General features: G+C 68.9%; 32 protein-coding genes and 5 pseudogenes (1 of these 37 running past the window's edge). 23 read left to right on the forward strand and 14 right to left on the reverse strand.

Annotated elements, in window-relative coordinates; genetic code table 11:
• Nucleotides 1-425 carry the 5' end (the start) of a hypothetical protein gene (locus IPG50_29665; GenBank protein ID MBK6696330.1) on the reverse strand. It extends 1462 nt beyond the left edge of the window, so the window shows 425 of its 1887 coding nt (coding positions 1-425); it begins with the start codon at nt 423-425; its stop codon lies off the left edge, out of view.
• A 43-nt stretch (nt 426-468) separates the two neighbouring features.
• On the opposite strand from IPG50_29665, the gene IPG50_29670 reads away from it, so the two are divergent.
• The 5 genes from IPG50_29670 to IPG50_29690 all read left to right on the forward strand — a co-directional run bounded on the left by IPG50_29670 (nt 469) and on the right by IPG50_29690 (nt 3723).
• Nucleotides 469-1293 (forward strand): hypothetical protein, encoded by an 825-nt coding sequence (locus IPG50_29670; protein ID MBK6696331.1) that lies wholly within the window; start codon nt 469-471, stop codon nt 1291-1293.
• Nucleotides 1290-1568 carry a hypothetical protein gene (locus tag IPG50_29675; protein MBK6696332.1) on the forward strand — a complete coding sequence of 93 codons (279 nt, stop codon included), beginning with the start codon at nt 1290-1292 and terminating at the stop codon, nt 1566-1568. The genes IPG50_29670 and IPG50_29675 overlap by 4 nt, the downstream gene beginning before the upstream one ends.
• Nucleotides 1565-2749 (forward strand): radical SAM protein, encoded by a 1185-nt coding sequence (locus IPG50_29680; GenBank protein MBK6696333.1) that lies wholly within the window; start codon nt 1565-1567, stop codon nt 2747-2749. The genes IPG50_29675 and IPG50_29680 overlap by 4 nt, the downstream gene beginning before the upstream one ends.
• Nucleotides 2746-3102: a hypothetical protein gene (locus tag IPG50_29685; protein MBK6696334.1), complete on the forward strand. Its 357-nt coding sequence runs from the start codon at nt 2746-2748 to the stop codon at nt 3100-3102. Before IPG50_29680 ends, IPG50_29685 begins: the two co-directional genes overlap by 4 nt.
• A 66-nt stretch (nt 3103-3168) precedes the next feature.
• A complete protein-coding gene (locus IPG50_29690; protein MBK6696335.1) occupies nt 3169-3723 on the forward strand; it encodes a Uma2 family endonuclease in 555 nt (184 codons plus the stop codon).
• Nucleotides 3724-3771: 48 nt separating this feature from the next.
• On the opposite strand, the gene IPG50_29695 is transcribed toward IPG50_29690, so the two are convergent.
• Complete coding sequence (locus tag IPG50_29695; protein MBK6696336.1) at nt 3772-4818, reverse strand: UDP-N-acetylmuramate dehydrogenase; 1047 nt, start codon at nt 4816-4818, stop codon at nt 3772-3774.
• Between the two features lie 58 nt (nt 4819-4876).
• Between IPG50_29695 and IPG50_29700 the strand changes: the two are divergent.
• Both IPG50_29700 and IPG50_29705 read left to right on the forward strand, forming a co-directional pair.
• A pseudogene (locus IPG50_29700) lies at nt 4877-7517 on the forward strand (DEAD/DEAH box helicase).
• Nucleotides 7518-7703: 186 nt separating this feature from the next.
• Nucleotides 7704-9995: a serine/threonine protein kinase gene (locus tag IPG50_29705; protein ID MBK6696337.1), complete on the forward strand. Its 2292-nt coding sequence runs from the start codon at nt 7704-7706 to the stop codon at nt 9993-9995.
• 48 nt (nt 9996-10043) lie between these two features.
• Here the strand turns inward: IPG50_29705 and IPG50_29710 are convergent, their stop codons facing one another.
• Both IPG50_29710 and IPG50_29715 read right to left on the reverse strand, forming a co-directional pair.
• Entirely contained in the window at nt 10044-11648 is a 1605-nt protein-coding gene (locus tag IPG50_29710) for a hypothetical protein (protein MBK6696338.1), read from the reverse strand.
• Between the two features lie 118 nt (nt 11649-11766).
• Nucleotides 11767-13452, reverse strand: coding sequence for a hypothetical protein (locus IPG50_29715; protein ID MBK6696339.1), 1686 nt, complete (start codon nt 13450-13452; stop codon nt 11767-11769).
• Between the two features lie 421 nt (nt 13453-13873).
• On the opposite strand from IPG50_29715, the gene IPG50_29720 reads away from it, so the two are divergent.
• Complete coding sequence (locus tag IPG50_29720; protein ID MBK6696340.1) at nt 13874-14479, forward strand: hypothetical protein; 606 nt, start codon at nt 13874-13876, stop codon at nt 14477-14479.
• 117 nt (nt 14480-14596) lie between these two features.
• On the opposite strand, the gene IPG50_29725 is transcribed toward IPG50_29720, so the two are convergent.
• From IPG50_29725 to IPG50_29745, 5 genes are all read right to left on the reverse strand, one after another.
• Complete coding sequence (locus IPG50_29725) at nt 14597-15262, reverse strand: hypothetical protein (GenBank protein ID MBK6696341.1); 666 nt, start codon at nt 15260-15262, stop codon at nt 14597-14599.
• A 1321-nt stretch (nt 15263-16583) separates the two neighbouring features.
• A complete protein-coding gene (locus tag IPG50_29730; protein ID MBK6696342.1) occupies nt 16584-17570 on the reverse strand; it encodes a hypothetical protein in 987 nt (328 codons plus the stop codon).
• A 54-nt stretch (nt 17571-17624) separates the two neighbouring features.
• Nucleotides 17625-18731, reverse strand: a complete 1107-nt coding sequence (locus tag IPG50_29735) for a hypothetical protein (GenBank protein ID MBK6696343.1) — start codon at nt 18729-18731, stop codon at nt 17625-17627.
• A gap of 39 nt (nt 18732-18770) precedes the next feature.
• A complete protein-coding gene (locus IPG50_29740) occupies nt 18771-19889 on the reverse strand; it encodes a hypothetical protein (protein MBK6696344.1) in 1119 nt (372 codons plus the stop codon).
• Between the two features lie 161 nt (nt 19890-20050).
• Nucleotides 20051-21325: a serine/threonine protein kinase gene (locus IPG50_29745; protein MBK6696345.1), complete on the reverse strand. Its 1275-nt coding sequence runs from the start codon at nt 21323-21325 to the stop codon at nt 20051-20053.
• A 2927-nt stretch (nt 21326-24252) separates the two neighbouring features.
• Here IPG50_29745 and IPG50_29750 point away from each other — a divergent pair.
• The gene (locus IPG50_29750; GenBank protein ID MBK6696346.1) at nt 24253-25572 is read left to right on the forward strand and encodes a DEAD/DEAH box helicase; all 1320 of its coding nucleotides are present in this window, start codon (nt 24253-24255) and stop codon (nt 25570-25572) included.
• On the opposite strand, the gene IPG50_29755 is transcribed toward IPG50_29750, so the two are convergent.
• Nucleotides 25479-25826 (reverse strand): Uma2 family endonuclease, encoded by a 348-nt coding sequence (locus IPG50_29755; protein ID MBK6696347.1) that lies wholly within the window; start codon nt 25824-25826, stop codon nt 25479-25481. The two genes, IPG50_29750 and IPG50_29755, sit on opposite strands and share 94 nt — an antisense overlap.
• A 110-nt stretch (nt 25827-25936) precedes the next feature.
• On the opposite strand from IPG50_29755, the gene wecB reads away from it, so the two are divergent.
• From wecB to IPG50_29770, 3 genes are all read left to right on the forward strand, one after another.
• On the forward strand, nt 25937-27055 hold the full coding sequence (gene wecB / locus IPG50_29760; GenBank protein ID MBK6696348.1) for a UDP-N-acetylglucosamine 2-epimerase (non-hydrolyzing): 1119 nt from the start codon (nt 25937-25939) through the stop codon (nt 27053-27055).
• Between the two features lie 83 nt (nt 27056-27138).
• On the forward strand, nt 27139-28410 hold the full coding sequence (locus IPG50_29765) for a glycosyltransferase family 4 protein (protein MBK6696349.1): 1272 nt from the start codon (nt 27139-27141) through the stop codon (nt 28408-28410).
• Nucleotides 28407-30038: an alginate lyase family protein gene (locus tag IPG50_29770; GenBank protein MBK6696350.1), complete on the forward strand. Its 1632-nt coding sequence runs from the start codon at nt 28407-28409 to the stop codon at nt 30036-30038. The genes IPG50_29765 and IPG50_29770 overlap by 4 nt, the downstream gene beginning before the upstream one ends.
• Before the next feature lie 103 nt (nt 30039-30141).
• On the opposite strand, the gene IPG50_29775 is transcribed toward IPG50_29770, so the two are convergent.
• Entirely contained in the window at nt 30142-30324 is a 183-nt protein-coding gene (locus tag IPG50_29775) for a hypothetical protein (GenBank protein MBK6696351.1), read from the reverse strand.
• 349 nt (nt 30325-30673) lie between these two features.
• Between IPG50_29775 and IPG50_29780 the strand changes: the two are divergent.
• From IPG50_29780 to IPG50_29830, 11 genes and pseudogenes are all read left to right on the forward strand, one after another.
• Nucleotides 30674-31003, forward strand: a pseudogene (locus IPG50_29780) (zinc-binding dehydrogenase).
• Between the two features lie 64 nt (nt 31004-31067).
• Nucleotides 31068-32270 (forward strand): Gfo/Idh/MocA family oxidoreductase, encoded by a 1203-nt coding sequence (locus tag IPG50_29785; protein ID MBK6696352.1) that lies wholly within the window; start codon nt 31068-31070, stop codon nt 32268-32270.
• A gap of 459 nt (nt 32271-32729) precedes the next feature.
• The gene (locus IPG50_29790) at nt 32730-34544 is read left to right on the forward strand and encodes a hypothetical protein (GenBank protein ID MBK6696353.1); all 1815 of its coding nucleotides are present in this window, start codon (nt 32730-32732) and stop codon (nt 34542-34544) included.
• An 882-nt stretch (nt 34545-35426) separates the two neighbouring features.
• A complete protein-coding gene (locus IPG50_29795) occupies nt 35427-35750 on the forward strand; it encodes a hypothetical protein (protein MBK6696354.1) in 324 nt (107 codons plus the stop codon).
• Nucleotides 35751-36044: 294 nt separating this feature from the next.
• The gene (locus IPG50_29800; GenBank protein MBK6696355.1) at nt 36045-36620 is read left to right on the forward strand and encodes a GDP-mannose 4,6-dehydratase; all 576 of its coding nucleotides are present in this window, start codon (nt 36045-36047) and stop codon (nt 36618-36620) included.
• A 178-nt stretch (nt 36621-36798) separates the two neighbouring features.
• Nucleotides 36799-37776 carry a GDP-mannose 4,6-dehydratase gene (gene gmd / locus IPG50_29805; protein MBK6696356.1) on the forward strand — a complete coding sequence of 326 codons (978 nt, stop codon included), beginning with the start codon at nt 36799-36801 and terminating at the stop codon, nt 37774-37776.
• Nucleotides 37773-38875: pseudogene (locus IPG50_29810) on the forward strand (glycosyltransferase family 4 protein). Before gmd ends, IPG50_29810 begins: the two are co-directional and overlap by 4 nt.
• A gap of 105 nt (nt 38876-38980) precedes the next feature.
• Nucleotides 38981-39805, forward strand: a complete 825-nt coding sequence (locus IPG50_29815; GenBank protein ID MBK6696357.1) for a class I SAM-dependent methyltransferase — start codon at nt 38981-38983, stop codon at nt 39803-39805.
• Nucleotides 39802-40661: pseudogene (locus IPG50_29820) on the forward strand (glycosyltransferase family 2 protein). Before IPG50_29815 ends, IPG50_29820 begins: the two are co-directional and overlap by 4 nt.
• Entirely contained in the window at nt 40658-41800 is a 1143-nt protein-coding gene (locus IPG50_29825) for a glycosyltransferase (protein MBK6696358.1), read from the forward strand. Before IPG50_29820 ends, IPG50_29825 begins: the two are co-directional and overlap by 4 nt.
• An 89-nt stretch (nt 41801-41889) precedes the next feature.
• Nucleotides 41890-43080: a hypothetical protein gene (locus IPG50_29830; protein ID MBK6696359.1), complete on the forward strand. Its 1191-nt coding sequence runs from the start codon at nt 41890-41892 to the stop codon at nt 43078-43080.
• Between the two features lie 3 nt (nt 43081-43083).
• Here the strand turns inward: IPG50_29830 and IPG50_29835 are convergent, their stop codons facing one another.
• From IPG50_29835 to IPG50_29845, 3 genes and pseudogenes are all read right to left on the reverse strand, one after another.
• Nucleotides 43084-43569 (reverse strand): hypothetical protein, encoded by a 486-nt coding sequence (locus IPG50_29835; protein ID MBK6696360.1) that lies wholly within the window; start codon nt 43567-43569, stop codon nt 43084-43086.
• Nucleotides 43512-43946: pseudogene (locus tag IPG50_29840) on the reverse strand (hypothetical protein). Before IPG50_29840 ends, IPG50_29835 begins: the two are co-directional and overlap by 58 nt.
• Nucleotides 43873-44217 carry a hypothetical protein gene (locus IPG50_29845; protein MBK6696361.1) on the reverse strand — a complete coding sequence of 115 codons (345 nt, stop codon included), beginning with the start codon at nt 44215-44217 and terminating at the stop codon, nt 43873-43875. The pseudogene IPG50_29840 and the gene IPG50_29845 overlap by 74 nt, the downstream one beginning before the upstream one ends.
• Between the last annotated feature and the right edge of the window lie 339 nt (nt 44218-44556).

Raw genomic sequence — 44556 nt, forward strand, 5'->3', positions numbered from 1 at the left:
GCGCCAGCGTTTGGGCTCGCGCGAAAGAGCGCCACGGCAAAGATGGGCCCTTGCGACGCGCCGTCGGAGCGCAAGACGGCGGCCGCATCCTTTGCGCCGTCACCGTCGAAGTCGAAGAGCGCGGCGCCGACGAAGGTCTGGCCCACGGGCGCGTCGAGCGTCACGCCGTCGACGACGAAGCTTCGTGCCGAAGGCGGCGCCGCGACGAACGAGAGCGCAACACCGCCGTCGGCCCCGGGCCCGGAAGCGGTCTCGGGCGCCAGAGGCGCGGCGTCGGCCCACGCGGTGGCGGCGTCGCGACCGTCGATCGAATAGGGCACGTACGGCTTGTCACGCTCGCACTTGCACGAAGGAACGCTGCCGAGGAGCGCCACGAGGCCGGCAGCCACGATCCTCGACTTCCAGGCCTCCACGACGAGCTCCACGAAAGAACACTTACCACGGGGACTGGGCGATATGCTCGCGGCCGTGCGGGCGGTTATCGGCTTCCTCTTCGCGTGCGTGAGCGCCCTCACGCTGCTCGCAGCAGCCGCTCATGCCGACGAGCCGCACGACCGCATCAAGAGCGTGCTCAATGATCCTCGCCTGGCGCGCGACCGCGCGACGCTCGACGCGCTTGCACGAGACAGCGACGCGATGCCCGCCGGCGCGGACCGCGACACACTCGACATGTTCCTGAGCGCGGCGTTCCGCGAACGCGTCGCCGACACGGGACGCGTCGTTCATCACGCGGCACGACTCGAGACGAGCACAACGGCGTCGCCGCTCCTCAAGCGCGTCGCCCAGGGCACGCAGGTCGACGCGCTGCTCGCCGCCGGTGACGTTTCGGCGGGCCTCGCAGTGGCGAAGCGCAGCGGCGACGCCGATCTCCTCGGTCGCGCGCACAAGCACCAGCGCCGGGCGCGACTGCACGTGGCGAGCGTCGCGCTCATCGGGCTCTTTGGCGCCGGCGTAGCTCTCGCGCTCGCGCGCGCCGAGAGCGCGCGCCGTCGGGCGGCCTTGGTCGTTGCGCGGGCGTTCCTTCCGCGCGCTCTCTTCTTCGCCGCGTGGCTCGGCGGCGCCGGCGCGGTGCTCGCCGCAAGTTACGACAACGCGAGTCCCCTGCCCTTCTTGCTGCTCGCGGCCGCGGTGGTTCCCTTTGCGCTCGGCGCACGCGCGTGGAGCGCCGTTGGCCGGGAATCGCCCTCGGCTCGGCTCGGTCGCGCCTTTGTCGCGGCGCCGGCGCTCGTCGCCGTGGCCTACCTCACGCTCGAGCGCACGGACACGTCGTTGCTCGCCGGCTTTGGCCTATGAGTCGCGACGCCAGCACCGACGATGCGCGCGCGCGCGAGAACCGCGAGACGAGCTTCAAGCCCGAACACATCCACGTTGTGCGTCTTGGTCACGGAGCCAATTGCTCGAGCATTGGCAGCGTCCTCGACGTGCTCTTCGCGACAGCGGCCGTCGGCTCGGCTCTGTTCGTGGCGGCCGCCGCGGCCCTCGGTCCCGTTGCGGCCGCGAAGGAGAGCGACGCGGCGCCCACCACTGGCGGCGACGCGCCCACCCAAGACGAGGAGCCAGAGCCTTGAAGGCGCGCGTCGAGAGCTGGGGCGCGTGGGTCCGCTTCGGCGACGACGCGCCGCAAGCGCCCGTCGACCTCCGCGGCGCGCTCGTCGCCATCGATCGCGAAGGTGCTCGCACGCTGGGCCTCGATGGCGGGCCCGGTTGGATGATCAGCGACACGGCGAACGGCGGCGCACGTCGACCGCTCGAGGCTCATGTGGCTGTCACGAGTCGATGCGCCGCCGGCTGCACCGGTTGCTACCAAGACGCGACGCCTCACGGCACTGACGTCGCGCGCACGTCCATTGAGCAGACGCTCGATACGCTCGCACACGAAGGCGTCTTCACCGTCGCGTTCGGTGGCGGCGAGCCCCTCGTTCGCGACGATCTCGGCGAGCTCGCCGACGAAGTGCGCGCCCGCAAGATGACCCCCGTCGTCACCACCAGCGGTCTCGGCATGACGGAGGCGCGAGCCCGGTCGTTGCGATCGTTCGCACAAGTCAACGTGAGCTACGACGGCGCGGGGGCCGACTACGCCTCCGTGCGAGGCTTCGACGGTGCGTCGCACGCGGAGCGCGCCATCGAGATGCTCATCGCGGCGGGCGTGCGCGTCGGCGTCAACGTCGTCTTGACGCGAGACACGTTCCCGCGACTCGCAGAAACACTGGAGCGCGCACGCCTGTTGGGCGCCGTCGAGGCGCAACTGCTTCGCTACAAGCCCGCTGGCCGTGCAGCGTCGCTCGATTACCTCGTGCGGCGCCTCTCGCGGGAGCAAGCGCTCGGTTTCGGAGCGACGCTTCGCCGACTCGTCACGAGCCTCCGCGAAGCCACGCCGCCGCTCTCGCTCCGCATCGACTGCGCGCTCGTGTGTTTTCTGTCGACGGACGAGTCGCTGATGAGCAACGCCGCGCACCTCGAGCGCTCCGGCATCTTCGGGTGCGAAGCGGGCGGCTACCTCGAAGCGGTCCGCGCCGACGGCCAGCGAACGCCGTGCAGCTTCGCGCCGACCGTCGACCAAGCCGCGCTCCGAGCGTTCGTCGCCGCGCCACCCGAGCCGTGCGCATCCTGCCCATTGCGAAAGGTCTGCCGGTGCGGCTGCCGTATCGTCGCGGGCTTCGCCGAAGGACGCGGCGCTGACGCTCGCCCCTTCGCGCTCGCACCGGATCCCGAGTGCCCGCGCGTCGCCCTGCACCGAGGCGCGTCATGACGTCTGAGGACGATACGAGCCACGGCGACGCCACCACCGAGGTCTCACGAGCAAGGCGCGTGCGCTTCGTCACGGCGGCGTGCCTATCGATCGCGCTCGCCATCGTGCTCTACGCGGCACTCCGCGTCGGCCAAGTGCTCGTCGTCCGCGAGCCGGACCCTGCAACGGCGCTCTACGACGCGCACGTCGGTTACTTCTGGCGCATCCTGACGGCCGGCTACGGCGCCGGTCTCCTCGCACCGATTTGCTTCTTCGTGGTCGAGGCCGCGCCGCTGCGAGCTGCGCGCGCGGTGGCTCCCGCGGTGGCGCTGTCAGCGAGCGTCTTGCTGCTCCAGTCGATCTTCGCGCCGTAGCGCAGAGCACGGGGGCCGCGCGAGTGGTAGGCTCTCGTAGTGACTCGCCCGGCCCTGATCGCGACCATGACCTACGCGGAGTACCTCGCGCTCGAGGAGTCCTCCGGAGAGAAACACGAGTACCTCCGAGGGGAGATCTACGCGATGAGCGGCGGGACTCCCGAGCACGCAACGCTCGAGGCCGCCATCGCGGGCGAGCTTCGAAGCGCGCTCGAAGCCGCGGGCAAGCCGTGTCGCGTGTATTCCGCAAACCTCCGCGTGCGGGTCGAGTCGACCGACTTTGCGTGCTACCCCGACGCGAGCGTCGTCTGTGGCAAGCTCGAGACGAGCCCCGTCGATCGGCACGCGGCAACGAGCCCGACCCTCGTCGTCGAGGTGCTCAACGACTCGACCGAGTCCTACGACCGTGGCATCAAGGCGGGCCACTACCGGCATATCCCGTCGATCCGCGAATACGTCCTCGTCTCGCAGCGTTCCCCGCTGGTGGAGGTGTGGCGCAAGAACGAGCAGGAGCGGTGGGAGATCGCAGCGGTCGCGGGCCGAGGCGAGAAGGCCGACCTCGAGTCGCTCGGCATCGCGATCGACGTCGACGCGGTGTACCGCGAACCCGCGACGGCCTGAGTCCTGCGGCGACGACACGAAGCCGTGTCGTGATTCACGCCCGGCGATTCAGAGCGAACACCCCAAGAAGATCGGCTCCGGCTCGAGCGTGACAGCGAAGCGCTCGCGAACGCCCCTTTGGATCGAGCGCGCGGCGTCGAGGAGCTCTCGCGTGGTGGCGCCGTCTTCGGTAACGAGGGCGAGGGCGTGTTTGGACGAGATGTGCACGCGGCCAAAGCGCTGCCCCTTCTGGAAGCCGGCGCGCTCGATGAGCCAGCCGGCCGCGAGCTTCACGCGGCCCTCGGAAGCGGGAAACCGAGGGGTCTTGGCGCCCGCCGCGCCATCGACGGCATCGGCCACCTCGGCGCGCACGATGGGGTTCGTGAAGAACGAGCCCGCGCTGCGCGACTCTGGATCGCCGTCGTCGAGCACCATTCCCTTGCCGCGCCTTAGCGTGAGAATCGTCTCGCGAACGAGCGCGAGCGGTGCGCGGCCGCCCTCGTTGCCCTCGCCTTCGGCGACCGAGAGAGCTCGTGCAAGCTCGGCGTAGCGTACGGGCGCACCAAGCGGCGAGCGCCGTAGTCTCATCTCGACCTCGACGATGATGCGATCCGTCTTGCCGCGAAAGTCGCTGCTGCGGTAGCCGAAGCCACACGCGCTAGCCGGCAGCCACGCGAGCGCGCGCGCCGCGCGGTCGTAGACGCGAACGCGCGTGATGACGTCTGACACCTCTTGGCCGTAGGCACCGACGTTCTGCATCGGCGTCGCCCCTACCGAGCCCGGGATGCCAGAGAGCGCCTCGATGCCGGAGAGCCCCTCGCTCACGCAGCGCGCGACGAGCTCGTCCCACGACGCCCCGGCCTCGGCGCGCACCAGCACGTCGTCGCCATCTCGCTCGAACGCGACGCGATCCATGGCCAGCTTGACGACGACGCGGCCGCCGCTGCCTTCGTCGGCCACGACGAGGTTGCTCCCGCCGCCGAGGACGAACAGTTCGGCGCCCTCGCGCTCGATCTCTTCGATGCGCTCCACCAGCGCGTCGACCGACGGCGCCGTTTCGAAGCGCGGGCACGGGCCCCCGAGGCGCAGCGTCGTGTGGCGACAAAGGTGCTCCATGAGTGCTTCAGATTCCCATTGTCGAGCCGTTCGTGGCAAAGGTTGTGGTGATCCGCCCATGGCCGCGCCGCTCACGCCCCTGCCCATCGATGGCCTTCTGCCCGACGTCGTTCGGGCGCTGGCAAGCGGCGGAGCGCTGGTCCTCGAGGCCCCGCCGGGCGCCGGCAAGACAACGCGCGTGCCGCGGGCTCTCTTGGACGCGGGCTTGGCGAAGGGTGGCGAGATCGTGATCCTCGAGCCGCGGCGGCTCGCGGCGAGGCTCGCCGCGAAACGCGTGGCCGAAGAGCTCGGCGAAGAGGTGGGCCGCACCGTGGGCTACCAGGTGCGCTTCGAGGACGTCTCGAGCGCCGCCACGCGCATTCGATTCGTGACCGAGGCCGTGCTCACCCGGCGCCTTGTACGCGACCCCGAACTCCGCGGCGTGAGCGCGGTCTTGCTCGACGAGTTTCACGAACGCAACTTGCACGGCGACGTCGCGCTCGCGTGGCTACGGCGCCTCCGCGAGACGACGCGTCCCGATCTTCTGGTGGTCGTCATGTCGGCCACGCTCGACGCAGCGCCGGCCGCTGCCTTTCTCGGGTGCCCGTCCTTGCGCTCCGAAGGTCGAAGCTTCCCCGTCGAGATCGAGCACGAGCCCAAGGACGACGACCGACCGCTCGCCTCGAAGGTAGCGTCTGCCGTACGAACACTCCTCGGGCGCGGCCTCGATGCGTCGAAGGGCGGTCACGTGCTCGTCTTCTTGCCCGGCGCCGGCGAGATCCGGCGCGCCGCCGAGTCGCTCGAGAAGCTCGCCGCGGAGAACGACCTCTCGGTCGTCCCCCTCCATGGCGAGCTGCCGCCACAGGAGCAAGATCGCGCCATCGGGCCGTCGACGCGCCGCAAGATCATTCTGTCGACCAACGTCGCCGAGTCGTCGGTCACCATCGAAGGCGTCGTCGCCGTCATCGATGGCGGCGTGGCGCGCGTCGCGAGTCACGATCCGTGGTCGGGCATGCCCAAGCTCGCGCTCGCGAAGATCAGCCAAGCGTCGAGCATTCAGCGCGGGACGTGCCGGCCGCACGCAACCGGGCGTGGCGCTTCGCCTCTTCACGAAGCCCGACTTCGATCGGCGCCCCGCGCACGACGTCCCCGAGATCGGACGAGCCGATCTCACGCAGCTCGCGCTCGAGCTGTTCGCCGCCAAGAAGACCGACCTCACGTGGCTCGACGCGCCGCCGCCGCGCGCATGGCAAAGCGCCATCACGCTGCTCCGTCGCCTCGGCGCGCTCACGACCGACGACGCCGCCGCGATCACGCCGCTCGGTGAGCGCCTCCTTCGCTTTCCCATTCATCCGCGCGCGGCGCGAATCCTCGTGGAAGGCGAGCGGCGCGACGTCGTCGATGACGCGGCCATCGTGGCGGCGCTCCTCACGGAGCGCGACATTCGTTCCGCCACCAAGGCGAGCTTCGGCGCGGCGAGGCCGGGCCGTGGCGACGCTCACGCGACGGAGCCAAGCGATCTCTTGGCGATGCGCGACCGCTTCTTGGAGGCCGAGGCTTCGCGCTTCTCCGCGGGCCCGATGCGCGCCTCGGGCCTCGACGCGGGCGCCACGCTGGCCGTTGATCGAGCGCGAAAGCAGCTCACGCGGGCCACGCGCGGAGGCGAGCGCGAGCCCCGCGAGGCGAGGCCCGCAAGCCCCGCACGTGTCGCCGTCGCCACCGATCCCGACGCGGAGCTTCTCGTTTGCATCTTGGCGGGCTTCCCCGATCGCGTCGCCAAGCGCATTCGCCCGGGCGGCTCGGCGCTCGCGCTCGCCGGCGGCGGCTCGGCGGAGCTCTCCGGCGACAGCGTCGTGCGGCACGCCGAGTGGATGGTGGCGGCTCTCGCGGAGGAGCGGCAAGGCGGCGCGCCCGCCAACGTACACGGAGCCGCACGCGGCATCGTCGTGAGCGCGGCGAGCGCCATCGAGCCGGAGACGCTCATCGATCTCTACCCGGAGCGCATCAAAGAGACGCGCGAGATCGTGGTGCAGAAGTCGAACGGCCGCGTCTTGGGCATGAGTCGCTTGGTCTACGACGGCCTCGTGCTCTCCGAGTCGCCGGCGGCCAACGTCACCGACGAAGAGCTTGGCGCGGCGTTGGCGAAGGCAGCGCTTGCGAAGGGCGCGCACGCGTTTGCCCCGGAGGGTGCGCTCGAGCGGTTCTTGGCGCGGGCGCGGTTCGCGCGAGAGGTCGACGACACGATCCCAGCCATCGACGACGCGCGCGTCGAGGCGGCGCTTCGGTCCATGTGCTCTGGGCAAACGACCCTCGAAGCGGTGGCGGGCATGAGCCTCGTCGATGTCCTTGAGGCGGAGCTTGGCGACACGACCACGCGCGCCATTCGAACGCTCGCGCCCGATCGCCTGACGCTCGCGCGAGGCCGCGGCGTCAGGGTCGAATACGAGCCGGGCAAGCCGCCGCATGTCGCGTCGCGGCTCCAGGACTTCTTCGACATGGCGGAGACGCCGCGCGTCGGCGGCGGCCGCGTCCCGGTGGTGGTGCACTTGCTCGCGCCGAACCAGCGCGCCGTGCAGGTGACGCAAGACCTGGCGGGCTTTTGGGAGCGCCACTACCCGGCGATTCGGAAGGAGCTGGCGCGAAAGTACCCGCGCCACTTGTGGCCCGACGACCCGACGCGCGCGCCGCCCGAACCGCCGCCGCGGGGGCGCAGGAGCTAGAGCCGCGGGCGCGAGGTCCGCAGGGCCGTAGTTGAGGCGACGCGCCGCGATTCAGGCACACCTGCTCGTCCGCGCACCCCCGCCCGCGCACCATCGCCCTCTGCCCCCTGACCCGTGGCGCCCGCGCTGCCGAATGCTTCGGCCTCCGGACGCGCCCTGGTAGGCTGGTCGATCGCGGAGAGCCCTTTGGCGGAGAAGTTTCAATACCCGGCTGGCTTGCTCGTGCCGGGCACCAAGTACCGAGTCATCCAGCTCCTTGGCGCCGGGGGCATGGGGACGGTCTACGAGGTCGAGGACACGACCATCGAGAAGCGGTACGTGCTGAAGACGCTCCACGCGACGCTCTCTTCGCGGACCGATCTCGTCGAGCGCATGCAGCGCGAAGCCAAGGCGCTCGCGCGCCTCGAGCATCGAAACATCGTTCAGGTCATCACCGCGGATGTGACCGGCGACTCGCTGCGGCTCCCGTATTTCGTCATGCAGAAGCTGAACGGTCGCACGCTCCGCGAGGTCATCGCGCACAAGAAGCGGATTGAGGTCGAGTCCACGGTGCGCCTCTCGATCGATCTGCTCAACGCGCTCTACCACGCGCACGAGAACGGGATCATTCACCGCGACGTGAAGCCCGAGAACATCTTCCTGCACCGCGATCCCGACGGGCTCACGGTGCCGAAGCTCCTCGACTTCGGCGTCATGGCCACGACGCAGGCGGTGACCGTGACGGGGCAGCGCTTCATCGGCACGCTCCGCTACGCGGCGCCAGAGCAACTCTTGGGCGAGAAGGTCTCGCCGCGCACCGATCTGTATTCGGCGGCGCTCGTGCTCTACGAGTGCCTCGCCGGGCGCGGTCCGTTTGACGACGCCGGCGACGCGGTGAACATCGCGCGTGGGCACGTCGATCGACCGGCGCCGTCGGTGGCGGAGTTCGCGGCGGTGCCAGCCGCGCTCGAGAAGATCGTGATGCGCTCCTTGGCGAAGAAGGCCGAGGAGCGTCACGAGGACGCGTTCACGTTCGCCGCCGAGCTGCACCGCTTCTTGCGCCAACTGCGGGGCTCGCTGCCGCCCGACGCGATGGCCGCATCGACGGTGACGGACATGTTGCACTTGGCACCCAAGGTGGCCTCCGAGGGAATGCGCGCCGCGGCCGCGCAGTCAGCGGCCGACGCGACGCCCGTCGCGGAGCCGAACGCGCAGCGCGCCAGCCGCACGGCGCCCACGCGCGTCGACGCGCCCATCGCGGGGGCGACGCTGCCCGCATCGGCGGTCGTGACGCCGCGGCTCCGGCCGCTCGACGCGGAAGCAACGCCAACGCCAGAAGACAGCGGCGGAAGCGAGGACGGCCGCGAGTTTCACCGTGGCGACACGCTCGCGAAGGAGCCAGCGCCGATGACGCTTGGCGAAGAGCGCGAGCCCTACCGCGCGAGGAAGGACGCCGATGCGCGCGCGCGCGCGGAGGAAGCGCGACGTCGTCCGGCACGAGTCGGCGGGGCCGGCATCCTGGCGGGTGCCGTGGGTGTGGATCGAGAAGCCGAGACGGGCACGCTCGCGAGGCCGATCGCGGCGCGCGATGGCGAGACCGAGATGATCGACTCGATGGTGGGCGAGGGCTTGTCGCAAGCGGGCACGCCGCCGTCGCGCATCGCAAAGCGAGCGGAGTCGCGCGCGGCGAAGGGCGCGGCGGCGCGCGGCGACGGCACCGGCGAGGCGCGCGGCGCGGCCGCGAGCGAGGACGAGTCGGCGGCGACGCGCGACGGAAGCGTGCGCTCTACAGGCAACTTGGCGCGCGGCTCCGGTGCGGAGAGCTCGGAGGATGGCTCGAAGGAGACGTCGCTGCCGGGAACGGCGAGCCGAACGGTGCCGGAGACCACGACGCCGCCGGCGGCGTCGCGCGCGAAGACCTGGGCGGTCTTCGGAGCGGTCGCTGCGGCGATGGCGGTGGCGGCGGGGGTTGTGGTGTCGAGGAGGGGGGAGGTTCCGAAGGCGAGCGCGACGGTGGCGGTGGTGACGCCCACCGCGCCGGCGTCGACCTCGACCTCGACCTCGACCTCGAACATGACTGGACAGAGTCCCGAAGGGACGGAGTCCAGTTACGTCGACGGGTCCGCTAGGACCCTAGTCACCCCGACGCCGACGCCGACGCCGACCTCGACCCCGACCTCGACCTCGACCTCGACCTCGACCTCGACCGCGACCGCGACCGCGACCCCGACCTCGACCTCGACCCCGACCTCGACCCCCGCGACCCCGACCTCGACCGCGACCCCGACCCCGACCTCACCGAGCACGACGCCGACGGATGCCGCGTCGGCCGCGACGCCGCCGAAGCGGCCGGGGCGGCGGGTTGTGCCTCGCGAGGAAGCGCCGAAGGTCGGCGAGAGAAAAGCAGCGGAGCAGGCGGCGCCGCCCGCTGCTCCGGCGCCCGCTCCCGCGACTCCGCCTTCCGCGCCGAAGCGTGCGCTGCCGGGTTCAGGACTCTAGGCCGGTCCTGGGTTCGTTCGCCGGCGGAGGCGGCACTGACGCGCGACGTCAGGGGATCGCGTAGAGCGCCTGCGCGATGCCGGCGCCGCTCGCGGGGATGACTTTGCTGCCGCTCGTCTGAATGGGCTGCGCCAGTTGGGCCGTGGCGACCGTGGTCTTGGTCGCGGCGTCGATCTGCGGCGCGGTGCCCTTGAAGGCGACCCCGATCGACGGGCCGGGCGCACCATGGCCACTGACGCCCGATTCGCCGCCCTTCCCGCCTTTGCCAGCAGGGCATTCGAAGCACACGACGACGACAGGTCCAAAGTTGCCACCGAGCGTTGGCGCCGAGCCAAACGTGCCCGCACCAACAGCTCCGCCGACGCCGGCGACAACCGTCGTCTTCGTCAGTGCCAACGTGGAGAGCCACGAGACGACCGCCACGCTGGCCCCGCCCCCCGTGCCAGCCGTGCCCGCCAATCCAGGGCACCCGCCTGCGCCGCCCCCGGTGCCCGAGGCGCCGAACCAGACGCCGTCGGTGTTCGTCTCCGCGAGCGTGACGGCGCGGCCCGAGCCGCCGGCGCCACCGAACCCCGGCGCTCCATTGGCGCCCGCACCTCCGTTGCCGGGGGTGAAGCCGTTCGAATCAAACGTGCCCGCCTGTGAGGAGGCACCGTTGCCGCCCGCGGCGCCGGGCGGGCCGTCCCCGCCAGCAACTCCGAGAGTACCGCCCTCGCCTGCCTCGCGAGCCTCTACTTGGCTGATGACAGAGCCTGAGCGGGTGTACTTGCCGCCGTAGCCGCCGTGGCCACCGGGAAGGCCGGCGAAGCCCGACGCGCCAACGCACGTGTTGGTACCACCGGAGCCTCCGAACGCGAGCACGCGACACACGTTCTGATTCGCGGCCGGACTGCAGAACGAGGCACCCTGGTGTGAGTCTCCGTTCAAGCTTGCGCCATTGGACAACTGCACCCCCGGCGTCCCGTTGGCGCCGTTCGCCGCCGCACCGGCCTTGAGCGAACTGTCGACGATGTCGAGCGTGGCGCTCGAGGCCAAGAGGGCGATGCTGTTCTTCGCGGCGGCGCTGCCCGCGGGTGCGACGACGTCGAAGCCTTCGATGCGAACCTTCGAAGCGATGGAGGCGGCCTTGATCACGGGCGCGCCCACGGTCTTTCCGTCCACGTGCGCGCGCTTCGCGGGGACGACGGTCCACGCGTTTTTGCAGTCGAAGTACCCGAAGAGCGAGACGCCGTCGGCGAGGACCAGGTTCTCGGTGAAGGTCTCGGCGCAAACGTAGACGCGCTTCTTGTTGGGCTTCGCGAGGTCGATGCCTTTTTGGATCGTGTTCACGGGGCGCGCCTTCGTGCCGTCACCGGCGGGCGGTCCCAGCGCAATCGACACGAAGACGCCGAGCCCGTCGTCGACGACGCATGGGTCTTGCGTCGGCAGCTTCGTTCCGTCGCAACCGGGCGGGGCGCTGTTGATGACTTCGGCGTCCGGTCGCGCTGTTGCGGCGTCGCTCTCGGCGACGGGAGCAGCGGCCCCCGCGTCTTCCGTGGCGGCGGAAGGGACTTCGCTGTCGGTGAACTTGCTATCGCCGCAAGCGGCCGAGGCGAGCACCAGTGGAAGCGTGCAGGTTGCAACGAAAGACAGCGAAGCGGGGTGTCGTTTCATGATGGGCTCTTGCGGGACGTTCGAAGGCTCGCGGCGCCAGGCATTCGGGCGAGGCCGCCTGGGATAGCGCACCGCCGTGAGGTATGCCAGCACGTCGGAGGGCAGGTCCGAGGGCACCTCAGAACGCGTGCGTTTGCTTCGTGGCGCCAGCGGGCGAGGCGGTCAGGGAGCGCCCCGGTGCGGAGGCGGCCAGGCGGCCCGAACCGCCCGGACCGGCGATGAGCGTGGTGCCCACAACCGTTGGGGCAGCGCCGTGATGCGCGAGCGCCACGGAGGGACCACCGGCGCCGTGTCCGCTTACGCCGGCGCGCCCTCCGGCGCCGCCCGCACCGCCATGCGCGAGCGCGTCCATACGAACCGCTGAGCCGGCCGCGCCGCCGGGCAAGGCTTCGCTGCCGAGCGTCCCGGCGCCGCCGTCGCCGCCGCGGCTTGAACGAAGCTCGCTCCGCTCAATGCGCAGCGGCGAGTCGACCGCGAAGAGGGCGATGCTCGCGCCGCCGCCTTGCCCGGGGGTTCCGGCGAGGCCGGGGCATCCACCGGCGCCGCCACCGGAGCCGCTCTCGCCGTAGACCTTCGACGTCACCACGTTCGCGTTCACCGTGAGAGCGCGGCCGCCGCCGCCGCCTTGGCCTGGCGCGCCATGCGTGCCGGCGGAGCCGCTCGCGGGCACGAAGCCGTTCGCGGAGAACGTGCCGACGGCGCTGGTCGCACTGACGCCATCGACACCGGTGGCGCCGGGCGCGCCGTGGTGGGCGAGATCGAGGCTGCCAGCGCCTTGCGCGGTCTGCGCCGTTCCGTAGCTCGGCAGGCCCAACTCCGGTTGCCGCACCAACGTGTAGATGGGAGTGCCAGAAGGCTCGTAAATGCCCGAGCGACCGCCAACGCCGCCGGGACCACCGTCGAAGCCGGAGGCGCCGACGCACTGGCTCGTGCCGCCGGCGCGGGCCGCGTCGTAGACGAGGCGGCAGCCGGTGGCGCCGTACGTGGCGGTGCAGACGCCCGCCTCCATTCGGCTGAGGGCGCCGGCGCCGTTGGGGCGGCCGCCTTCGACGAGCTGCACCGGTGCGACGCCGTTGGCGCCAGCGGCGCCTTTGCCTGCGATGAGCTTCACGTCGACGAGCGTCAGCGCCGGCGAGCCGACGGCGCGGAGCGCGATGGAGCTCGAACCAGGTGCGGTTGCGTCGGGGGCGACGAGCTCGAGTCCTTCGACGCGCGTCGGCGCGGTGATCGACGCAGCCGTGGCGACGGGGGATTGCGCAGCGCTCACGCGCGCCGCGTGCGCGGCGTTCACGGTCCAGCTCGGGCAATCGAAGTAGCCGAAGATCGAGACGCCGGAGGCGAGCTCGAGGTTCTCGCGGTAGTTTTCGGCGCAAGCGTAGACGCGGCGGTTCGTGGCCTTCGCGAGGGTGATGGCGGCGTCGAGGTTGTCGAGCGGCGCCGACCGCGTGCCGTCGCCATCGGGCGAACCCTTGCTGACGGAGACGAAGACGCCGAAGGCTTCGTGCACTGTGCACACGTCTTCCGAGGGCAAGGCGGCGGGCTCGCACGCGAAGGGAGCCGGCGGCACCACGACGCCTGCGTCGGGACCGTGCGCGTTGATCACCTGCGGCGCCGGCGCGGTCGCGACGCCGTCGGCGCCAACTGGGTCGGGCATCGCAGGGGCCGGTGCGGCCTCATCGGCCGGCGAGCCTGCCGGTGCGCTGCACCCGAAGAGGCCGCCGACGAGGCCGTGGCCCGCGAGAAGGCCAACGGCGGTGACGATGCGAAGTGAAAGGCCCGTGGAGAGGAAGGTCGATGCGCTCATGCCTTCCTTGTCGGCGACGGCGCGAGGGATGTTGCTTAGCGGGCGCACTTTTTCTTCGGCGCCATGGACGGAGCATCGGGCGACGTCGTGGATTTGGGCGAGCCAGGGCGCGCTGCGGACGCCGGGCGCGGCGAGGGGACCGGGAGCGCGGGGTCGGGGTCGGGGTCGGGGTCGGGGTCGGGAGCACGGTTCGCGGCAACCGGCGGGGATCGCTCGCGAATTCCACACCAATTAGCATGCTAATTGGCGACCTCCCGGGCCCCGCCCCCCGGCCCCCCCGCGCCCGGGGCGGCCCCCGGTCGCGGCGCCGGTCGCCGTGGCGCTGCCGGCCCACCGCGCCTCGTTGGCGGGCCGATTTTCTTCCCCGGATCGCGGGCCGATTTCGCAAGAACGAGCGCGAGGCGCGCGCTAGACGAACGCGATGCAACGTCCACACACCGCGTGCTCGTCGTTTTGGATGGCGGTCGCTCTGGGAGCCACGCTGGGCGCCTCCGTCGCGGCGTGCGGCGCCGTCGCCGGCGAGTCGTCGGGCGGACCCGATTCAGGCAGCGAGGCAGGCGCCGGCGTGATCCCTCCCGGAAAGGTCATGGTGCCCGAGGCGGTGTGCCCCGCGCGGCCCGGTTGTGATTCACGGACGAGCTGCGCAGAGGTCTGCGACGGCACCCGCGCCTCCGCGATGCACTGCCAGTGCAACGACGGCCGATGGGTCTGCACGGCGCCGTCGTGCCCGCCAATCAAGTGCCCCAACAAACCGCCCGTTGGGGCCGGCTCGACCCCCTGCAACGTCGGTCTCCATTGCGCCTATGGCGACTGCCAGGCGGACTGCCGTTGTGTGGCGCCGGGCAAGTGGGAGTGCACCCAAGACGACTGCGTCGCCCCGCCAACCTGTGGGCCGACCTTGGAGGGCTGCGGCGCCATTGGCCAAGAGTGCACGTCGGCTTCAGGCGCGAGCTGCGAGTGCGTCGGCCCAACGCCTGCGATCTGGAAATGTTCGGGCGGCATTGAGGATGCGGGCTCGTCGGGCTGACGACCAACGACGCTGTGCCAGGTGGCTCAGATGCGCCAGATGGCCTACCGCGATGGGCGGCGCGGCGAACGCGGCTGCCGTCCGCTCCCCAGCCCCGCTCGGCCGCGCCCGCGCTCGCTACTTCGTGACCTCGAGCGTCACTTGTTTCACGCCCGCCAAGCCGCCGTCGCCGGGAGTGCCTCCGTCGAACGTCGTGGCCGGATCGAGCGTCGGTGCGGTGCCCTTGTAGAGTACACCCACTGAAACGCCGCCGGCTCCGGCTCCACCGGGGCCGCCAGCACCGCCGTTGCCGCCCTTGCCGCCCGCGCAGCCATTGGCCAAAGGGTCCTGCCCCGGGTTGCCCCCTGGCTGCCCCGGTTGCCCGGTGCCGCCCTTGCCTGCGAGCCCTGCCGCCGCGGTGACAAGCTCTGCGCCGGCGCACGTCACCTTCGCGTTGAGCGCTGCGATCGCGATGCTGGCGCCGCCACCGCTTCCGCCTTGCCCGGGTGCGCCGCCGCAGCCGCCGCAGCCGCCTCCGCCCCCTCCGCCACCGCTTAGGGACGCGCCTCCGCCGCCGCCTTGCGCAAGGCGACCTGGTTGGCCTGCACTGCCCGAGAATGGACTCCATCCGGCTCCGTTGAGAACGCCGTAGTCCGCCGCCACAGGGCCGGCGCTGCCCGGAACGCCACCGGCGCCAATCGAACCGGAGCTGCCGGCACCGCAATTCGCGCTTGCCGCTAGCCCGCCCGCACCGTTCAGCGGAGGGCCCGCATCGGTCGGCGGCGAGCCAGTCGAGCCGTTCATTGCAGCCCGCTGATGCGCTCCCGCCCGGTCCGCCCGCCGTCGTTGTGGCACCACAGCTACAGAGCTGAATCCCGCCCCCGCTACCAGCATCATCCGCATTCTTCCCCTGCGTCGCCCTTGCCCCTGCATCCGCCGACGCGCTCGCGCCCGCGGCGCCATCTTTCCCCTGCCCCGCTTGCACGACGCTCCCCACCACCGTCAGCTCGCCGCCGTTTGCGAACACGCACACGCTCGACCCGCCGGCCTGCGTTGCGTCTTTCGCTCGGAGCACCATCCCCTCCACTCGAACCTTCGCCCCATCCACCTTCAAGACCGGCGCGTCCGCTGCCCCTTCAAGCACGGCGCGGGGGCCGCCGATGAGCCACTCGCTTGGCGAGTCGCCGCACTCAAGGCTTCCAAACATCCGCGCGTCGGAGCTGGCGACCAGCGGCTTCTCTAGCGTGTACGAACCGCTGCACACGTAGACCCACGGTTTGCCTGTGCTCTTCGCGAGGTCGAGACCGCGCTGCAGCGTCGCAACTGGCGCCGTCCGGCTGCCCGCGTTTGCGTCGCTGCCGGTTAGCCGGACGAAGACTCCGCACTTTTCGATCAGGGTCGTCGGCGCCTCGGCCGGGCTTCGCTCGCAGCCCGCGAGGCCCGCTTCCGTTGTTCCGCCGTCGTCGTCGGTGGTCGCTACCGAGCCATCAGCAACGGAGACTTGCTCCGCGTCCTCGCTCCCCGACGGGCACGCCGTCAGCGCCGCCGGCGTCATCAGCAGCGCAAGACACATCCACCGCTTCATCGTCCGCTCCCCCCATCGTGCAGCCCCACCGCGCCCCCGCGCTCGCTACTTCGTCACCTCGAGCGTCACTTGTTTCACGCCCGCCAAGCCGCCGTCGCCGGGAGTGCCTCCGTCGAACGTCGTGGCCGGATCGAGCGTCGGTGCGGTGCCCTTGTAGAGTACACCCACTGAAACGCCGCCGGCTCCGGCTCCACCGGGGCCGCCAGCACCGCCGTTGCCACCCTTGCCGCCCGCGCAGCCCGGCCAGGGTCCTGCCCGGGATGCCCCCTGGCTGCCCAGGTTGCCCTGTACCGCCTTTGCCTCCGAGCCCTGCCGCCGCGGTCACCAGCTCCGCGCCGGTGCACGTCACCTTTGCGTTGAGCGCTGCGATCGCGATGCTCCCACCGCCCCCGCTTCCGCCTTGCCCGGGCGCGCCGCCGCAGCCGCCGCAGCCGCCTCCGCCCCCTCCGCCACCGCTGCGCGATGCGCCACCGCCTCCACCTTGCGCCAACTGCCCTGGTTGACCTGCGCCGCCTGAAGTTGGTGACCACCCGGTCGCATTCAAGACGCCGTGCTCGCCTGACCAGATCCAGGTGGACCGAGCCTTGCCCCCGTACCGTCCGCTCCGCCACCACCGGCCAAACAACTGACCGCGAGCCCGCTCCCGCCTGCGCCATTGTTGGCGCCTCCTCCGTCGTACGCCGGTGTGCCGGCACCGCCGTCCAAGAGGGCTGGTGCGGCAAAGCCACCGGCGCCGCCCGTCGTCGGGTCGCTGCCACACTGGCAAAGCTGGGTCGCGCCACCGGTCGCGCCACTCGCCGCATTCCCCTGCGTCGCCCTTGCCCCTGCATCCGCCGACGCGCTCGCGCCCGCGTCGCCGTCTTTCCCCTGCCCCGCTTGCACGACGCTCCCGACCACCGTCAGCTCGCCGCCGTTTGCGAACACGCACACGCTCGACCCGCCGGCCTGCGTCGCGTCTTTCGCCCGAAGCACCATCCCCTCCACTCGAACCTTCGCCCCATCCACCTTCAAGACCGGCGCGTCCGCTGCCCCTTCAAGCACGGCGCGCTTCGTGCCCACTTTCCAATCGGCCGCTGCCGCGCCGCAGTCGAGCTTCCCGAACAGCGACACCGCGCTGTCGGCCACCACCGGCACCGATTCCGCGTACGACCCCGCGCACACGAAGACCCACGGCCGCGCAAAGTCCTTCGCGAGCTGCACTCCGCGTCCAACGCTCTGCGCGGGAACCTCTCGCGACCCCGTCGGGCTCACGTCTTGCCCCGTCCCGCTCACGAACACGCCGCACTTCTCGCTCAGCGTCTCAGGCGCCTCCGCGGGGCTCTTCTCGCATCCTTCCGGAAACGCTCCATCCGCTCCGCCGCCGTCACCCACTCCACCTTCGCCAGCGCCACTCTCCGTCGACGCGTCGTTGCCTGACGCGCCGCTCTCGCACGTCTTGTTCTCTTCGCACGTGAGCTCACGGCACGCGACGACCGCCGAAGCTCCAGCCGCAGCAAGCACGAACCCGAGCAGAACAACTCTTGTCATGACGTGACTTCTCTTTCCGTTTCCGACGCGTCGTCGCGTTGGTGATCCGCGCCGCTAAAACGAGCCCGCGACCGCCGCGCCAAGCTGACCCGGCCCGACCACCGGCGCGAGCTGCGGCTTGGCCCTCGCCGCCGACGTCGCCCGCGGTGGAGCGCGAAGCGCGAGCGCCAACGCCACGCCGCCGCTTACCAGGAGCGCGCCCCCGGCAACCATGAGCCCCACGCCCACGTTCTGGTTCGACACTTCGCGATCGCGCGCGTCGGCAAGCGCCACGCAGTCCGCAGACGTCGCCGCGCCGCCGCGGCAAGCCCCGCTCGGCGCGTCCTTCAACAAGCCTTCCGCGTCAGACTTCGCGCTCGAGGCGCCGACCATGAAGCCGACGCCGACGCCGAGGCTTACGAGCCCGGCGCCGCCAAGCACCGCCGGCAGGATGAACCGGCTCGCGTCGCGCGGCGCGTCCGCCTTGCCGCCATCCGCGGCCGCTGGCGACGTCGCCCCAAGGCCGCTCGCGGGCGCGCTCCCACCAGCCGCAGCCGCTCCGCCTCCATTCGTGCCCGCCGGCGTGAGCTCGCTCGCATCGACGCGCACCGTCACGAGCGCGCCCGCCTGCGCCACCGCGCGCAAGAGGCGCGTTCGATCGCCGAGGCGCACCTCCACGAAGTGCTCGCCGGGCGAGACATCGAGCGGCTCGGAAATGGGCGTCAGCTGCGAGAGCACACGGCCGTCGAGCACCAAGGTCGCGCCCGAGGGCGCATCCACCGCGACGCGACCCACGCGGCCGTGAAGCTCGCCGATGTACTTCGTCGCCTTCTGACGCTCCGGCTCCGAAGTACGTGCATCCTTCATCAATTCCTTGAAGTGCGCGAGCGCCTCAAGGACGTGGTTCGTCTTCATCTCGGAGAGCGCGAGATTCCACAGAACATCGGCGCTCTTCAAGACCGCGTAGGCCTGCACGAACGCGAGCCGCGCGCCCTCGAAGTCGCCGCCCTGCGCCCGCGTCAGGCCTTCCTTGAAGCGCGCCTCGGCTTCGCGGCGTGCGCCGTCATCCGCCGTCGCGCCTTTGTGGTCGCCGGCTGCGGCCTCGAGTGAAACGGTCCCGAGGGCCACGACGCCCGACAACAAGACGATGGCGCGAAGGGGCGCGCGCGGACGTAAGTTCATGCTCATGGCGTCGTTCAGGTCGCGATCAGTCTAGTGGCGCTATTGGCGAAGGGTCTTTCGGAACTCGTCGTCGACGGAGCCGCTCTTGCTCGTCGGCGGCGTGACGGGCGGGCTGGCGAGCGGAGCGGCCGCCCCCGTTCGCGGCTCCACGCGGTGGGACGCCGCCGCGCTTGCGGCCGCCGATGCGCGCGGTGACGCCGACGTCGCGACGCGCGGAGGCGTCTTCGCCTCTGGCGCCGTGCTCACCGAGGGCACGGGCATCGCCTGCGGCGCTGGCGGCGGCGGAATCTCGACGCCAACCGTCGCCGTCATGACCGTCGGCGCGACGGGCGACGTGCTCGGCGGTGAGAGCACGAGCGGCGCCGACAGCGTCGACGTGGTCGGTGCGATCGCGCTGCGCGCCGGCATCTCGTCGCCCGGCGTGCGCGTCACCGACCGAATGAAACCAAGGAGCGCGATGGCCGCGGCCATGCCCACGATCGCCGCGATGATGGTGCCAGCTCGACCGCGGCGCGCCTCTTGCGTCGTCTCTGTGAGGATCGTGTCGCTCGCCCGCTGCGCGGCGACCGACGTCACGTCGGAGCGAAGGAGCACCGACGGCAAGTCTTCTGGCGTCGCCGTCTTCGGCGCCGGTGAACGAGGCGGCGCCGACTTTCGAACCGGCGGATCCTCTCCGGCCGCCGCGATCAACGCCTCGTCGCGCGCCGCGTCGTCTCGCGCGCGGGCAGAAGCGTCGAGCTCGGCGAGGCGATCCGCATCGCGACGCTTGAGCGCGCCCTTCTTCGGAAGGTGACCGTCGCCGGCGAGGCCATCGAGCAGCTCGTCGATGGACTCGGCGCGCGGCGGCGGGGCCGAGCTCACGCGCGGAATGAGCGCGTCGGCATCGTGCGCGGCCACGGCGGCCCGCACCTTTGCCGAGAGGCGGTCTTCCTCTGGCGACACCGGCGGCGAAACCGGCGGCGCCTCGGCCGCTGGCACCGCCAGCTCCACGACCGGAGCGGCCGGCCCCGATGGCGGCTGCGCCTCGGTGGACGCCAGGCCCGGGTTCGACGGTGCGGAATGCAGCGGCGCGGGATTCGACGGCGGCGGGAACAAGGGATCGGTCTTCTCGCGCTTTTGCGGGAGGGCGATCTCGTCGGTGTCGTGATCCGGATCCATCGCTGAAGAAGGCGGCGCCTGACGCGGCGGTCCGCAGCCACGTTCCTACCGCACTTTTGGCCTCGATGCCCCTTTCCGGCGCCATTTCCACAAGCCGAGTTCCGCGAGCCTGAGTCCGCCGCCCATGATGAACCACTTCATGAAGCACCCGAGTCCCGAGGCTACTTGAGCATGACGATGACGAGCGCCACGAGCAGGACCGCGAGTCCGACGCCAATTCCGACGAGCGTGTCGCGACGCTGCGTCCCGGCGAGCTGCGCGCCAACCGACGGCCCTGCTCCCGACGGGCCAGGCAGGGGCGGCATCTTCGAGGACATCGGCACGTCGGCGGTCACCAAGATCGCCTCACCGGGTTCGACGTCGAGCACCAGATCGTAGGCCGACCGGTCCTTGATCTGCGAGGAGCGCGCGGTAGATGGCCCGACCTCGTCGTCTTCGCTCTCGACCTCGCCCGCTCGCGGCGTGGGCGGCGGACGCCAATCGGCAGCGACCAGCGCCGCGGGAATGCCCGAGATCGACGTGAGCTCCGGCACCGGCGCCGGAGGCTCGCTGGAGAGGAGGCTCCGCTGCGGAATGCGCGAGATGCGCCCGCTCAAGACGCGGAGCGTCTCGGCGAAGGAGAACGCGTCGCTGGGCCGGAGCGCGGGATTGCGTTCGAGGGCGCAGATGATCAGATCTTCGAGCACCAGCGGCACGTCGACGGTGAGCGGCCTCGGGCCGCGTGTGAGGCGAGCACGCGCGACGTCGGCCAAGTCCCCCGCGTCGTCGAAGGGGCCGTGCCCGCAGAGCATCTCGTAGAGCACGAGGCCCATCGAGTAGAGATCGCTCGCGACGGTGGCGGTGCCGCCTTCGAGGAGCTCCGGCGCGGCGTATCGCGGCGAGAGCCCGGGCGGCGGCCCAACGCCTGGGAAGTCGCGCAGGAACGAGACGACGCCGAAATCGAGGAGCTTCGCCGTCACGGGAGCCTCGGGCGTCAAGCGCTGGAGGAAGATGTTCTCCGGCTTCACGTCGCGATGAATCACGCCGCGGTCGTGCGCGTGGTCGAGGGCGTCCAAGATCTGGGTGCCGACGTCGAGCGTGTGAGCCACGTCGATCGGCCCCTTCGCTTCAAGCGACTCCCTGAGGGATCGCCCCTTCAGGAGCTCCATCACGAAATACGGCAAGTGACGCTCGTCTTCGGTCACGCCGGCGGTGAAGACTTGAACGATGTTCGGGTGCGCGAGCCGCGCGAGCGTCTGCGCTTCGATCTGCACGCGTCGACGAAATTCGGCGATGTCGCTCGTCACGGCGTCGAGGGTCTTCAGGCAATAGCGCTTGGCGACCGACGTGTCCTCGACCTCGTAGACGGAGCCGTGCCCTGCCGTGCCGAGCTTCTGGACGACGCGGTAAACGGTGCCGGGGACGAGCTCCCCTTCCGCGTAGAGCGAGATGGTCAAGGACTCTCCGTGAGCGTCCGCCGATGGTACCACCGAGGTCGGGAGCGCTTGGGGGAGACTTGGGGCGTGCGGGCGGAGAGCGGGCCGGGGTGGCCGCCGTCCGCTGGACGTCCAAAGGCGTCCGCGGACAGGTCCGCCGTCCGACATTCGCGGGCCGCGGAGGTGATTGCTACCCGGCACGGCTCGTGCGACGGCACGCTCGTCATGGGCAACGACGACCCGAACCTCGCCGAGTTGCTCGAAGACATCCTCGAGTCGTCCACCACGCTGAGTCGTGCGCGGGGCCTCGCGTACTACCGGGAGGGCCGGGTCCGCATCGTAGGGCGGACGGAGCTCGCGATCGCCGCGCTCGTTCGTGGGACCGAACTGTACGCCGTGGAGGCCGACGCCGCCGACGCCGAGGCGCATTGCACGTGCGCGGCCTACGAGCGGGCCTACGAATGCAAGCACCTGGCAGCGACCGCCTACGCGGCTCTTGACGACGATCCGCGCTCCCGCGCCGCTGCCGCCGACGCCTGCGCTGCGCTTGAAGCGCGTTTTGGTACGACGCGTTGGGGTGGTCCCGGAACGGCTGCCGTCGCGCCCCCCGCCGAGCCTTGGTTCGTCACGGCGTTCCGTCACGAGAAGGCGAAGACGGTCCATGCGCGCCTGTCGCTCTTCACGGGCGAGGAGATGTATCCGGCCGCCTCCGTCGGCACCACGCTCGAGCTCTGGTGGTTGGACGTGAGGATGCACCAGTCCTTCGCCCAAGCCGCTATCGAGCGGGCGTTCGACGGGGCGCGACCGCGCATCGAGGCGAGCCTCCAAGCGCTGCGTGACTACGAGCCGCCGGGCCCCGGGACCCTCCCCCCGAGAGTGGACGCGCTGCAGCGTCACCTCGCTGCACTCTACACGCTTTTGCGCAACATCCTCAGAGGCTCGAGCCTAGGCATGCCGCTGCCGTTGGCCAAGGACGACGACGCGCACGGCTACGAATGGCGGTTCGCCGTCGACCCCCGCTTCGGCAGGCTCAACGTGGCCTTCCGCGAGGCGCGTCGTCAGGCTGACGCGCAGGCGCACTTCAGCATCAACCCCACCAACCTCGACGACTTGGATGCGCTCGTCGACAAGCGGCCGAGCGACCTCCCGTTCACGCTGTTCGCCCTCCGCGCCGTGCTGGAAGAATTCGCCTCAGAGGCGAGTCCGCTTCGCGCGGCGGTGGTCGCCTACCTCGCGACCGATCCCTGGGAGCGCGCACTTGGCGCGCTCGGGCGCCCCGAAAAAAGGGCTACGGCGCAGGTCGAAACGGCGTGGCACGTCACCTTCGACGGTGGCCACCTGCTCGAGGTCCAACCGCTCACGCGCACCTTGCGAAGCGGTCGCGAGCCAAGCGCTTGGAAGCGGCGAGCCACGGAACACCTGCTGACGGAGCGGCAAGAGGGCTCTCCGCTCGATCTCGACATCGCCCGGTTGGCATCCGTCGGCGGCTGGCGAGGCTCACTCTACTTGGCGCTCAGCTCTCCAGCGGCCTTCGCGCTCCTGTCGAAGCTGGCGGAGCACCCACGCGTCGTCTTGGATGACGCGGGACAAGAGCCGCTCGAGCTTCGTGTCGGCACGATGACGCTCGCCTTCGAGCCGGACGCCGCGGGGGTCCTCATGCCCGAGCTCTACGTCGGCGACTTTCGCCTCCCCGCCGAGTTGCTCGACAGCCCATCACTCCGCAGCATCTCGCCACACGTCGCGTTTGCGAGTCCATCTCGGCTCGTCGTGGCCTTCTTGCCGCGCGCCCTTCGCGAGTGGCTTCCCGCGCTCTTCGGGGCGAAGCTCCGCCCGAGCTTCCCGCAAGAGTCTTTTCCTCGGCTACGCGCGGCGCTCGGTCCGCTCTGCGAAGCCGGCGCGGCGACGATGCCCAGCGCGATCCTCGGCGAGCGCGTCCCCTTCGCGCCGCGGCCCGGCGCCTCTGTCGATTGGTTTCCCGAGCGCGTCGAGGTCGAGGTGCTCATCGAGGTCGCGCCCGGCGCGCCGCTCGTGCGCGCCGCCACCGGCGACGTGCTCTTCCCGTTCACGCGAGCGGGCGTCATCGTTCACGTGGAGCGCGACTTCGACGCCGAAATCGAGGTCTTCGAAGCGGCGCGCAGCGAGCTCGAGCCCATCATTCGCCTCAACACCAACCAGGGCGCGACGCGCGCGCCCGAGCTGCGCTTTGCGCTCGTGACCTTCTTGCGAGAGCGCGCCGCAACCTGGCGCGTCGAGGTTCGATCGGGCAAGGAGCCTCGGCCGATAGACCTCGACGAGGCCTTGAGCGCGCTTGTCGTCAAACACGAAAACGGCTGGTTCCGTCTTCGCGCCGCGCCTGGCGCACCGGTCGCCCTCGGCGATCTCTTTCAGGCGCTGCGCACGGCGGGTCGGTACGTGGCCATCGACGACGCGACGTTCATGGAGGTGCCCGACCTTGTGCGGCGAAGGCTCCTGCCGCTGGCGCTCGTGGCCACAGAGGGCGATGGACCGAAAGGCCGCGCCCGCGGCGGCAAGCAAGGTCGCCCCGTCGACGCGACGGGCGAGCTCCACGTGCACGAAGGGTTCGCGCCGGCGCTCCTCGACGTTCGCTCCTTCTTTGGCGATACAGGCGCGGCGAGCGTCGACTGGTCCGTTCACGAGGCGCGCTTCAAGGCGAAGCGCGCAGGGCGTGCAGGGCGCCGGACCAGCGCGAACGACCTGGGCGTGGAGCGGGGCACGCTGCGCGACTACCAGAAGGAGGGCATCCGTTGGATGGCGGGCCTCGCCGAGTGGGCCCCCGGCTGCGTGCTCGCCGACGACATGGGCCTCGGCAAGACGGTCCAAACGGCCGCGCTCCTCCTGGCGCGCAAAGACAAGGGTCCGGCGTTGGTCATCGCGCCGGCGTCGGTCACTTCAATTGGAAGGTCGAGCTCGCGCGCTTCGTGCCGAGCTTGCGGGTCGTTCACTACAACCTCGAGCGCGACGTCGACGTGGACTCGCTCGGGCCCGGTGACGTGCTCGTGGTCTCGTACGGGCTCCTCGCAAAAGACGCCGAGGACGACGCGCACGGAGCCTTCGGTCCGCACTTCGCGACGGTCGTCGTCGATGAGGCGCAATACCTCAAGAACCACGCCACCAAGCGCGCCGACGCTGTGCGCCGCGTGGCGCGCGACTTCACCATCGCATTGAGCGGCACGCCCCTCGAGAACCACTTGGGCGAGCTGTGGAGCGTCTTCTCCATCGTGTTTCCCGGGCTCCTCGGGGATCCGCAGACGTTCTTCGAGCGCTTCCGCAAGCCCATCGAAGAGAAGAAGGACGCCGCCGCGCTGGCGGCCCTCGGCTCGCTCATCGCGCCGTTCATCCTGCGGCGCACGCGCGGGCAAGTGCTGCAGGAGCTTCCGCCGCGGCAAGACATCGTCGAGACCATCGAGCTCGAGCCGAAGGAGAAGTCGCGCTACGAAGCGCTCCGCAAGGCCTGCGAGCTTCAGTTCCAGGAGCGCGACGCGAGGCTCACGGCGGCCCAGCAACGCATCCAGTTGTTTGCCGCGCTCACACGGCTCCGGCAGCTCGCATGCGACGCGGGCCTCGTCGACAAGACGTTCAAGGGGACGTCCTCGAAGCTCGTGCGCCTCGTCGAGCTCTTGTGGACGCTGCGCGAAGAGGGCGCTAAGACGCTCGTGTTCAGTCAGTTCACGACGCTGCTCGAGAAGGCGCACGATCTCTTGTCGGACGCCGGCCACCGCGTGGCGTACCTCGACGGCGCGACGCCGCTCGCGGCCCGCAAGAAGCTCGTCGAGCAATTCCAGGCCGGCGAGTTCGATGTGTTCTGCATCTCCCTCAAGGCCGGCGGCACCGGTCTCAACCTCACGCGAGCGAGCTACGTGGTGCACCTCGATCCGTGGTGGAACCCCGCCGTCGAGGAGCAAGCCAACAGCCGCGCGCATCGCATGGGCCAGGAGAACCCGGTCACGACCTACCGCCTCGTCGCGCGCGGCACGATCGAGGAGGCCATCTTGTCGATGCACGATCGAAAGCGCGAGCTGGTCTCGTCGGTGCTCGACGGAAAGGACGGGGCGTCGGTGATGAAGCCCGAGGGGCTGCTCGCGTTCATTCGCGCGCGGGGGGGGGGGGGCCCTGCGCGCGGCCGCGAGCTCGCCGGTCGCGACGCGGGACGCCATCATGGCGCGGGGGGGCCGCGGGAGCGGGGGGTGGGGCCTCCCGTGTCGTATCCTGGACGAGTCACTGGTGACTTGAGGAGCAGGACGGGTTGAGGCCTGGCGGCTGGGCTCGGGCGGTTGCTCGAGCGCCGCCCGACGCCGAGATCCACTGTGACCCGGCACGGCTTCTCGCCCACCGCGTTTCCAAGCACGCGCAAGACCTCGGCAGCGAGCGCGGAGTGCTCCTCGGAGCCGCCCGCCATCGCGTAGATCTCGCCGTCGAGGAACTCGTGTTTCGTCGGGCTCTCACGCTCGAGCGCCACGTAGTCGGCGTACGTGTAGCGGTGGAGGCGCGTCGCGTGGTGCATCAGTGCCGAGGGTACCACGACACCGCCAAAACCCTGCCCGCCGCGGCCCGGGCGATGTTAGGACTCCGCGTCTGAACCGTGGTGCGCCCCCGCGCTACCAAGAGACCCTGATGCTCACCATCGTCGCAGGCACTCGCCCCAACTTCATGAAGGTCGCGCCCATCCTGCGCGAGCTCCAGCAGCGCCGTTCGCCGGCACGCCTGATTCACACGGGGCAACACTTCGACGCCGCGATGAGCGACGTCTTCTTCACCGATCTCGGGATGCCCCTCCCCGACGTGCGGCTCTCCGCCGGCGGCGGCTCGCAGGCGGAGCAAACCGCGGCGGTGCTCATGGGCGTCGAGAAGGAGCTCGTGGCGAACCGGCCCAGCGCCATCGTCGTCGTCGGCGACGTCACGAGCACGCTCGCCGCCGCCCTCGCCGCGTCCAAGCTTGGCATTCCTGTGGTTCACGTGGAGTCGGGCTTGCGTTCGCGCGACTGGACGATGCCGGAAGAGGTGAACCGCGTCCTCACCGATCGCCTAAGCGATCTCTTGCTTCTCCCTTCTCGCGACGCCTTCGCGAACCTCAGGGCCGAAGGGATCGCTGACGAGCGCATGGTGTTCGTCGGCAACGTGATGATCGATTCGCTCAAGTACGCGCTCGAGCGGCCCACCGATGCCCTCGCGCGTTTCGGTCTCGCCAAAGGCGCCTACGCGCTCGCGACGCTGCATCGGCCCGCCAACGTCGACAGCGCCGAGCCGTTCGCTCGCATGCTCGATTCGCTCTCCGAGGTGGCCAAACGCGTGCCGCTGCTCTTCCCGGTCCATCCGCGCACCGTCGCGCGGGCCGAAGCGTTGGGCCTCGCGGAGCGGCTTCGCGCGATGCCCGGGCTCACCTTGACGGGCCCCATTGGCTACAACGACTTCGTCACGCTCATGGGCTCGGCGAAGGTCGTGGTCACCGACTCCGGCGGCATCCAAGAAGAGACCACGGCGCTCGGCATCCCGTGCCTCACGATGCGCGAAGGCACCGAGCGCCCCATCACGGTCGACGAAGGCACCAACACCATCGTCGGACTCGACGCCGCGCTCATGGCGCGCGAGGTCGAGGCGATCGCCCAGGGCCGCGGCAAGAAGGGGCGCATCCCCGAAGGCTGGGACGGCAAGACCGGCGCTCGCGTGGTCGACGCCATCGAGCGATTCCTCGCGGGAACGCCGCCGCCGCTCTCCGCCGGACCGCGCGCATAGTCGCATCGTCGCGCGTGCGGATGACGGGGCACGACGGCGCGCATGGTCGTGCGCCCCGCGAACTTGTAAGCTCCGCCGCTCGCGTGCGCATCCTCTACGTCTCTCAGTACTTTCCTCCCGAGCCTGGCGCGCCCGCAGCGCGCGTCTCCGAGCTGGCGCGAGCCTGGGCCGCCCGCGGTCACGACGTGACGGTGCTCACCGGCATGCCCAATCACCCGACGGGCGTCGTGCCCGCCGAATACGCAGGCAAGACGCTGGTGCGCGAAGACTTCCACGGCGTCAACGTGGTGCGCACGTGGATCTACGCGGCGGCCAACAAGGGCCGCGTTCGCCGCTCGCTCGCGTACGCGTCGTTCGCCACGTCGGCGACGCTCTTCGGGCAGCTCTTCGCGGGCAAGAGCCCTGACGTGCTCGTCGCCACCAGTCCGCAGCTCTTGTGCGGCGCCGCCGGTGCGCTCATCTCGCTCACGAGGCGCGTTCCCTTCGTGCTCGAGATTCGTGATCTGTGGCCCGAGTCCATCGTCGCCGTGGGAGCCTTGCCGGCTGCCCATCCGATCATCAAGGGCCTCACGGTCGTCGAGGAGGCCCTGTACCGCGCGGCCAAGTCCATCGTCGTCGTGACCGACACGTTTAAGGAGAAGCTGGCGGAGCGAGGCATCCCGCGGTCGAAGCTCTCGGTCGTCAAGAACGGCGTCGACCTCGGGCGCTTCAAGCCAGCCGCTCGCGACACGAAGATGCGCGCGCGCCTCGGCCTCGGCGATCGATTCGTGGCGTCGTACGTGGGCACGCACGGCATGGCGCACGGCCTCGACGCGGTGCTCGACGTCGCGAAGCGCTTCTTGGCAAACGACGGCGTTCGCTTTCTCTTCGTGGGCGAAGGCGCCGAGCGCGCACGCTTGGAGGCCCGCGCAAAGAGCGACGGCCTCACGAACGTGCGCTTCTTGGGCGTCTTGCCCCGCGATGAGATGACCGAGGTCTACGCGACGACCGACGTTTGCCTCGTGCCGCTTCGAAAGACGGAGCTGTTCTCCACGGTCATTCCGTCGAAGATTTTCGAGATCCTCGCCATGGAACGGCCCCTCGTCTTGTCGGTCGACGGCGAGGCTCGGCAGATCGTCGAGAGCTCCGGAGGTGGACTCTACGCGCCGCCGGAAGACGTCGACGCGATGCACGCAGCGGTCGCCACGCTGCTCGCGGATCGGGAGCGAGCCCGAACCATGGGCAAGCGCGGTCGCGAGTACGTGGTCCGCGAGTTTGATCGGACCAACTTGGCGGATAGCTACCTCCGGATCCTTGAGCAGGCGGCGGGCCTTGCGCAGGCCGTCGGCACCGAGCACGCCCCAGGACGCCGGTGACACGAAGCGAGCTCGCGCGTCTCGCACGAACGGTGCGTCGCCTTCACCCACTTCAGATCGCGACGCGGGTGCCGCACCTCGCCGTGGCCCGCGCGCTCTCGTTCATGCCGGGCGCCGCCGCACCGACGCCGATCGAGCGCTTCCCTGCCCCGCCGCGCGCACTCGTCGATCTGGCGCAAGCGGAGCGCTCGCGCGGTGCGAAGCGCCTCGCGCATTTGCCGCCGGGTCGCCTTCGCGACTACGAGGAAGCGTACGGCCTCGCGCTCGGCGCCGATGCGGCCCCCGTCGATGTCTCGGCGTGGCAGCGGCGCGTGGCGCTCGAGCCGTACCCCGCTTCAGTGCGCGCGCGTCGTTTGGCGGTGGCGATGCGCTGCGGCGGTCCAGGCCGGGCCGTCGGCATGGCGAGCGAGCTCGCGCGCGCGTGCCGTGCGGTGTTGCTCCAGCCGGAGCTTCACCTGATGGCGAACCATCTCCTCGAGAACGGCATCGCGCTCGCCGCCGCGGGCGCTGTCACGCGCGGACCGGAGGCGCGAGCCTGGTCGCGCGCCGGCACCGCCATTTTGTCGTGGCAACTGCCCGAGCAGTTCTTGCCTGACGGCGGTCACTTCGAGCGAAGCGCGACGTATCACCTGGCGCTCACGTACGGGTTGCTCGAGCTCATCGAGCTCACGATGGCGACCGGCGCGAGCGTGCCGGAGCTATGGCGCGACACCGCGAGGCGCGCCTGCGCGTGGCTAAGCCAGGTGCGCGCCCCCGACGCGACCTATCCGCTCCTCAACGACGCCGCGCTCGATGCGGCGCCATCTCTCGACGACGTTCTCCGGCTTGGGCGCGCGCTCGGACTCGCAGCGCCCGCAGCGGAGCGCCCGCCTGATGGCATCGTGCACCTCCGCGACACGGGATGGGTGCTCTTCCGATTGGGCCACGACATGCTGGTCTTCGACGCGGGGCCTGAAGGCGCGCGCTACCAACCGGGTCACGTGCACGCCGACGCGCTGACCTTCGAGCTGTGGATCCATGGCGCGCGCACCGTCGCCGACTACGGCGTCTCGAGCTACGCGAACGACGAAGCGCGCCGCACATGCCGCGCCACGCGCGTGCACAACACGGTCGAGCTCGGCGAGCAGGACTCGAGCGAGGTGTGGTCCGCGTTCCGGGTGGGTCGCCCTGCCAACGCGGAGGTGCACGAAGTCATCGACCGCACCGGCATCGACGGAGGCGCCGACGGAGCAGGCGCCGACGGGCGCGTACTCATCGCAACGGCGAGTCACGACGGCTACGCGTTCATGAGCGGCCACCCGATTCACAGACGCCGGATCACGCTGCGCCCGAGGCGACTCACGGTCGAGGACACGCTCGAGCGTTCGGCAACACCGCGGTCCGCGCCGCTTTCTGCGCCGCTCTCTGCGCTCAGCCGTTTGCGCGTCGCCGACAACGAGGTACGCGGCCTCGTCGTACGAGGTGGCGCCGGCAGCCGGGTCTCGCGCGACGTGTGGTTTCCCGAGCACGGCGCCCCTCGCGAGGCGCTCGTGTACCAACAGGCGGGCCGCCTGGAGCAGCGCCTCGAGATGAACTGGGAGCTGACGTGGGAGGCCGGGCCCGGCCCGGGGGGCCGGCCGGAGCGGTGAACCTTCTCACGGGGGCCGCCGGGTGGCCCGGCCCCGCGCCGCCGGGGTTCCATCCGCCCGGCGGTTGGCCTAAGAACGCCGCCGTGCGTCAAATCTCTCAGAGCTACAAAACCGGTGCGCTGAACCTCGTCGACGTGGCGACGCCGAGGGCGCCAGCGAGCGGAGTTCTCGTGCGCACCGCCGCTTCGCTCATCTCCGCCGGCACCGAGCGCATGATCGTCGACCTCGCCAAGAAGAGCCTCGTCGAGAAGGCGCGGCAGCGGCCGGACTTGGTCGCGAAGGTCATCGACAAGGCGAAGCGCGAAGGCGTGCTCGCGGCCTACGACGCCGTGAAGAGCAAGCTCGATAGCCCCATCCCGCTCGGCTATTCGCTCGCGGGCCGCGTCGAAGAGGTCGGCCGCACCTGCACCGACTTCCAGAAGGGCGATCGCGTCGCGTGCGCGGGCGCCGGCGTCGCCAACCACGCGGAGCTCAACGGCGTCGCGCGAAACCTCGCCGTGCACATCCCCGATGCGGTGACCGACGAAGAGGCCTCCTTCGTCACCGTCGGCGCCATCGCCCTTCAGGGCGTACGCCTCGTGAACCCGCAGCTCGGCGACGTCGTCGTCGTCATTGGCCTCGGGCTCATCGGCCAGATGACGGTGTCGCTCTTGGCGGCCCACGGCTGCAAGGTCGTCGGTCTCGATCTCGATCCGAGCAAGGCCGCCCTCGCAAAGACGCGAGGCGCAATCTCTGCCGGGACGAGCGGCATCGACGATGCCGTCGAGCTGGTGCGCGCAGCCTCCAATGGTCACGGCGCCGACAGCGTCATCATCACGGCCTCGGCGCCCACGGCCGAGCCCCTCGCGCTCGCGGGCGAGGTCGCGCGCGACAAGGCGCGCATCTCCGTCGTCGGCCTCTTGCCGCTCGAGATTCCGCGAAAGGCCTATTACGAGAAGGAGCTCGACATCGTCGTGTCGCGCTCCTACGGGCCCTGGTCGGTACGATCCGGACTACGAAGAGCGCGGCCACGACTACCCCATCGGCTACGTGCGGTGGACGGAGCGGCGAAACCTCGAGGCGGTGCTCTTTGCCATCGCGACGGGCCGGCTCGACGTGAAGAGCCTCATCACGCATCGGTTTCCATTCGACAGGGCGCTCGACGCCTACGACCTCATCACCGGCAAGGTGCCCGAGCCCCATTTGGGCGTGGTGCTCACGTACCCCGAGGCGCCCGTTCGCGCGCCGCTGGTGCGTGCTGCGCCTCGCGAGCGCTCGTCTTCGCACGTGGGCATCGCGATGGTGGGAACGGGCTCCTTCGCGTCGGGCGTGTTGGCGCCCGCGCTAAAGGAGATCAGCGGTGCGCGCCTCGTGTCGACGGTCTCGGGGCGGGGCCTCTCGGCGCGGCACGTGGCCGACAAGTTCGGCGAAGGCGACGTCGACGCCAACCTCGACGAAGTCCTGGCGCGCGCCGACGTGGACGCGGTCATCATCGCGACGCGGCACGACTCTCACGCCGCGCAAGCGGCCAAGGCGCTCTCGCAGGGCCGCGACGTGTTCCTCGAGAAGCCGGCGGCGGTGACCGAAGAGCAGCTCGAGATCTTGAAGACGGAAGCAGAGCGCTCCTCGGCGCGGCTGATGATCGGCTTCAATCGCCGCTTCTCGCCGTTTGGCAAACAGGTCCGCGACGCGTTCACGAACCGGAAGAGCGGCCTCGTGATGGTGGCGCGCATCAACGCGGGCCGCATCCCTCCGTCGTCGTGGGTCCACCATCCCGACGAGGGCGGCGGCCGCATCATCGGCGAGGGCTGTCACTTCGTCGACCTCATGACGTATTGGGCCGGCGCCCTTCCCGTCCGCGTGTCGGCTCATGCCATCGGCCACGATGGCGGCTTTGGTCGCGAAGACAACGTCATCGCCACGCTCACGTTCGCCGATGGCAGCGTTGGCACGTTGATCTACACGGCCATGGGCGATCCGACCGTGAGCAAGGAGCGCTACGAAGTGTTCTGCGAGGGCAAGGTCGCCATCCTCGACAACTGGCGCACGCTCGCTGTGACGTCACAAGGAAAGACCAAGACGACGCGGGCCCTCCGCGCCGACAAGGGGCACAGCGCGGAGCTCCAAGCCTTCGTCGATTCGTGCAAGCGAGCTGCCCCCACGCCGATGCGCTGGGAGGAGATCGAAGCAGTGACGCGCGCGACGTTCGCCATCGAGCGCGCGCGCATCGACGGAGTGGCCGTCGACGTCTAGGACCCCTGCAGGCGCCTCTCTTAAAGGAGGGGCCTCAATTCCCGCTCACACGCGCACACATTGAAGTCGCGCCACGCGTTTGGCGATCTCGCGGGGTTGGGTTGGCGGCCGTCACCGGAGCGACACCGAAACGCGCACACGAAGCGAGGGCTGATCGAAGCGATCCTACGGAAAGCTTTCCAGCACATCGCTATCGCCATTGGCTTCGCGTTTGCCTAGTATGGTCCGGTTTAGAGGAGCGCGCGCTGTGCGCGCTCGAGGCAAGCTTAGTCCGGTTGAGAAATCGTCTCTTCGCGGTTCACTACGGCGAACCAAACGAAGCCCGATGCAACCAACGTCTACGTGGGGAGTGATCAATCAATGCGCAGAATGACATGGCGTAGCTGGGTAATGGGAACGCTCGCGATCGTCGCGGGTTGCTCTACAACCGATCGAACCTCCGAACCGCAGACGAAAGGCGTGCCGGCCCCCTCAAAGGGCAGCGTGGCGCCCGAGGCTCTCCGGATCCTTCCGAACGCCCGCGTCACGCGGTCGCTCGACGCGGACGTCCGCGCGAAGGTGGCCTTCCGTCGCGTCGGCGATCAGTGGGCGGGCGGCTTCTTGGCGCACGACACCAAGGTGACCGAGGTCGGCGAGATTGCCTTCACGCCGCACCCGATCATGAGCCCGCAGATGCTGGGCACCAAGGTCAAGCGCGGCCCCCGGTCTGAGCGCATTCAGATGGCGGGCGACGAAGCGCGCCTCAACACCATCGCCATCCGTCGCGGCGAGAGCGACCTCAGCGCGGGCTCGTTCGAAGTCCGTGAGGTCGGTGGCGAGATGATCGTCCACCGCGGCACGGTGCGCGAAGTCATCGCGAATACCGAGCGCGGCATGGAGCAGCAGTGGGAGTTCGACTCCAAGCCCGCCGGCAGCGGCGACGTCACGGTCCAAGTGGCCGTCGCGGGCGCAGGCTTCGTCGAATCGCGCGGCGCAGGCCTCGTCTTCGCCGACACGAAGGGCGTCGGCTTCACCTACGGCCACGCAACCTGGGTCGATGGCAACGGCGTCCGCACCCCCGTCGAGACCGTGTGGAACGGTCAAGCGATCGAGATGCGCGTCCCGCGCGCGTTGATCGAGACGAGCGCGTACCCGGCGTCGTTGGATCCGCTGACGGTCCCGTCGCCGCACCCCTTGTCGTCAACGTACGTGCCGGCCACGGCGGCGATTGGAACCACCAACATCGTTGTCTGGGAGAGCTACACGAACGGCTTCCCCAACCTTCGCTTCTCGTTCACGAACGACAGCGACGGCCAGGTGAACATCGGCGTCTACAACAAGACCGTCTCGACGGTGACCTACCAGCAGGACCCGTACGTGGCGCCGGCGGGCGCCTCGGACTACGTCGTCGTTTGGTCCGACAAGCGCAGCGGGCGCAACAACATCCGCATGGCCCGCGTGAACGCAACCACCGGGGCCGTGAGCAACGACATCGCCGTCGCCGCCTCGGGATCGACGGATCAGTACCGCCCGTCGGTCGCGTGCACCAGCGCCACGGCGTGTTTCGTCGCTTGGAACGAGTTTGGAGCCATCTCCACCATCAACGGCGCACTGGTCAACCCGAGCGCGGGCACCGCAGGCGCCGTTCAGGCGGTGGCGTCGGCCCCGTCGTTCGACGAGTACGCGGCGCAAGTCGCCACGAGCGGCTCGGCCTACCTCGTTGCCTGGGAAGCCCAAGTCAACGCGACGGATTACCTGATCAAGGCGCGCCGGGTTGACAGCGCGGGCACACCGCTCACGGCGCCCGCGAACGTCACCTCCGGTCCGCTTCAGTACACGCCGTCCGCCGCGTTCGACGGTTCGAACTACATCGTCGGGTTCACGACCGAGACCGGCGGAGACAGCGACGCCGCCGCTCAACGCATCACGACGGCTGGAGCCAATACCGGCTCGGTCCTCACGCTCGCCACAGGCGCGACGGCGCAAGGTGGACCGCGCTTCGCGCGTGACGGAGCGACGGCGCTCCTTGCAACCTACGCCGACGGCACGGACATCGTTGCCCGCTCGATCACAACGGCAACGGGCACGACGCTCGGCACACCGTTCAACATCGCGAGCGCGGCCGACACCCAGACGCTTCCCTCGGTGACCAAGGGTTCGGGCAACTACTACTACATCGCCTACTCGGACAAGCAGACGGGCACGTTTGCAGCAACGGGCGTGCGGGCAACCACCTCGCAGCTCATCGCGCCGGCCGTCGTCCTGGCCGACGGCCCCCGCGCTGCGACAGCGTGACAACGGCTTTCGCGCCGACGAGCCCCCAGTCGGTCGGGACGGCCGTGACGGTCACCGGAACAGCGTCTTGCACAGCGGGCCAGACGCCGCAGTACGAGTTCTCCATCAATAGCGGCTCAGGTTTCGTCGTGGTCCAGGCCTACGGCGCATCCAATGTCTTCAACTGGGACACGACGAGTTTCTCGAGCACAACCCACTCGGTGCTCGTTCGCACGCGGCGAGCTGGCAGCGCTGAGACCTATGAAGGCCAGCAGTCCACCAACTACACGCTCACGGGCGGTCCCGGCGTTTGCAACAGCCTCACGGCTGGCGCAGCACCGTCCAGCCCGCAAACGGTTGGGACGGCTGTCACCGTGACGGGAACGGCGACGTGCACGCTTGAGGCCGATGGCGGCGCGACCACACCGGAGTACGAGTTCTACCTCAACAACGGGGGGCGGCAACGTCCTGGTCCAGGCCTACAGCGCCTCCCCGACGTGGAACTGGAACACCACCAGGTTACGGGGCGGCACCGTACACGGTGCTTGTCAGAACCCGCCGCGCCGGCAGTGCGGTGGCCTACGATGCACAACAGTCGTTTAGTTACACACTCACGGGCGGGAGCGGGGCGTTGCAACGGCCTAAACGTCTCCGCGTCGCCGTCCAGCCCGCAAGCCGCTGGAACCTCGGTAACGGTCACCGGAGCCGCGACATGCACGAGCGGCGCGACCCCCACTACCAGTTCTACACGCTTGCCCCAGGCGGCTACTGGACGCTGCGCCAAGCGTATAGCGCGACGGCTACGTTCGTTTGGAACACTACCGGTGCGGTGGCTGGAACGCACTCGCTCCAGGTCCGTACCCGGCCAGCACGAGCGTAGCGAGTCACGAAGCCCTCGCGTCCATGCCCTATTCGATCACCGGCGGCGGCGGTGGTGGAAACTGCACGGCAGTCAGTTTCGTCAGCTCGCCCGCTAGCCCGCAGACCGTCGGTGCGCAGGTGACGCTCACGGCCAGCTCCGTTTGCCCCGGCACCCCGGAGTATTACTTCTTGAAGCAGGCGCCCGGCGGGCTCTTCACCCTCCTCAGGGATTGGTCAACGAACCCGGTTGCGCAATGGAACACGGTGCCGCCGTCTGGGACTTGGCTGCTTCAGGCGCGCGTACGCAACCAAGGCAACGTACCCGCTGACAAGATCACGCCTAACACCGCCTACATCTTGAACTGAGAGCGGAAGCCGCGCGAGCAGGCCGCGGGTCGTCGAGACTCGCGGCCTGTTTCCCCTTTAGAAGTGATTTTGTGGCCCTAGTTGCCTTAGCCTGGCCGCCATGTCTCGGATGCTTGTTACCGGTGCGGCGGGCCAGCTCGGCCATTTTTGTACGCGCGCGCTGGTGGCCGCCGGACACGAGGTCATTCTTTCCGACCGCAATTCGAGCGGAGCAACTCCCACGACACCGGGCGCGGTCACCCCCGAGAACTGTGCCGCACTCCTGGACGACGTTTCGCCGGAGGTCGTGCTTCATTGGCTGGGTTCTCCAGCGTCGGTGACTCCTGGGCTTCGCCAGAGCTCGCCTTTGATACCAACGCTCGACTCACCGCTCACATGGTGTTCGCGGCTGCAGCTCGGAAAATCCGGCTGGTCCACGCGAGTTCGGCAGAGATTTTCGCCGGGTCCGGAACCATGACCCAAACGGAGCGGACGCCCATCTCACCCACCTCGCCCTATGGCCTGTCCAAGGCGGCGGCCCACCTGGCGGTGCAGCACGGGCGACGGAGCCTCGGCGGTGAGATGTTCAACGTGATTTTCTACGTCGGCGAGTCTGAGCGCAGATCGAAGCGCTTCGTATTTCGAAAGATCACGGACCACCCGCACGCATGTCCCTCGGTCGAGTGCGTGAGCCGCTTCGGTTGGGTAACACGGCCGTCATCCGCGACTTCCTTCACGCGAGCGACATGGCAGCGGCGGCGGTCCTGCTGGCTACCAGCCGCAACATCGAGCCAGACGACTACGTGTGCGCGTCCGGTGTGGGTCACTCAATCATGGACGTTGCGCTCACCGCGTGCGACCTGCTTGGGCTCGACCACTCCAAGGTGCTGACGATAGACCCTACCTTGTTCCGACCTACGGATGCCGCGTCCCTGGTGGGCGACCCCTCGCGCCTGCGGGCGCTAGGTTGGGCAACGACATTGAACTTTCGGGCATTGGTGGCCAGAGTCATCAACCACGACCTCGCCGGAAATTCGCTCCGAAGAACTGACCTAATCACGGAAAAGCCATGCCGCGCGCTCTCATCACCGGAATCACCGGTCAAGACGGCTCGTACCTGGCGGAGTTGCTCCTCGACAAGGGCTACGAGGTGCACGGGCTCGTCCGTCGCGCGAGCACGTTCAACACGGAGCGCATCGACCCGGTGCGTGATCGCCTCTCCCTTCACTACGGCGACCTGGTGGATTCGGCATCGCTTCAGAGCGTGATTCGAACGGTGGACCCCGACGAGGTCTACAACCTCGCAGCGCAGAGCCATGTCCGCGTCAGCTTTGAAATGCCTGAGTACACGGCGGACGTCACCGGCTCCGGAGTGTGCCGCCTGCTCGAGGCGCTCCGTTCGTTTGGAAAGAAGACCGCACGTTTCTATCAGGCGTCGTCATCAGAGCTCTACGGCAAGGTCGAGGACGTCCCTCAGACGGAACAGACCCGTTTCCACCCCCGAAGCCCCTACGCGGCCGCAAAAGCCTATGCGTTCTACATCACGCAGAACTACCGGGAGGGCTACGGGATGCACGCGAGCAACGGCATTCTCTTCAATCACGAGAGTCCGCGACGGGGCGAAAACTTCGTGACGAGAAAGGTCACGCGCGCCATCGGGCGCATCCTGACGGGCAAACAAAAGCACCTGGCGCTCGGAAACCTCGAGGCAAAACGCGATTGGGGATTTGCCGGTGACTACGTTGCCGCCATGTGGCTCATGCTGCAGCAGCCCGAACCCGACGACTACGTCATCGCCACCGGCGAGACGCACAGCGTGCGAGAATTCTTGGACGTCGCGTTTGGTTGCGTGGGTCTCAAGTGGACCGACTACGTCACCTACGACGATCGGCAACTCAGACCCGCCGAAGTAGACCTCCTCATCGGCAACGCAGCGAAGGCGCGCAGGGTCCTCGGTTGGAAGCCGTCGGTTGGTTTCGAACAGCTTGTCAAGATGATGGTCGACGCGGACGTGGCCCGCGCCCGACGAGAGGCCAGCAACAGTTGAGGATCCTCGTTCTGCTCACGGACGCGTTTGGCGGTCACGGCGGTATCGCGAAGTACAACCGTGATCTGCTCGCGTCCATGTGCTCTCACCCGCAGGTCTCCGAGGTTGTGGCGTTGCCCAGAAGTGCGCCCAACCCATTCGAGCCCATTCCTGCGCGGCTCACGTTTCGCACCGATGCACTAAACGGCACGCGGGCGTACGCCGCATCGCTTGCGAAGGAGTTGGCCCAATTCCGCGGCTTTGACCTCGTTTTTTGCGCGCACATCAACCTTCTCCCGCTGGCCGCCTTTGCGGCGGCGCGCTTTAGGTCGCCGCTCTCTCTCATGATCTACGGCATTGACGCGTGGACTCCCCCGGCACAACTCGCTCGACGATTGCCAATTGGGCGCATCAATTCGGTGGTGTCTATCAGCGAGACAACGCCAGAGCGATTCAGGGCTGGGCGCGAGTGCGGAGCGAGATGGTCTCCCTTGCTCCCGAACGCCTTCAGCACATCGGCGTTCGCCCCGGGGACGAGGCCCTAAGTACTTGGAGGACCGTTATCGACTCCAAGGCCGCACGGTGCTGATGACGTTTGGGCGACTCGCCGGGCGGGAACGCGCTAAGGGGTTCGATGAAGTGCTCGACGCCTTGCCTGAAGTGGCAAAGCAGATACCCAACGTCTCCTATGTGATCGCGGGCGACGGGACGGACCGCGCGCGGCTGGAGGCCAAGGTCGCGGATCTTCGGCTTTCGGACCGCGTCGTCTTCACGGGCATGGTGGAGGAAGCGGAGAAGGCTGATCTGTATCGGCTCGCCGATCTCTTCGTAATGCCGAGTCGAGGCGAGGGATTCGGCTTCGTATTTCTCGAGGCGCTCGCGTGGCGTGCCCTGCATCGGGAGCAAGGTCGACGGTAGCCGCGAGGCACTTCGCGACGGTCTGCTCGGGCAGCTCGTTGATCCCGATGACCGACGGGCGTTGGTCGTGGCCATACTGCGGGGGCTGCAGCAGCCGCACGTCGTACCCGACGGCCTTGCGTACTTCGAGTACCCCGCATTCGAGGCTCGAACCCATCGCGTGCTCGACCTCATTTGCCCAGGCAGATCCCGTGCTGCATGAGTGCACGACGGTGGGCGCCGAGCTAAGCTCACGGCCCGTGGCCGCCTGTCGTCTTTGTTCGAGTTTGCAGGTCCGTCGACGTTCGCGCGCGGATCGCTCCTACCTATGGTGCCGCACCTGCGGGTCAATCACAGCAGACCTATCGAGCAGCGAATACGCTCGCCTGAACCCAACCTACGATCCCGGTCCGCCCCCGGCTCCACCTCCATCGAAGAGATTCGAGCGACTGCAGGTCGGCGAAAGAGGGAGCTGCTCCGGAGGTACACCCGGCCGGGAGCACGAATCCTCGATGTTGGGTGCGGCGCCGGTGGCTATCTCCTCGCGGCAAGGGAGCTCGGTTTCGAAGCCATGGGGGTAGAGCCCAGCGACGCCCACGCCACCATCGGTCGTGGCCTGGGTCTAGACATCCGGAGCGGGTACTACCGACCGGGCGACTTCGCGGAGGGCGGCTTCGATCTCGTCCTCACAAGTCACGTTGTCGAGCACATCTACGACCCGCGTCCATTCCTTGAGAGCCTCGCGGGCCTGGTACGTCCCGGCGGCTGGCTCGTGGCGATCACACCCGATTCCGACTGCCTGCCGGCGCGACTCAGCGGCAAGCATTGGGTCATGCTCAAACCCATCGACCACGTGTCGATGCTTACGGAGCGCGCGCTGCGTCGCATGGGCCTCGAGCGCTATGGGAACGTGGCCTTTCGACGGACTTCTCAGGACGGTGAGTTCTTCATCACCCTTGCTGCCGCCGCCCGGGACGCAGCCCAAGGCATCCACACGGACGCTAGCGGAGGCCAGGCCGCCGTGGCAGGCGACGGTGCTGTTGGCGCGGGACGCGTCAAACACGCCCTCGCGCGCTGGGCCCGAAGCGTTGATCGCGTGGCGGACCGAGTCAATCGGGGCGCATGTCTCATCATGGAGCTACAACGCACATGAGTTCGCCCGTTGACGTGAGCGTCGTCATTCTCACTTACAACGAGGAGGAGAACCTAGCCGAAGCCATCGCATCCGTTCGCGGGTGGGCAAAGTCGGTGTTCGTGTTCGACTCGTTCAGCACGGACCGCACCGTTGCCATTGCGCGCGAGCTAGGCTGCACCGTCCATCAACACAGGTTCGTCGACTACGCGGCGCAGCGCCAGGCCGCGCTGAATGATCTTCCATTTCAAACGGACTGGGTGTTCTTCCTCGATGCCGATGAGCGCGTCCCCCCCAACCTCCGGGACGGATCACCACCTCCTCGCCTCCGGACCAACCAAGGACGGCTACCTCTGTCGGTTCAGGCTCATCTGGATGGGCAAGTGGATTCGCCACGGGTACTACCCAACATGGATCCTTCGCCTCTTCCGACGCTCCAAAGCCAAGCTCGAAACGCGTGGCATCGGCGAGCACGTTATCGTCGACGGCGAGCTCGGCCGCCTGGAGCACGACATCATCCACGAAGACAACAAGCCGTTAGAGCGTTGGATCGAGAAGCACAACCACTACACCTCTCTTGAGGCAGACGAACTCGTCCGCGGCCCGCGCGAAGGCGAGATCGACGCGTCGATCCTCGGGAATCAAGCGCAGCGAAAGCGCTGGATCAGGCATCGCGTCTGGCGTCGGCTACCGCCGTTCATTTCGCCCTGGCCTCTACTTCGCCTACCGCTATGGGTTGCGAGGTGGCTTTCTCGACGGCAAAGAGGCGTTTGCATACCACTTCCTGCAAGCGCTCTGGGTCTGGATGCTCGTCGACATCAAGGCCATGGACCGCACTCGACCTCGCGCAGACGCGCCTCCCGCGGTCAATAAGTGACACTCCGCGTTGCGATGGTGGTGCCGGAGATCGGCCACGAGGCCAGCGGTCCTTCCTATTCTGTTCCGCGCCTCTCCTCGTCCCTCGCCGCACGTGACGTGAGCGTGACGTTGCACGTTCTGAGGTGGCTTACGACGCCGGAAGTCCCCGGCGTGGAGACGATCGTATACCCAAGGCTGCCCGGACCACGGGTACTCGGTCTATCAACCTCGTTCCGACGGGGCATCCGCGAAGCCGCGCGGCACGTCCACCTGGTGCACAACAACGGATTGTGGATGCTGCCGAATGTGCATGCGGGCCTCGCAGCCAGGGCCGCGCGAACACCGCTCGTCACCTCCCCTCGAGGGGTCTTCGCGCCGTGGGCCATGAACCGTTCGAAGAGAACGAAGCGCATCATGTGGCTCCTTGGGCAGGGTTCATCAGTCCGGTCGACGGCCCTGTTTCATGCGACGTCCGAGGCGGAGCTTGCGGACATCAGGCGGCTCGGTTTCAAGGCGCCCGTTGCGATCATCCCCAACGGCATCGACCTTCCGCCCAGCGCGTCCCGCGACGCGCAAGGTGCCGGGCCCCGCGTGCTTCTTTTCCTCGGGCGCATCCACCCGGTCAAGGGGGTCGACCTCCTCCTCCACTGCTGGCAACGCGTCGCGAAAGAGTTGCCCGACTGGGAACTCCACATTGTGGGCCCGGAGGATGCCAATGCTGTGAGCATGCGAGCGCTCTCCCACGAACTCGCGTTGCAACGCGTGCGGTTCCTCGGACCGCGCTTTGGCGCCGCCAAGTTCCTCACCTACGCAAACGCCGAGCTCTACATCTTGCCCACGCACACGGAAAACTTCGGGATGACGATCGCGGAGAGCCTAGCGTGCGGAACGCCCGTGATCACAACCCGGGGGGCACCTTGGCCTCGCCTTGAAGTCGAGGGGTGCGGGCGCTGGGTCGAACGGACCGGCTCGGAACTCGATCGAGCCGTCCTAGAGCTTGCTCGAGCCACGAGGGCGGAGCTCCAAGCCATGGGCCTACGTGGTCGAGCCTGGATGGAGCGCGAGTACTCTTGGGCCAGCATCTCCGAGCGCATGGAGGCGGCGTACTCGTGGCTGCTTGGCGGAGGCCCTCGCCCACGCGACATAGTAATTTCGTGAGCCCTTGACGTCCGGAACACGACCGTCAGAGCCTCTGTCGAGCGGGAGTCGGTCGGGCGCGATTGGGCCGCCCATTCGATGTTTGACGTGTGAAGCCGGTCAACGAGGTCCATGTAGCGATTGTGTCGTTTGGCTACGCGCCCCTCCGGCACGTGGCGAGCACGAGGGCTGCACAAATGGCCAAGGGCCTTGCGGCACTCGGCCACCCGGTGACGGTCCTGACCGTGGATTGGCGAGGTGACCGCGACGAAGACGACGCGCTGTCGGTTGTCCGAGCGAACCCGAGGTGCTGGTTTCCGGACTTCGTGCCCGACGGGCGGCCGTTGCGCGTCGAGCGGCCAAGAGCGAGGAGCCGCCTGCGCACGCTGGCTCGGACGCTTCGATGGGGCCCCTACGCGCGTTGGGCACAAGCTTCCCTGGCGGATGCGCGCTCGGTGCATCGCAACCACCCCATCTCGATCGTTTGGGCAATTCACGGCGACGACAGCGCACACGAGATTGCCTTCCGCTTCGCGCGCGAGACGGGCGTTCCTTGGGTGGCAGATTTCAAGGACCCTTGGGATCTGTTCCACCGAGGCCCGCGCGCAGCGCAACGTGGGCAGCGACGCCGGCGACTCGCAACGGCGGCAGCGTTGACAGAGACCGCTCGCGCGCAGGCGACGATTGACCGCGCTCTGTTCAGGCGCCCCACAGAGGTCATATGGAGCGGCTACGACGCGAGCGGGATGGAGGTGGCTGCGCCCGAGCGTCGCGACAGATTTGAGCTTGTGCACGTTGGCCACCTGGGGCCCCAGCATGATTGTCGGCTGGTGGCTCAGCTCGTTGAACACCTCGCGCCCGAGGGAATTGAGTTGGTCGTTTACGGTCACGGCTCACCCTTGCTTGCGAACGAGCTCCGCGCGCGCGGCGTGGCGGCACGACAGGCGCCATTCACGACAAGTCCCTTCGAGGTGATGAAGGGGGCGGGCACGCTGCTGGTCGTGCCGGCTACCCACGGGCCAGCTGCGCAGCGTGGAGGGTCAGTCGGTGTGAAGGAACTCGAATGTTTCGCCGCAGGCACCCCAACATTGTGCCTGGGTGGCCTACTCCCGGAGATGCACGCCGTCGCGGCCAAACTTCCTCACGTTGCCACGATCACCGATCCTCACGCAGCCGCAAAGTGGATCATCGCGCAGCGCGCGCTCGGAAACCGAGGCCGCACGAATCATCCCAACGTAGCGGCACACGCGTGGCCCTCCAAGGCGCTGGCGTTGTCTGACCTGCTGCGCCGTATTGCGTAGCGCTCACGACGACTGGGCCTGCGGGGCAACCTTCTGCTGACGCTTCATGGGCTGATAGGCGAAGTGCGCCCAGGCCGCGAGGTTGGCGGTGTCCCACAGCAGGTTGATTTCCCGCGCCCTCTCCTCGGCGCTTGCTGCCGTGAGGCCACGAGCAAGGTTCAAATCCATGAAGTCCTCTAGCCCGGCCCCCGGTTGGAGCAGGTCTTGAATGAACCCCTTCAAGGGCCCAAGCAGCCACTTGGTCTGGGGTGGGACAAAGCCTTGTTTCCGCCTCGCTAGTATTTCTTGCGGAACAAGACCTTGCGCGGCGAGTCGCAACACGCGCTTCACTTCTCCTTCGCCCACAAGGAGGTCGGGAGAGACCGCGAACGCGAACTCCGTGAGCCGGTGGTCACAGAAGGGCAGCCTGACTTCCCGCGAGTGAGCCATGCTCAAGCGGTCGCCGAAGCGGAGGAGCGACGAAGCATGGTTCTGAAGCTGAGCGTCCAAAGAATCGTCGACAGGCTCTCGTTCGCTTCACCTGGCGGAATTCCCAGGGGCAGCGCGTCACGCCGCGCGTGTGGCAATACCAAGTCGCGTCGGCGCAGCTGACCTCGGCGCCCAACACGCCGGAGGAGGGGCTGTAGGCGGCGAAGGGCAGACTCCTCGAGCAGCAGGCGAAATGTACCGAAGGTTGACGGAGCTTGCGCCGCCAGCAAGCGTTGCTCGTGCAAGACGGCCGACCACCGTCGCTCCCGAAGCAACTGTCGCAGAAATGTCCTGGTGATTGTGTTTCCGTAGCCGCCGAGTTGCTCATCGGAGCCTTGTCCGTCGAGCAGGACGGTGACGCCGTTTTCGCGCGCGAGACCGAAGACGCAGTACTGAGCGGAATTGGCTCAAGCCCCCGATGGGGAAGTCGGCGTGCCAATGGATCCGCGAGGCTGAGGCCAAGAACCGGGGCGTGGGCTCTGTTTCGTGGTGGACTGACCCAACGGTATCCGCCACCAGGCGGGCAAACTCCTTCGTCCTCCTGCTCGCGACGAACCGACCTGTGAACGTGTGCATCTCTGCCGCGGGCGCGTCCGACGCATGAAGCGCGACCAGCGACGACGAATCCCAAGCCGCCTGACAGGCACGAGAGCCGACCGGGGACGTCACTCCGCAAGCGCAAGCGAACTGAATCCTGGAGGACCCTCAAGCGGTTGCGACCAGATTCTGGGGCCGAAGTCGCTACGGTAGGCATGCCGCGCAGACAGATCGATCGAGAAGTAGGGCACCACGTCGGACGCCCCTGACTGCTCCGTCGCGAACGCGGACGTGCATCGCCGTGCCCGGCAAGAGCTGCTTCCACTCCTCGAAGGAGAGTGCGCTGGAAGGCATCAAGGGCCGTGGAACCATGCTCTACGTAGGCCCGAGAACGGCCGTGTCCATGTCGCCGTCAACGCCCTCTGCCAGCATGATGGCTTTGGCCTCGGGGCAACACGGAATGCGCCGCCC

It is taken from the genome of Myxococcales bacterium, assembly GCA_016703425.1.
Taxonomy (GTDB): domain Bacteria; phylum Myxococcota_A; class Polyangia; order Polyangiales; family Polyangiaceae; genus JADJCA01.

Coding starts and splice junctions, on each gene's coding strand:
- IPG50_29675 (MBK6696332.1), top strand. CDS start 1,290: ATGAGTCGCGACGCCAGCACCGACGATGCGCGCGCGCGCGAGAACCGC.
- IPG50_29685 (MBK6696334.1), top strand. CDS start 2,746: ATGACGTCTGAGGACGATACGAGCCACGGCGACGCCACCACCGAGGTC.
- IPG50_29690 (MBK6696335.1), top strand. CDS start 3,169: ATGACCTACGCGGAGTACCTCGCGCTCGAGGAGTCCTCCGGAGAGAAA.
- IPG50_29695 (MBK6696336.1), bottom strand. CDS start 4,818: ATGGAGCACCTTTGTCGCCACACGACGCTGCGCCTCGGGGGCCCGTGC.
- IPG50_29710 (MBK6696338.1), bottom strand. CDS start 11,648: ATGAAACGACACCCCGCTTCGCTGTCTTTCGTTGCAACCTGCACGCTT.
- IPG50_29715 (MBK6696339.1), bottom strand. CDS start 13,452: ATGAGCGCATCGACCTTCCTCTCCACGGGCCTTTCACTTCGCATCGTC.
- IPG50_29720 (MBK6696340.1), top strand. CDS start 13,874: ATGCAACGTCCACACACCGCGTGCTCGTCGTTTTGGATGGCGGTCGCT.
- IPG50_29725 (MBK6696341.1), bottom strand. CDS start 15,262: ATGAACGGCTCGACTGGCTCGCCGCCGACCGATGCGGGCCCTCCGCTG.
- IPG50_29730 (MBK6696342.1), bottom strand. CDS start 17,570: ATGACAAGAGTTGTTCTGCTCGGGTTCGTGCTTGCTGCGGCTGGAGCT.
- IPG50_29735 (MBK6696343.1), bottom strand. CDS start 18,731: ATGAACTTACGTCCGCGCGCGCCCCTTCGCGCCATCGTCTTGTTGTCG.
- IPG50_29740 (MBK6696344.1), bottom strand. CDS start 19,889: ATGGATCCGGATCACGACACCGACGAGATCGCCCTCCCGCAAAAGCGC.
- IPG50_29755 (MBK6696347.1), bottom strand. CDS start 25,826: ATGCACCACGCGACGCGCCTCCACCGCTACACGTACGCCGACTACGTG.
- wecB (MBK6696348.1), top strand. CDS start 25,937: ATGCTCACCATCGTCGCAGGCACTCGCCCCAACTTCATGAAGGTCGCG.
- IPG50_29775 (MBK6696351.1), bottom strand. CDS start 30,324: ATGACCTTCGCGACCAAGTCCGGCCGCTGCCGCGCCTTCTCGACGAGG.
- IPG50_29795 (MBK6696354.1), top strand. CDS start 35,427: ATGCCCTATTCGATCACCGGCGGCGGCGGTGGTGGAAACTGCACGGCA.
- gmd (MBK6696356.1), top strand. CDS start 36,799: ATGCCGCGCGCTCTCATCACCGGAATCACCGGTCAAGACGGCTCGTAC.
- IPG50_29815 (MBK6696357.1), top strand. CDS start 38,981: ATGGTGCCGCACCTGCGGGTCAATCACAGCAGACCTATCGAGCAGCGA.